Origin of the sequence: Alistipes sp., assembly GCF_048465575.1 — a bacterium.
In the GTDB taxonomy this organism is placed as follows: Bacteria; Bacteroidota; Bacteroidia; order Bacteroidales; family Rikenellaceae; genus Alistipes.
In genome coordinates this window covers 1-55,624 of sequence record NZ_DBFWLG010000019.1, presented here as the reverse complement: position 1 = coordinate 55,624, position 55,624 = coordinate 1, and the positions used below count along the sequence as shown (strand labels likewise).

General features: G+C 59.4%; 62 protein-coding genes and 4 tRNA genes (1 of these 66 cut by a window edge). 46 read left to right on the top strand and 20 right to left on the bottom strand.

Features of this window, described 5'->3' with window-relative positions:
- Positions 1-485: the 5' portion of a hypothetical protein gene (locus ACMQ11_RS06165; protein WP_418991891.1), read on the bottom strand. Its footprint begins 46 nt before the window's first position; only the first 485 of its 531 coding nucleotides appear in the window; its start codon is at positions 483-485; its stop codon lies beyond the left edge, outside the window.
- A 197-nt stretch (positions 486-682) separates the two neighbouring features.
- Positions 683-1,093, bottom strand: a complete 411-nt coding sequence (locus ACMQ11_RS06160) for a hypothetical protein (protein WP_418991890.1) — start codon at positions 1,091-1,093, stop codon at positions 683-685.
- A 200-nt stretch (positions 1,094-1,293) separates the two neighbouring features.
- Here ACMQ11_RS06160 and ACMQ11_RS06155 point away from each other — a divergent pair, with 200 nt between their 5' ends.
- The 23 genes from ACMQ11_RS06155 to ACMQ11_RS06045 all read left to right on the top strand — a co-directional run bounded on the left by ACMQ11_RS06155 (position 1,294) and on the right by ACMQ11_RS06045 (position 17,667).
- Entirely contained in the window at positions 1,294-1,443 is a 150-nt protein-coding gene (locus ACMQ11_RS06155; protein WP_418991889.1) for a hypothetical protein, read from the top strand.
- 11 nt (positions 1,444-1,454) lie between these two features.
- Positions 1,455-1,751: a hypothetical protein gene (locus tag ACMQ11_RS06150; RefSeq protein WP_418991888.1), complete on the top strand. Its 297-nt coding sequence runs from the start codon at positions 1,455-1,457 to the stop codon at positions 1,749-1,751.
- Positions 1,748-2,206, top strand: coding sequence for a hypothetical protein (locus ACMQ11_RS06145; RefSeq protein ID WP_418991887.1), 459 nt, complete (start codon positions 1,748-1,750; stop codon positions 2,204-2,206). The genes ACMQ11_RS06150 and ACMQ11_RS06145 overlap by 4 nt, the downstream gene beginning before the upstream one ends.
- A 68-nt stretch (positions 2,207-2,274) precedes the next feature.
- Positions 2,275-2,481, top strand: coding sequence for a hypothetical protein (locus tag ACMQ11_RS06140; RefSeq protein WP_418991886.1), 207 nt, complete (start codon positions 2,275-2,277; stop codon positions 2,479-2,481).
- 2 nt (positions 2,482-2,483) lie between these two features.
- Positions 2,484-2,798, top strand: coding sequence for a hypothetical protein (locus tag ACMQ11_RS06135; protein WP_418991885.1), 315 nt, complete (start codon positions 2,484-2,486; stop codon positions 2,796-2,798).
- Positions 2,799-2,886: 88 nt separating this feature from the next.
- Positions 2,887-3,105 (top strand): ribosomal large subunit pseudouridine synthase B, encoded by a 219-nt coding sequence (locus ACMQ11_RS06130; RefSeq protein WP_418991884.1) that lies wholly within the window; start codon positions 2,887-2,889, stop codon positions 3,103-3,105.
- The gene (locus ACMQ11_RS06125) at positions 3,102-3,263 is read left to right on the top strand and encodes a hypothetical protein (protein WP_418991883.1); all 162 of its coding nucleotides are present in this window, start codon (positions 3,102-3,104) and stop codon (positions 3,261-3,263) included. Before ACMQ11_RS06130 ends, ACMQ11_RS06125 begins: the two co-directional genes overlap by 4 nt.
- A 21-nt stretch (positions 3,264-3,284) precedes the next feature.
- Complete coding sequence (locus ACMQ11_RS06120) at positions 3,285-5,357, top strand: AAA family ATPase (protein ID WP_418991882.1); 2,073 nt, start codon at positions 3,285-3,287, stop codon at positions 5,355-5,357.
- A 20-nt stretch (positions 5,358-5,377) separates the two neighbouring features.
- Positions 5,378-6,328: a recombinase RecT gene (locus ACMQ11_RS06115; protein WP_418991881.1), complete on the top strand. Its 951-nt coding sequence runs from the start codon at positions 5,378-5,380 to the stop codon at positions 6,326-6,328.
- A gap of 4 nt (positions 6,329-6,332) precedes the next feature.
- Positions 6,333-7,082, top strand: coding sequence for an MBL fold metallo-hydrolase (locus tag ACMQ11_RS06110; protein WP_418991880.1), 750 nt, complete (start codon positions 6,333-6,335; stop codon positions 7,080-7,082).
- Between the two features lie 18 nt (positions 7,083-7,100).
- A complete protein-coding gene (locus tag ACMQ11_RS06105) occupies positions 7,101-8,144 on the top strand; it encodes a hypothetical protein (protein ID WP_418991879.1) in 1,044 nt (347 codons plus the stop codon).
- Positions 8,141-8,491 carry a hypothetical protein gene (locus ACMQ11_RS06100; protein WP_418991878.1) on the top strand — a complete coding sequence of 117 codons (351 nt, stop codon included), beginning with the start codon at positions 8,141-8,143 and terminating at the stop codon, positions 8,489-8,491. Before ACMQ11_RS06105 ends, ACMQ11_RS06100 begins: the two co-directional genes overlap by 4 nt.
- Before the next feature lie 271 nt (positions 8,492-8,762).
- Positions 8,763-9,308 carry a hypothetical protein gene (locus tag ACMQ11_RS06095; protein WP_418991877.1) on the top strand — a complete coding sequence of 182 codons (546 nt, stop codon included), beginning with the start codon at positions 8,763-8,765 and terminating at the stop codon, positions 9,306-9,308.
- A 2-nt stretch (positions 9,309-9,310) separates the two neighbouring features.
- Positions 9,311-9,805 (top strand): VRR-NUC domain-containing protein, encoded by a 495-nt coding sequence (locus ACMQ11_RS06090; protein ID WP_418991876.1) that lies wholly within the window; start codon positions 9,311-9,313, stop codon positions 9,803-9,805.
- A complete protein-coding gene (locus tag ACMQ11_RS06085; protein WP_418991875.1) occupies positions 9,802-10,149 on the top strand; it encodes a hypothetical protein in 348 nt (115 codons plus the stop codon). Before ACMQ11_RS06090 ends, ACMQ11_RS06085 begins: the two co-directional genes overlap by 4 nt.
- Positions 10,150-10,151: 2 nt before the next feature.
- On the top strand, positions 10,152-10,532 hold the full coding sequence (locus ACMQ11_RS06080) for a hypothetical protein (RefSeq protein ID WP_418991874.1): 381 nt from the start codon (positions 10,152-10,154) through the stop codon (positions 10,530-10,532).
- Positions 10,533-10,738: 206 nt separating this feature from the next.
- A complete protein-coding gene (locus tag ACMQ11_RS06075; protein ID WP_418991873.1) occupies positions 10,739-11,380 on the top strand; it encodes a hypothetical protein in 642 nt (213 codons plus the stop codon).
- 3 nt (positions 11,381-11,383) lie between these two features.
- Positions 11,384-12,736 (top strand): phage terminase large subunit, encoded by a 1,353-nt coding sequence (locus tag ACMQ11_RS06070; protein WP_418991872.1) that lies wholly within the window; start codon positions 11,384-11,386, stop codon positions 12,734-12,736.
- A 90-nt stretch (positions 12,737-12,826) separates the two neighbouring features.
- Complete coding sequence (locus ACMQ11_RS06065) at positions 12,827-13,381, top strand: hypothetical protein (protein ID WP_418991871.1); 555 nt, start codon at positions 12,827-12,829, stop codon at positions 13,379-13,381.
- A 2-nt stretch (positions 13,382-13,383) separates the two neighbouring features.
- On the top strand, positions 13,384-13,872 hold the full coding sequence (locus tag ACMQ11_RS06060; protein ID WP_418991870.1) for a hypothetical protein: 489 nt from the start codon (positions 13,384-13,386) through the stop codon (positions 13,870-13,872).
- 2 nt (positions 13,873-13,874) lie between these two features.
- Positions 13,875-14,381, top strand: coding sequence for a hypothetical protein (locus ACMQ11_RS06055; RefSeq protein WP_418991869.1), 507 nt, complete (start codon positions 13,875-13,877; stop codon positions 14,379-14,381).
- A 2-nt stretch (positions 14,382-14,383) separates the two neighbouring features.
- Complete coding sequence (locus ACMQ11_RS06050; RefSeq protein ID WP_418991868.1) at positions 14,384-15,496, top strand: hypothetical protein; 1,113 nt, start codon at positions 14,384-14,386, stop codon at positions 15,494-15,496.
- Positions 15,497-15,498: 2 nt separating this feature from the next.
- Entirely contained in the window at positions 15,499-17,667 is a 2,169-nt protein-coding gene (locus tag ACMQ11_RS06045) for a hypothetical protein (RefSeq protein WP_418991867.1), read from the top strand.
- A 6-nt stretch (positions 17,668-17,673) separates the two neighbouring features.
- Here the strand turns inward: ACMQ11_RS06045 and ACMQ11_RS06040 are convergent, their stop codons facing one another.
- Positions 17,674-17,904, bottom strand: coding sequence for a hypothetical protein (locus tag ACMQ11_RS06040; RefSeq protein WP_418991866.1), 231 nt, complete (start codon positions 17,902-17,904; stop codon positions 17,674-17,676).
- Positions 17,905-17,955: 51 nt separating this feature from the next.
- On the opposite strand from ACMQ11_RS06040, the gene ACMQ11_RS06035 reads away from it, so the two are divergent.
- The 23 genes from ACMQ11_RS06035 (at position 17,956) to ACMQ11_RS05925 (ending at position 39,222) form a co-directional block, all read left to right on the top strand.
- On the top strand, positions 17,956-20,691 hold the full coding sequence (locus ACMQ11_RS06035; protein ID WP_418991865.1) for a hypothetical protein: 2,736 nt from the start codon (positions 17,956-17,958) through the stop codon (positions 20,689-20,691).
- A 2-nt stretch (positions 20,692-20,693) separates the two neighbouring features.
- Positions 20,694-20,933, top strand: coding sequence for a hypothetical protein (locus ACMQ11_RS06030; protein ID WP_418991864.1), 240 nt, complete (start codon positions 20,694-20,696; stop codon positions 20,931-20,933).
- 81 nt (positions 20,934-21,014) lie between these two features.
- Positions 21,015-22,220: an ATP-dependent Clp protease proteolytic subunit gene (locus ACMQ11_RS06025; protein ID WP_418991863.1), complete on the top strand. Its 1,206-nt coding sequence runs from the start codon at positions 21,015-21,017 to the stop codon at positions 22,218-22,220.
- A gap of 21 nt (positions 22,221-22,241) precedes the next feature.
- Positions 22,242-23,324: a hypothetical protein gene (locus ACMQ11_RS06020; RefSeq protein ID WP_418991862.1), complete on the top strand. Its 1,083-nt coding sequence runs from the start codon at positions 22,242-22,244 to the stop codon at positions 23,322-23,324.
- A 19-nt stretch (positions 23,325-23,343) separates the two neighbouring features.
- Complete coding sequence (locus ACMQ11_RS06015; RefSeq protein ID WP_418991861.1) at positions 23,344-23,961, top strand: hypothetical protein; 618 nt, start codon at positions 23,344-23,346, stop codon at positions 23,959-23,961.
- A gap of 6 nt (positions 23,962-23,967) precedes the next feature.
- A complete protein-coding gene (locus tag ACMQ11_RS06010; RefSeq protein WP_418991860.1) occupies positions 23,968-24,693 on the top strand; it encodes a hypothetical protein in 726 nt (241 codons plus the stop codon).
- Between the two features lie 5 nt (positions 24,694-24,698).
- The gene (locus tag ACMQ11_RS06005) at positions 24,699-25,874 is read left to right on the top strand and encodes a hypothetical protein (protein WP_418991859.1); all 1,176 of its coding nucleotides are present in this window, start codon (positions 24,699-24,701) and stop codon (positions 25,872-25,874) included.
- Positions 25,858-26,361, top strand: a complete 504-nt coding sequence (locus ACMQ11_RS06000; protein WP_418991858.1) for a hypothetical protein — start codon at positions 25,858-25,860, stop codon at positions 26,359-26,361. The genes ACMQ11_RS06005 and ACMQ11_RS06000 overlap by 17 nt, the downstream gene beginning before the upstream one ends.
- A gap of 2 nt (positions 26,362-26,363) precedes the next feature.
- Entirely contained in the window at positions 26,364-27,320 is a 957-nt protein-coding gene (locus tag ACMQ11_RS05995; protein WP_418991857.1) for a hypothetical protein, read from the top strand.
- 19 nt (positions 27,321-27,339) lie between these two features.
- Positions 27,340-27,978: a hypothetical protein gene (locus ACMQ11_RS05990; protein WP_418991856.1), complete on the top strand. Its 639-nt coding sequence runs from the start codon at positions 27,340-27,342 to the stop codon at positions 27,976-27,978.
- A 22-nt stretch (positions 27,979-28,000) separates the two neighbouring features.
- The gene (locus ACMQ11_RS05985) at positions 28,001-29,947 is read left to right on the top strand and encodes a collagen-like triple helix repeat-containing protein (RefSeq protein ID WP_418991855.1); all 1,947 of its coding nucleotides are present in this window, start codon (positions 28,001-28,003) and stop codon (positions 29,945-29,947) included.
- Between the two features lie 11 nt (positions 29,948-29,958).
- On the top strand, positions 29,959-30,198 hold the full coding sequence (locus tag ACMQ11_RS05980) for a hypothetical protein (protein WP_418991854.1): 240 nt from the start codon (positions 29,959-29,961) through the stop codon (positions 30,196-30,198).
- Positions 30,195-30,326 carry a hypothetical protein gene (locus ACMQ11_RS05975; protein ID WP_418991853.1) on the top strand — a complete coding sequence of 44 codons (132 nt, stop codon included), beginning with the start codon at positions 30,195-30,197 and terminating at the stop codon, positions 30,324-30,326. Before ACMQ11_RS05980 ends, ACMQ11_RS05975 begins: the two co-directional genes overlap by 4 nt.
- On the top strand, positions 30,323-30,880 hold the full coding sequence (locus ACMQ11_RS05970) for a hypothetical protein (protein WP_418991852.1): 558 nt from the start codon (positions 30,323-30,325) through the stop codon (positions 30,878-30,880). The genes ACMQ11_RS05975 and ACMQ11_RS05970 overlap by 4 nt, the downstream gene beginning before the upstream one ends.
- A gap of 12 nt (positions 30,881-30,892) precedes the next feature.
- Positions 30,893-32,242 carry a hypothetical protein gene (locus ACMQ11_RS05965; RefSeq protein ID WP_418991851.1) on the top strand — a complete coding sequence of 450 codons (1,350 nt, stop codon included), beginning with the start codon at positions 30,893-30,895 and terminating at the stop codon, positions 32,240-32,242.
- An 11-nt stretch (positions 32,243-32,253) separates the two neighbouring features.
- Complete coding sequence (locus tag ACMQ11_RS05960) at positions 32,254-32,529, top strand: hypothetical protein (protein WP_418991850.1); 276 nt, start codon at positions 32,254-32,256, stop codon at positions 32,527-32,529.
- A gap of 12 nt (positions 32,530-32,541) precedes the next feature.
- Complete coding sequence (locus tag ACMQ11_RS05955) at positions 32,542-32,826, top strand: hypothetical protein (protein WP_418991849.1); 285 nt, start codon at positions 32,542-32,544, stop codon at positions 32,824-32,826.
- A gap of 4 nt (positions 32,827-32,830) precedes the next feature.
- Positions 32,831-33,175: a hypothetical protein gene (locus tag ACMQ11_RS05950; RefSeq protein ID WP_418991848.1), complete on the top strand. Its 345-nt coding sequence runs from the start codon at positions 32,831-32,833 to the stop codon at positions 33,173-33,175.
- Positions 33,172-33,654 (top strand): D-Ala-D-Ala carboxypeptidase family metallohydrolase, encoded by a 483-nt coding sequence (locus tag ACMQ11_RS05945; protein ID WP_418991847.1) that lies wholly within the window; start codon positions 33,172-33,174, stop codon positions 33,652-33,654. Before ACMQ11_RS05950 ends, ACMQ11_RS05945 begins: the two co-directional genes overlap by 4 nt.
- Positions 33,655-33,702: 48 nt before the next feature.
- Positions 33,703-33,999, top strand: coding sequence for a Thoeris anti-defense Tad2 family protein (locus ACMQ11_RS05940; RefSeq protein ID WP_418991846.1), 297 nt, complete (start codon positions 33,703-33,705; stop codon positions 33,997-33,999).
- Positions 34,000-34,003: 4 nt separating this feature from the next.
- Positions 34,004-34,633, top strand: coding sequence for a DUF6808 domain-containing protein (locus ACMQ11_RS05935; RefSeq protein ID WP_418991845.1), 630 nt, complete (start codon positions 34,004-34,006; stop codon positions 34,631-34,633).
- A 254-nt stretch (positions 34,634-34,887) separates the two neighbouring features.
- Positions 34,888-36,090, top strand: a complete 1,203-nt coding sequence (locus ACMQ11_RS05930; RefSeq protein ID WP_418991844.1) for an L-serine ammonia-lyase, iron-sulfur-dependent, subunit alpha — start codon at positions 34,888-34,890, stop codon at positions 36,088-36,090.
- A gap of 213 nt (positions 36,091-36,303) precedes the next feature.
- Positions 36,304-39,222, top strand: coding sequence for a PL29 family lyase N-terminal domain-containing protein (locus ACMQ11_RS05925; RefSeq protein WP_418991843.1), 2,919 nt, complete (start codon positions 36,304-36,306; stop codon positions 39,220-39,222).
- Between the two features lie 174 nt (positions 39,223-39,396).
- On the opposite strand, the gene ACMQ11_RS05920 is transcribed toward ACMQ11_RS05925, so the two are convergent.
- The 17 genes from ACMQ11_RS05920 to ACMQ11_RS05840 form a co-directional block, all read right to left on the bottom strand.
- Positions 39,397-39,699: a hypothetical protein gene (locus ACMQ11_RS05920; protein WP_418991842.1), complete on the bottom strand. Its 303-nt coding sequence runs from the start codon at positions 39,697-39,699 to the stop codon at positions 39,397-39,399.
- Positions 39,700-39,753: 54 nt separating this feature from the next.
- Entirely contained in the window at positions 39,754-44,013 is a 4,260-nt protein-coding gene (rpoC, locus tag ACMQ11_RS05915; RefSeq protein ID WP_418991841.1) for a DNA-directed RNA polymerase subunit beta', read from the bottom strand.
- A gap of 36 nt (positions 44,014-44,049) precedes the next feature.
- A complete protein-coding gene (rpoB, locus tag ACMQ11_RS05910; protein ID WP_418991840.1) occupies positions 44,050-47,910 on the bottom strand; it encodes a DNA-directed RNA polymerase subunit beta in 3,861 nt (1,286 codons plus the stop codon).
- Between the two features lie 244 nt (positions 47,911-48,154).
- Complete coding sequence (rplL, locus tag ACMQ11_RS05905) at positions 48,155-48,532, bottom strand: 50S ribosomal protein L7/L12 (RefSeq protein WP_418991839.1); 378 nt, start codon at positions 48,530-48,532, stop codon at positions 48,155-48,157.
- 42 nt (positions 48,533-48,574) lie between these two features.
- Positions 48,575-49,099 (bottom strand): 50S ribosomal protein L10, encoded by a 525-nt coding sequence (gene rplJ / locus ACMQ11_RS05900; protein ID WP_418991838.1) that lies wholly within the window; start codon positions 49,097-49,099, stop codon positions 48,575-48,577.
- A gap of 17 nt (positions 49,100-49,116) precedes the next feature.
- A complete protein-coding gene (gene rplA / locus ACMQ11_RS05895) occupies positions 49,117-49,815 on the bottom strand; it encodes a 50S ribosomal protein L1 (protein ID WP_418991837.1) in 699 nt (232 codons plus the stop codon).
- Positions 49,816-49,821: 6 nt separating this feature from the next.
- The gene (gene rplK, locus ACMQ11_RS05890) at positions 49,822-50,262 is read right to left on the bottom strand and encodes a 50S ribosomal protein L11 (RefSeq protein WP_418991836.1); all 441 of its coding nucleotides are present in this window, start codon (positions 50,260-50,262) and stop codon (positions 49,822-49,824) included.
- 15 nt (positions 50,263-50,277) lie between these two features.
- Positions 50,278-50,838 (bottom strand): transcription termination/antitermination protein NusG, encoded by a 561-nt coding sequence (gene nusG / locus ACMQ11_RS05885; RefSeq protein ID WP_418991835.1) that lies wholly within the window; start codon positions 50,836-50,838, stop codon positions 50,278-50,280.
- Positions 50,839-50,853: 15 nt separating this feature from the next.
- The gene (gene secE, locus ACMQ11_RS05880; protein WP_418991834.1) at positions 50,854-51,051 is read right to left on the bottom strand and encodes a preprotein translocase subunit SecE; all 198 of its coding nucleotides are present in this window, start codon (positions 51,049-51,051) and stop codon (positions 50,854-50,856) included.
- A gap of 22 nt (positions 51,052-51,073) precedes the next feature.
- A tRNA-Trp gene (locus ACMQ11_RS05875) sits at positions 51,074-51,144 on the bottom strand.
- A 51-nt stretch (positions 51,145-51,195) separates the two neighbouring features.
- Positions 51,196-52,383 carry an elongation factor Tu gene (gene tuf, locus ACMQ11_RS05870; RefSeq protein ID WP_418991833.1) on the bottom strand — a complete coding sequence of 396 codons (1,188 nt, stop codon included), beginning with the start codon at positions 52,381-52,383 and terminating at the stop codon, positions 51,196-51,198.
- A 121-nt stretch (positions 52,384-52,504) separates the two neighbouring features.
- Positions 52,505-52,580 (bottom strand) — tRNA-Gly (locus tag ACMQ11_RS05865).
- 102 nt (positions 52,581-52,682) lie between these two features.
- A tRNA-Tyr gene (locus tag ACMQ11_RS05860) sits at positions 52,683-52,765 on the bottom strand.
- Between the two features lie 294 nt (positions 52,766-53,059).
- Positions 53,060-53,133 (bottom strand) — tRNA-Thr (locus ACMQ11_RS05855).
- A gap of 235 nt (positions 53,134-53,368) precedes the next feature.
- The gene (locus ACMQ11_RS05850; protein WP_418991832.1) at positions 53,369-54,277 is read right to left on the bottom strand and encodes a helix-turn-helix domain-containing protein; all 909 of its coding nucleotides are present in this window, start codon (positions 54,275-54,277) and stop codon (positions 53,369-53,371) included.
- Between the two features lie 128 nt (positions 54,278-54,405).
- A complete protein-coding gene (locus ACMQ11_RS05845; RefSeq protein ID WP_418991831.1) occupies positions 54,406-55,263 on the bottom strand; it encodes a hypothetical protein in 858 nt (285 codons plus the stop codon).
- Positions 55,264-55,399: 136 nt separating this feature from the next.
- The coding region (locus ACMQ11_RS05840; protein WP_418991830.1) for a type B 50S ribosomal protein L31 at positions 55,400-55,624 on the bottom strand (225 nt) is incomplete at its 5' end.

Below are 55,624 nucleotides of genomic sequence, written 5' to 3'. Positions count from 1 at the left end.
AATCCAAATGAAACGTAAGCAATTAGTTCGCGAACTGCAAAAAACCTGTATTTTCCGACCGTTAAGGTCAGCGAAACTCTGCCGTCTATTGCAACAACGTCGTCAACGGGAATACGACCGGTGGTTTTCAAATGGGCTTCTTGAGCTCGAATCTTGTCAATTGCCTTATTATTGGTATGAATATTTTGATAAAGAGCGAACAATAGAGCAAGCAGACAAATTCCGTTCAGCAATATTGTCGCAATGTTTAGCCAACAGGAATAAGGCCAATGGATTATTGTGCCGCTCTGATTGCCCGATATGGGCTGAATTAATGACACCGAAAAGACAAGAATCGTTGCCGAAGCGATAAGCAGTGTAGATTGAATGCGGTATTTCCATAGCGCGTATTCATCAAGTAAATCTGCCTCCAAACCTTTAAGGGCTCTTGAGTATCTCATTGCCATTGCATCTTCCAACTTATGTTCTCCCTCTTCAATCATCAAATCTTATTGTTATGGTTATCTATTTTGTAATGCTTCTATCCATCATCACCGCTGTAAGTATATCGCTTGCCGTGTATTATTTTTGCCGATTCCGAGAAATGTCACGTGCAAGATACAACCTCGAGGGGCTTTTATGCATCGGACAAATAAACCGTATCATGCGCGAGAAAGACCTTGTTTTTGGGGACGACGGTTTATCAATCGTGCCACGCCACCCATGCAGCGAGGATAAGAGATAAAATCGAAATACCCAACGCAAGCCACGATATAATTTCGTTGCGTTTCAACTCCTTATTCTGACGATCCTTTATCTCATCGTCAAGTTTTTGCCGTGCCTTGATCTCTTGCTGGCGTTTATACTCGGTTCCGAATACATCTTGAGCAGATAGTGTATTTATATTTTCAGTCGGGTAGATTTCTAATTCATCACATATTTTGCTGCGTGGCGCAGCTACGCCTAACTGTCGGCATTCATCTATCAACTTTAAAGCATACGCCCTGTCGTAACAAGCAACCCTTAACACCTCAGACTCCACCGCAACCCCATGTTCTTGCATTATGCGGGTTAACTCTCTCAGAGCATAAAACGTATTTGCATCATACTCCATTTTCACTACTTTCTAATTCCAGCACGTCTTTCGGCGTGCTTTTTTTGTGCCTAATTTTCAACGACTTAAAGTAAATACACTAAAATAGTTTCATTTTTTCTTTTATACTACACTATTTTAGTTTATATTTGCATCGTAGTTCACAACGATAACCCGCAGGGAACACACAAATATAATGAAAATAACTTAAATCGCTCAAAATGAAACAGAAGATTTTCAAGGTATCGAAAGAGCGGGCAATTACGATCGCCGCCAACCACAACTGCGTATCGCTCGAAATCGCCAAGAGGTACACCGACAGCGAACTGAGAGAGGTACTCCGCCACCTGGGGCTGAAAGCGAATTTCTAAATCGTCAAACGATGTCAACGCCCAATCCCAACGGCACAACGTCCAGCGTCCTCGGCCTGGCCCGACTGCTCGGCCTCAGCCACCGGAAGATACGCACCCTGCTGAGCAACCTCACAGCGGCCGGGTTGATCACGAGCCGGTCGTCGAACCGGGGAACGACGTTCACGCTGACCGATCGCGGCCAGCAGGTCCTGAATTTCGCCTCGGCCGACGTCGACGACTTTTCGACGATCCTCTCGGTCCTGCAACGGCCTTTCGGAATCGCAGTATTGCACATCATCAAACAATTAAAACATAACGCACAATGAAAAACGACATCGAAAACGGGATTTATATTCCCGACGACCTCCGCAAACTTTTTACCCTCGACGAGTGGATGCAGCGTGCGCATCCCGAAACCGCACGGACCGTCGTCCTGGTAACTGATTCCGGGATGCTCGAAATCGCAAGAAAAGACCTGCCGGGCGAATACGATTTCGAAGACGCGCAGAAAGCCGCCGCCGAATACCGCGAGGGCTTCCGATGCCCGACCCGGCACGAAGCGATCGAAATGTACGACGCACGATTCCGCGGGCTGGACGAAGCGTTCAAGAAGATCGGCGGCATGCCCGCAACGACCGTCGGCTGGACGAGCGAAGCCGATCCCGACCCGGAGTACAATTCCAGCAGCGCGTTCATCTACAGCGGCTACACGGGCCACATGATCACGGGCTACAAGAATGGCGTGACCTCCGTGCGTCCGGTGTCCGCTTTCAAGGAATAGTTCAACAATTTCATCATTCCCGCGCCCTTTCAAGGGGCGCGGGTCAAACCACCAAACCAAAAACAGCAATGGAAAAAGGAACCATTATTAAGCGCACCGACTACGTGGCGACCATGCTCGCCATCCCGGTCGGGGAGGAGCGGGAATTCGTGCTGACCGGGCGCGACTACGCCTCCTACATGAACGCCGTCAGCCGCTTCAACAAGAACGGCAAGGCGAAATTCGAAGCCCGCACCGCATCGGCCGCGACCATCGTCATCAAGCGCCTTTCGTAACCATGTCGATCCCCGAATTATACGAGTTGCAGCACCAGATCGTCAGCCTGGCCGACGTGATCGCCTGTGCGATCGTCAAGCGTCAGAAGCCGGCCGACGACCTTGTGACGAAGCGTGCGCTGTATCGGGAATTCGGGCGGGGCTGGGTCGACAGGCATATCGCCCCGGCAGGGAAGATCGAGGGCAAGCGCTTCGGGACAGCCCGCAACTCGCCGATCAAGTACAGCCGCACGGAGTTCGTGGCCCTCCTGGAGGCCGAGCGGATGCAGCGGGCCGAGATCATCGGAAAGTACGGACGGCAGGAAATGGAAAAATAGGTCGTTTCGCAGACTGAAAACACCAGGATGAACGAATACACGGCAACGGACAGAAAGTCGATAAAACAGCAAATTCCATCGAAATAACATGCAAGCACTCAACTACACATCGAAAGAGATCAACCGGAATCTGCGCATCAAGGTCTCGGGCCTCGGCATCCATGAACTCAAGGGGGTTTCGGGGTTCGTGGGACTGGTCGGGTGTGAACTTGCAAACAACCTGCTCGACCGGGCTTTCCGCAGCAAGGGCGACAAGGTCGCCTGCAAGTTGCGGCGCGGCCTGAAAATAACCTTTTACTACAAATGAAAACGAAAATTTCAGTCCTCGCCTGGTGGCTGTCGCTGATCGCACTGGGCGGGGCAATGGACGCCGACCCCGTGTCGTGGACGACCGTTGCGGCGACGTTCGCCGTCTTTCTCGCGCTATCCGCTGCCATCATCCGACAGCAAAACAATACAGCATGATCCACTCAAAACGCACGAGCCATGAACATCAAGATCAAATCCATCACCCTGCGCAATTTCAAGGGATTGCGCGACGTCACGTTCGATTTCGGCGGTCGCAACGCCACGATCGTCGGCGACAACGGCACCGGCAAAACGACCGTATTCGACGCCCTGACGTGGGTCCTGTTCGGCAAGGATTCCCACAACTGCGCCGAGATCGACATCAAGACCATCGATCCGCAGACGGGCGAGCCGATGCACCGCGCGGAGCATTACGTCGAGGTCGTTCTTGACGTCGACGGCTCCGTGCAGACGCTGCGGCGCACCTACCGGGAAATCTGGAGCAAGCCCCGCGGATCGGCCGATCTGCGTTTCGTCGGCCACGAGACCGCATTCGCCGTCAACGGCGTGGAGGTCGGCACAAAAGCCGCTTACGACCGGATCGTCTCCGAGTGGATCGGCGACAGCGTGTTCCGGATGCTGACCGACCCGATGTATTTCAATACCCGCGTCGACTGGAAAGGGCGCCGCCGGGCGTTGCTGGAGCTCGTCGGCGACCGCATCGACCGGACGGAGTTGCGGGCGCGGTTCGCCGACCTGCTTGCGGAGATGAACGGCGAGCCGCTGGCGGATTTCAAGGTGCGCCTGGCCGCCGAGAAGCGCAAGAACAAAAAGGAGCTCGACACGTTCGCCCCGAAGATCGAGGCGTACCTGAACACGATGCCGCCGGCGGAGGACTACGCCGCGCTGGAGCGGGAGATCGCCGAACTCGAATCCGCGTCGACAAGGGAGATCGCGGCCTTTCGATCGCAAATCGACCAGATCAACGAGCGGATCGCCGACGTTTCGAAAATGGACGCAGCGGCCCAGGCGGCGCACGACGAGAAGCTCCGGCGGGTGCTGCGGATCAAGCAGGCGCAATCGGATTGTATCGACAAACGGTTAGCCGCCGTGCGACGCTACAACACCGACCGGACCGCGAAGATCGCCGACGCACAGGCGAAAGCGGAATCGATCCGTTGCGAAATCCAAAAGGCCGAAGCATCGGCCAAATCCAAGCAGGAGATGCTTGCCGCGTGCATCGCCAAGCAGCGGAGTATCGAGGCGTCCGTCGCCGCCATGCGCGAGGAGTACACCGCCACCAAGCAGGCTGCATTCGAATACGTCGACACGACCGTCTGCCACGCCTGCGGTCAGCCGCTGCCCGCCCAGACCGTCGAGGAGGCCCGGTGCACCGCACGCGAGCGGTTCGAGGAGCACCAGCGCGCGACGCTCGCCAAGCTGCTCGCCGACGCCAACCTCGAAAAGGACACGCACGCCAAACTGAAGACGCTCATCGCCAAGACCGAACGCGAAATGGCCATGCTCGACCAGCACCTCTCGGAACTTGGCTCGGAACTGACCGCAGCGCAGCAGTTTGTCGAATCAGCGGCGGCCGTTCCCGTCATGGACCTCGAAGCGGAGGAAGAACAGGCGAAGCTGTCGCCCGAATACCGGAAACTCGACGACGACCTGCGCCGGGCGCAAGAGGCCCTCCAATCGGCGGCGGACTCGAAGACTACCGCGGACGAGCTGGCGGCCAAGCGCCGGGAGCTGTCGGAGAAGATGGAAGCCGAACGGCAAGCCTGCGCGACCGCGACCGCCGCGCTGCGCCGCCGCCTTGCGAACAGGGAGCGCGCGGCGGAGGTGCAACGGCTGATCGACGAGGCGAAAGAGGCCGAAAAACGGATCGCCGAACGGGTCGCCGAACTCGAACGGCTCGAATACGCGGCGGCGGCCTACACGAAAGCCGACATCGAGGCGGTCGAGGCGGCCATCAATTCGCAGTTCGCCCGGGTCCGCTGGCGCATGTACGAGCAGACCATCGAGGGCGCGGACGTCGAAACGTGCGTGGCCACGATCGACGGCGTGCCGTTCCAGTCGCTCAACAGCGCCGGGCAGGTGCTGGCCGGGCTGGACGTGATCCGCACGTTCTGCCGCCATTACGGCGCTACGGCGCCCGTCTTCATCGACAATGCGGAAAGCATCTCGCAGACCGATTTCGCGCTCGATTCCCAGGTCATCCGCCTGCAAGTGGTCGAGGGCGCGGCGCTCGAACTCAAGCAAGACTAACTTACCAAAACCAAAACATCATGGCACAGAACAACCAAAACGGGACCGCATCGGCCCCGGCAGCGACGCAATCCAAAGCGCTCGCCGCAATGAAAGACGAACTTGCGAACGGCGTCCTCCGACGCATCGAGGAGCTGCAAGCCCACGGCGGGCTGGTGATCCCGAAAGACTACGCCGTGACCAATCAGATGAACCTGGCATGGCTCCGAATCTCCGAAATGACCACTGAGGTCGACGGAAAGCAGCGGCCCGTCCTGGAGGTCGTAACCAAAGCGTCGGTGGCCAATTCGCTCCTCGACATGGTGCTGCAAGGCATGGACATCCAGAAGAAGCAGGGCTATTTCATCCCGATCAAGAACAAGGCGGCGGGGCAGCTCGAGCTGACGTTCTGGCGCTCCTATTTCGGCGACGAGAAGCTGGCGCGAGGGCAGGGCATGACCAAATGCCGTTCGGTAGTCGTCTACGAGGGCGACGAATTCGAATACATGTACACCGAGGAGGGCGAAACCCGCATCACAAAGCACATTCCGAACCTCACGCGGATCAACAAGGACAAGATCGTCGCCGCCTACGCCGTGGTTACGATGGCCGACGGCACGCGCTGCGTCACGCTCAAGACCATGCAGCAGATACGGCAGGCGTGGCAGCAGGGCGCGACCAAAGGCAATTCGCCCGCGCACCGGAATTTCACGGACGACATGGCCGCGCGAACGGTCGAGCGGGCCGCGCTGAAGCACCTGATCAATTCCTCGTCCGACGCCTGGCTGCTGAGCGAAGAGGACAAAGAGCGGCGCATGATTACCGAGACGGCTGCGGCGCCCGCGGGCGCGAATGTCGAAGAGGCGAAATTCGAGGAGGTCGAAGCTCCAGCTCTCGCCGCCCGGTCGGAAACGCACGGCGAAACGATCCCGCCCGCCCCGACGCCCGCGGCGCAGCCGGAAGCGGCAGAGGAGGACCCGTTCAAGTTGTAGGCCGATGAAGCTGCACGTCCTCACCTCGTCCTCGACCGGCAACTGCTACGTGTTGGAGAGCGAAGCGTCGGCACTCGTTATCGAGTGCGGCGCCTCGCCCGACACGATGCTTGCGCGGACGGGCATCGGCGCCGCAAAGTTCGTCGGGGCCCTCGTCACGCACGAGCACGGCGACCACGCGGCCCACGTCGGCAAATACGCCGGCCGTGCGTTCGACATCTACGCCTCGCGGGGCACGCTCGCGGCGTGCCGGATCGAAAAAGCCCATCGCGCCCACGCCTTGCGGCCGATGCAGTCCGTCGCGGTCGGCGATTTCATCGTCCGGGCGTTCGACGTCGAGCACGACGCGGCCGAGCCGTTCGGGTACATCATCGAGCACCGGGAGTGCGGAAAGGTGCTCTTTGCCACCGACACGCATTTCATCCGGTACAATTTCCGATCCCTGCGACTGAATCATATTCTTATCGAGGCGAACTACTCGCATGAGGAGCTGGACGACCGGATCGCCCGCAGCGCGATCGACCCGGCGCAGGCGGCCCGCGTGCGGGCATCGCATCTTTCGATCGGCGCGGCCTGCGACCTGGTCCGGGCGAACGCGACGGCCGCCCTCACGACCGTCGTGCTGCTCCACCTCTCCGCCGCTAACAGCCGGGCCGAGGCCTTTGCTGCGCAAATGCGCAAAACAGCCCCATTCGCGCGCGTTTTCGTTGCGGACAAGGGTTTAGTCGTCGGGCTCGATAAAAGCGAAATTTAACCAGTCAGAACAGCAGCAATGGCAAACGAAACGAATACCGGCTGGGTGCGGTTATACCGCAGCACGCTCGAATGGGAGTGGTTCGACGATCCGCTGACCCTGCAATTGTGGGTCGTCTGCCTGCTCCGGGCGAACTGGGTCCCGACCAGGTGGCAGGGCGTGGAGATCGAACGCGGGTCGTTCGTCACGTCGGTCGGCAGACTGTGCGCCGAAACGGGGCAGTCGGCACGTCAGATCAGAACCCGTTTGACCCGGTTGCAGGCTTCGGGCGAAATAGCCATCCGTGCGACGAACCAAAAAAGCATAATAACTCTCTGTAAATTCGACACTTACCAGCCCGTCGAAAACACAGGCGACAAACGGCCGACAAACAGTTACGCGGTTTTGCAGGGGGTATCAATCGAAAAAGTCGCAAAAATCGACGAGCGAAACGACGAACCGAATGCCGTCGCAATCAATTCGAAATCTGGTTATTGCAACGGAGGGCACGGCAAAGGCGACGAACCCGGCGACAATCGGCCGACAAACGACCGACAAACGCAACTGTTTTCGAGCGACAACAGTATAAGAATATATAAAGAGAATAAAGAATTAAAAGAATCTCTCTCTTCGCGCGCACGCGCGACGGAGACAGAGAGAGAGACCTTTTTTGAAATCTTCTTTTTTAAGAATTTCCAGAAGCCCGATCAGGAGGTCGAGCGCTTCTGCGCCAACTACGAGGCCTCGGGATGGGTTCGCAAGAACGGCCAGATAGTCGTCGACCGCGCGGCGCTGGCGCGGACCTGGACGCAAGAGGACCCGAAAGCGGCCCCGCGGTTTGCGGACGGGTTTCTGAAAAAGTGGCGCATTCTCTACAACGACGCCAGGAGCAAAGCCCCGGCCTCCGCCCGGCTCATCATCCACGGCCTGCGAGGCGTGGCGATTCATCCGAACAGCCTCACACTCATCTGCTCGCCCGAATTGAGCGGCCTGATAGACCAATACTGGCAATCCTATTTCGTCCGGTTTTTCGACAAATATTTCAACGGATTATCCATCAACAAACGCACGATGCAACCATGAACAACACGCACAACGACCGGGGGCAAGCCCCCGAAAACCGCTACGAAAAAATCGAAGCGGTTTTGAAAAAAGCCGTCTTTCCGCAGACGGTAGTGATCGAAAGCGAGGGCATCGCCCCGGAGCGGTTCCAAGCAACCGGCCTGCACCGGGTCGAACTATTCGCCGCCATCGCCCTGGCGAGCCTTGCGCACGCCGTCGTCACCTCGCGGCCCGCGGCGGGCGGAACGCTTCGCCCCGGCTGGGCACGCCAAGTGGCAGCGGAGGCCGCGGAACTGGCCCGCCGGCTCGACCAGGCGCTCGATGAGATCGAACGGAACGGCGACCCTGCAACAGAGACGGAGCAATGAGGGATTACAGTAAAGATTTCGCCGCATGGCGCAAGAAACGTGCAGGGGTTGAACGACCTATCTATGACGACCCGACCGACGCGGGTATCGAAACCGAATTTCGGGTCGGGCAACAGGTATCGTTCACGAATGAATACGGTGTCCGGTTCGAGCCACACGAAATAATGGGTTTTTGCAAGCCGACGCCGGAAATGCACAACAGATGTGTCTACCTCAACTACGACTGCTATTGGTTTCCGACGGAACTCGAATCGTTAAAACCCTATCGGAAATGAAAAAAATTCATCACATCTGCCGATGCACCGGGCAACAGTTTACGTTCAAAGAGTGGATTGCGTGGCTGGATAGTCACGGTAGAGCAGGAGAGAATAGCGGCAGATTCGTCGTACTATCGCATAACGGTTTCGATTTCAACATTCACGACGTATGCCTAACGCCTAACATACCTGTCCGGTTATTCAATGCCCATTGTCGCGTGGACGTCAAGACGGCACAGTCGCCGAACGGTCGCTGGGATTATGGATTAGATGTTAATTTGCACAATTCGGGCCATCACGTCGGGGTCGGATTCGTCGACGATGCGCAAAAGGGATACCCAACGGAGGCCGCCGCGATTCTTGCCGCCCTGCTCGATGCCCGCAAATCAGCCGAACACGAATTGAAGAACTGTTCCGGTCGCTCCCGGCAGGACACCGAAGACGATGAAGATAGCGAGCGCGTCAAGGATAGCACGCTGGCCCCATACGTTCGGAATATCATCAAGCAAATCGACGATCAGCGCCGTGCAACGGCGTTCAAGCAATTAACCCTATTCTGACCATGACACGACACATCGAATCGCACTTGCAGCGAACTTGCGTCGGCTGGTTCCGGCTCCAGTACCCGGCCATCGGCAAACTCCTGTTCGCCGTCCCGAACGGCGGCGGACGAAGCCGGACGGAAGCCGCGATAATGAAAGCCGAGGGCGTAACGGCAGGTGTCGCCGACCTTATCCTGCTGGTCGGGCGCGGGGGCTTCAACGCCCTGTGCATCGAAATGAAAACGACCGACCGACGTTCCACCCTGTCGGACGCGCAGATCGAATGGCGTTCGCTTGCAATCACGAACGGGAACAGGCATGTCGTCTGCCGGACGTTCGAAGATTTTCAATCGGAAATCCGATGGTACATGGCGCGCCCGGCAAATAACGAACCACGGGACGAAATCACCTGTGCCCGCCCGATAGTTCCGCCATCCATCGAAGAGATCGAGCGAGCATTTGGGAAAATCAGGCGACGCAGAATCAATCTTCAACCAAAAACCGAAAAGCAATGAAAACAAGCAACCCGAAATTCAGAGGGACGCCCGGCCCGTGGCGGGTAGACGGGCACGTATACCGCAGCGGCCATGTGCAATATACCGTCGTTTCGATTTCGGGCGATGCCGTCGGCTGCGCTCCAGTCGCAGAGGTTTTGCAGTACAATCCGCGCCCGATGCCAGCGGAGCGCGTCGAGGCCAATGTCCGACTGCTCGCCGCTGCGCCCGACCTGCTGGCCGAGCTCGAATCGCTCGTCGAAACATTCGACCCCGGCAAGCAGTCGATCTACTCGTTTGCCCGCGAACAGATCGACGCAGCGAAACAAGCGATCGAACACATTTATCAATCAAACCGCCAATAACCATGAAAACAGTCGAAGACCTTAACAGGCTTATTCGCAACGAAATCGCGGCTATCGAAGCCCTCCGACGCGAAGACGAAAAAATTTGGTCGGTTCGGGGAGGAGTACCGGACGACTACGCGAAGCGCAGCAAGAAAATCCGCCGCATGATCGGCAACCACAACGACGAGATCGCCCATCTGCGCCGCCTTATCCGCTTTGTCGAAGCGACTCCGGAAGAGGGCGTGCGGATGATGCTTGATCAGTTGCACGGGCAGGTCGCCCGAATAACGGAATCCGCCGACCGCTACAAGACGAAAGAGCAGAAAAAGGAATACCTGTCGAACGCAGGCGCGCAGCTCAAACGGGCGCAGGTCGCCGAGCTTGAATTCTTGCTGCGATGAAAGCCTGCGAATCGATACTCGATGCCTGCTGCACCCCACGAAATTAAAATTCACCCAAAGCGTGTACTACATACACGCTTTTTGCATATCTTTGTGCTTGGTAACTAAACAGACTAAACGCACATCGGGCCCATGAAAATCCCGCAAACGATCGAAATGCAGTCCGCCGTGCCGAAGATCGTGCGCGAATCGGTTAAAAAATAGCCATGGCAACGAATCCGAACAACAACAAGTCGGCCAAGGACCGCCGCAACGCCCGCCTGCCGCTCGTGTCGCAACTGCGCCTCGAACGGCGCATGTCGTTCCGGCGGATTGCGGCGGAGGTCGAACGGCAGTTAGGGTATTCGGTAACGGCCAAGACGATCAAAACCGACTGGGACCTGCTCGTCAGCGAGTGGCGGGCCGAAGCGGCGGCCAATACGCAGCAGGCGTGCGACGAGGCCCTGATGGAGTGCGACCGGGTAATAGCCGAATTATGGCGGCTCTACGAGGAAAGCAAGCGCAAGCGAGTGACCAAAAGGGCAAAGGTGCGCACGGCGCTGGTCCGGATCAATGCATTCGGGAATCCGGTGGTCGACCAGCCGCTCGACGCCCCCGTTCCGCTCGAATCGGAGACGTCGAGCGTGGCCGAAGAGCCGATCGGCGACGTGCGCATCCTGGCCGAAATCCGCAAATGGGAGGAGCGGCGCGACAAGCTGCTCGGACTGGACAAGGTGCAGGTCGACATCACCTCGGGCGGCAGGGAGTTCAAGGGCTTTTCTTCGGTGCTGCCCGTTGTGCCGGGTATCGAGGGGATCGTCCGCCGCATCGACGAGGAGCGCGAACAAAAACTATCGGAGGAGGAATAGCGTATGCTGATCGACGAACTACGACAGCACGAAGAGCAGCAGCGGGTCAACTACAAGCAGCTGCTCGCGTTCAGCTGCCTGGCCGACCCGCGTTTCTGCTTCGTCGTCTACGGCGGCGCGGCGGGCGGCGGCAAATCGTGGCTCGGCTGCGACTGGCTCATGCGCTGCTGCTGGGCGTTCCCGAAGACGCGCTGGTTCGTCGGCCGAAACAACATCAAGGACAGCCGCGAATCGGTGCTGGTGACATTCGGCAAGGTGGCCGATTCATACGGATTCAGGGACTACCGGACGACCGACTACGGGATCAGGTTCGCAAACGGATCGGAAATCGTCCTGCTCGACCTGACGTTCTATCCGAAGAAAGACCCCCTGTTCGAACGGCTCGGATCGAAAGAGTTTACAGGCGGCTGGATCGAGGAGGCCGGAGAGGTCCACTACATGGCGTTCGAGGTGCTGAAATCCCGCATCGGGCGACACCTCAATGCCGAATACGGACTGGAACCCAAGATGCTGATAACCTGCAACCCGAAAAAGAACTGGCTGTACAAGTATTTCTACAAGCCGTATATCGACGGGACGCTGCCCGAAGACTGCGCGTTCATTCAGGCGCTGGTCTACGACAACCCGTTCATCACGGGCGACTACATCCGCTCGCTCGAATCGATCGCCGTGAAATCCCTCCGCCTGCGCCTGCTGCTCGGCAAGTGGGAGTACGAAAACAACCAGAACGCGCTGGTCGACTACGACGCGATCCTCGACTGCTTTACGAACGACGTGGGGACGGGCGACGGCGTAAGGCGCATCAGCGCCGACTTGGCGATGAAAGGGCGCGACCGCTTCGTAGCGTTCGACTGGACGGGCATGGCGGGCAGGCTGGCGATCGACAAGCCGTACTGCACGGGCAAGGAGATCGAGGCGGACCTGCGCCGGGAATCGAGGCGGCACGGCGTCCGGCGGTCGAACATCATCGCCGATTCCGACGGGCTGGGGCAGTACCTCGACTCCTACCTGGAGGGCATCAAGACGTTTCACGGCGGGGCGCCCGCGCCGGACAGCACCTATTTCAACCTCAAGTCGCAGTGCGCGTTCAAGCTGGCCGAGGTTATCAACGCCGGGCTGCTTCGGATCGACTGCCCCGAAGAGGTGCAGCCGCTGATCGTCGAGGAGCTGGAGGCGTGCCTGGTCGCCCGCGACGTGGACGCCGATACGAGCCGCAAGCGGATCATCGACAAGCGGGAGATGAAAGCCGTACTGGGCCGCTCGCCGGACTTTTTCGACCCGCTGATGATGCGCATGTACTACGAAATCGTTCCGCAGCCCAAAGGAATCCGCGTCCGGGTCGGGCAACTTGCATAAGAGACGAAAAGGGGCTGTTTCTGCTGCCGAAATGCGACAGACGAATAAACTATCGTCCTAACGGAGAAAACCGATTATACAGGAAATTCGATGAAAATAACGCTGAAGAAAAGAACCCTGCGGCAGATGCTCGCTATCGAGCGTGCGCTGAAGCCCGAATCGCGGGCGGCGCTCCTGCGTCTGTCCAAGCCGGACAGGGTGTGCGGACGCCCGACGCCCCGCAACCTGAACGACCTTACGATCGGCGAGCTGCTCGATTTGCAGACCGGGGGCGACCCGCACGCGCTGGTCGAACGCATCGCCTCCGTCATTCTCAAAGTGCACCCCCGGCGCTGCTACCGCGAGCGTGCCGACCGGATGCTCGGCTTCGTCTTCTGGGTAGGCCGGGAACTGGAGCGCATCGCCGCCCTCTTTGCCAGCGCAAGCATCCGGCCGACGCCGGAGGAGATCAAGGCGGGGATAAACGACCTCGATTTCGGGGCGTTCGGCCTCCTCGACTGGTACGCCCACCGGCAGGGCTACCAGGATCAGGACGACGCGGCAAAGGTGGCCTGGGTGCGCGTTAGGGAGTGCCTGCGAATCGACAACAGCCGTGCGGCTTTCGAGCGCCGGCTGCGCGAGATAATAGCCAACAAAAACCAATAAAGATGATGGGAGAAACAATCGAAAACAAGGTCAAGGAGATAGCCGAATCGCTGGGCTTGACCTATCTGTGCGAATCGTGGCATCGGGCCAATCAAGCGTTCGACCGATTCCGGCGGCAGGGCGCGGAACGCGAGCTCACGCACCCGGACGGCCTTACGCTGCCCGCCTGCCTCTACGTGCAGCCCGTTTCGGGCTTTCTCAATTTCACGGCGCAGGGCTTCGTGCGCGACGCCCCGGCGTGCCTCATCGCCTTTGCCGACGCCATGCCGCTGGACTACCGGGGCGCCGACGTGCAGCAGATCGCCGAACGACTCAAAGCCCTTGCCGTGCGGTTCGTCGTCGCCGTGAACGAAAGCGGCTTTTTCGTCCCGGTCGGCGGACGGGTCGACTATCGCGTCGCGTTCGACAAAATGGACGCCAACCTCTGTATCGTAACCCTTTCACTGACTCTCCAAGAGCAGACAGGGGCGTGTCTCGATTATGGTTTGTAGCGATGGAAGCACGCCGAATCGAAACCGAAGCCGACCGCATCGTCGCCGAAGAGCTCGACCGGGCGCGAAAGCGGATCATCGAAAACCACGTCGCCGCCGGGCAGCGCGTGACGGGTGCGACCGCGGACAGCATAACCGTGAGGGTCACGACCGGCGGCGGCGTTACCGTGGGCGACATGGACGCCCGCGGCTATTTCGCTGCACTCGAAACGGGTTCGGGGCCGTGGCAGCGTCCGTACTACCGGCAGACGAAAGACGGGCGAATGCTCCCGGCGCCTCCAAAGTGGTTTCGTGACATCATTGCGGAGTGGTTGGCGAACAGGGGGCTGACCGACTATTCCCCGTGGCTTGTCGCCGGGAAAAACATGACCGAGGGGTCGGCCCTGTTCCGCGACGGCGGCCGCGAGGACATCTTCACGCCCGAAATCCGCGACCTCGCGGACCGCATCGCCGCGAGGCTGGCCGGGTTGTTCGATGCACAAATCGTTGAATCCATATTAAGACAATAACAATGAGCAGAACCTTTACCCATAGCTCGGGCGTGAAAATCGAATACCCCAACGCCACGCATTTCGCATTCGTCCCGGCGATCGTCCAGGTATCGGGACTTTCCTCCGCCGACAAGTTGACCCTCACCGTTTCGGAGCCGTCGGGCAGTAAGATGTACCGGGAAGAGCGCGAACCGAACGGGGGCGCGGTGTCATTCGACATGCGCCGCTACCTGCAACTACTCTTCGCCGATACGCAGCACAGCCGGCTGAACTACTGCTCGCTGTTTGCGCAATCGCCGCTCGAGCGGACGGCGCAAATCAACGTAACCTGGCCGGCCGGGAGTTCCATGCAGGCGATCCACACCTTTGACGTGGACGCGATCTGGGGTGCGATCTCCGCCCGCGAATCGTCGGGCGGCATCCTGCGGCGGCGGTGGTTCGTCCGCTATCCCTTTACGGTGGACCTCTTCGCCCGGAGCGGAACGTCGTTTGACATCGAGGTCGACGGCAAGCGCTCCGACATCGTCTACTACTGCCACGAAGCCGACGCAACGGGAGCGACCGCCTACCACCGCTGCCTGATGAATCCCGCGAAAGCCATCGACCCGGCGACCGTCGACCGCACGGTGCATATCGCCGTGCCGCACAGCCTCGTGCTGAAAAACGACGAGGAGGCCGTCGGCCTGGTCGCCTACACGCTCGACATCGACCGCAGCGCAAGCGGCGTGTATTTGCGCTGGATCGACCGGCAGGGGCGCTATTGTTACTACCTGTTCCGGGAGGTCGGCAGCGCGACGACCGTCACGGCAGCCTCGACGTGGGAGCGCAACGAAATGGTCGTCCCGACCGCTTACGTCAACGGGGTGAATGTCGAAACGCCCGTCCGGCAAAGTCTGGCCCGGAAAAAGACCCGTTCGCTGGGGGCTAAGCTGGTCGATTCCGAAACGTACGATTTCCTGCTCACGCTCGCGCAGTCGGTCGTCGTGGACCTCTTCGACGGGTACGACATGCGCGACGAGCCGCTGTGGCACCGCGTCAACGTCGTGCCCGGCAGTTACGAAAGGACGCCGAAGCGCTACCAGGATTTTATGATCTCGATCGAAGAACCCGCGCAGAGCGCACAAACCCTGTAATTATGACCGAGGAATTATATATCGACGGCCAGGCGGTCGACCTCAAACCCGGCGCGGCGACTACGCTCAACTACAAATCGAACCTGCTGGGCGACCTGTCCAAAATCACATCGTCCAACTCGCAGACGATCCAATGCCCCAAGACCACGCGCAACCGCCGGATTTTCGACAACCCCGGAGCGCCCGCCTACGTGTCGGGCAGGCGGTACAAGCGCTACTCGGCGCGCCTCGAACGAAACGGCGTCGAGGTAGTGCGGGTCGGTTACGCCGTGCTGCTGTCGGCGTCTGAGCACTACGAAATCGGGCTCTATTGGGGCGTCATGTCCCGCTTTCAGGAGTGGGTCGACAAGGCGGCCAAGCTGAACGAACTGGCGGGGAGCGAGGCGTTGACCTGGGACAAAAGCATCACGCCCACAGCCCTTTCGACCCTCAAATCGCGGGGGTACGGCTATGCGCAGTACGATTGCGGGGTGTCGAACACCGATCTGACGAACATCCACCCCAGCGCCACGGCGTGGTGGATTCTCAACAAAATTGCGACGCAGGCCGGGTTCACGTTCGAAATGCCGGAGCGATACGAAACGGCGCTGCGGGCGACGGCGGTACCGTGTTTGAGCAGGAACGCATCGAAAGAAAGTAACGAAGCGGAAGCACTTAAAGGCATCGCAGCCTATGGGTATTACAATGGGTATTTTGCAATCAATAGATCCGGTGTAATCCAAAATCCCCGAGGCATAACACTGGGAAGCGGAAATGTCATATGGCTTTTGAAAACAGATAAGCTACACGGCAATCTATATCTGTCGATGCTGGGGACGAACGGTGCATCTACATTTACAATTCGACAGGCGAAAAGTACGGGTAGCAATTCAATGAAACTCTGGGTGAAATTTTACAAATGGGGCAGCACGGGAAGCGTTGCAGAACAAGTGAACCAACAGATTGGACAGAGCATCAGCAAAACCACCTCGGGGAATGTAGACACATTTACGTTTGAAAAAATTACAGCGTGTTTTGATATAAGCGGCTGGGATGCTATCGTTATTCGCCAAGAACCAATGGTGAGCAGCACCGGCGTAACGAACATCCCCTATTGCGAAATATACGTCTGGAGCGATTGGGAAGATATGGTTTATCCGAGTGCATTTCGTATCGCCTCGAACCTCCCCGACATCACGCAAATCGACTTTATCAAGGCGATCTGCGCCATGCTGGGAATCTTTGTCGTAACGGACCCGACGGATGCCGACAAACTGAAATTCGTCTCGTTCGACTCCTTGCAGACAAACAAGGCGCGGGCGGCAGACTGGTCCGACAAACTGGTCCGCAGCAACGAGGACGAGCCGAAAACCACCCAATTCAAGATCAACGACTACTGCCGCAACAACTATTTCAGGTACAAGGAGGACGACACGGTCGCCACGCATGCCGACGGCAACCTGAAAATCGACAGCGAGCTTTTGGAAAAGGAGAAGATCGTCATCACGCTTCCGTTCGCCCCCTCGGACGGGTCGAGCATTCCGCACTACAAACCCAGCGGCGACGGCACGGGCGTCGACACCATCCAGGTCAAGGAGCGGATCATGCGCCTTGTCAACGACGGGGCCGGCCGGGCTTCGCTGACGTTCGACGGTATGTCGTTCGAGGCCTTGCTTGCGTCCTATTACAAATCCCTGTCGCGGCTGCTCGATCGCGCGATCGCCACCACCGAGGCGATCCGGCTGGATGAATACGATCTGAAATCCCTCGACTATTCGGTCCCGTTCTACCTCGGGCAGTACGGCAAATATTACGGGATCGTCAGCATTCAATCGACGGCGGACAAAGCCTGCGAGGTCAAGGCCATCCAACTGCCGGAAACGGTGGAGGACGAGCCGATAGACCCGTCGCTGATTACGAACCTTATTGCAGTGCGGGAGGAGCCGATGGTGGCCAAACTGACAGCGCTTTACCCGCTTGCGTCCGATGTGACGGTCGACTACGATTACTACGGCTACGCAATGGGTGGAGAGCCGAGCCCCGGAAGCATCGTTTTTCCGCGGGGCAGTACCGAAATTACGCTCTTGCTCAAAACGAGGGATTATCTGAGGACCGAGCTGAGGTCGCTCTCTCCGGCTTCGGACGATATGTATAACTACATCATTGCCGAACAGACCCCGGAACAGGTATGATCGAGGCTAAAATCCCCACCAAGGGAATAGGGGGTCTTCTTTGGGCGGCTTACGGTAGCGGTTTTTATCGCTCGCACCGAGATAAAAACACAAGACGAAGAAATCCCACGTAACGAAGAATGCGAAGAGGTCCAGATCGAACCCACGGGCAAGATAGATCGGGAGCACGGCAAACACCGCGACCAAGAGGATGAATTTGAGCGTCACCTTGAATAAGATATGCAAAGCCCGTTTCATATTGCAAATATAGAAAAACAAACAGACATTATACCAAAAACTTAAAAAATTATGGCAGAGAATGCAACCACCCGCGTCGTCCAGGTCGAGGTCAATACGACCGACGCAATCAAGGTAATGGCCGAATACGAGGTCAAACTCCAGGAGGCCAAAAGAGCCGAACAGGAATTGAAGACCGCCATCAAGGAGCGCGGCGGAGCTTCGCAAGAAGATCGGGAGCAATTGGCCGTTCTGAGAGAGCAGCAGAAAGCCTACTCGTCGCAAATCCGGGAATTGAGCCGCGAGGTGCAGAACAACATCAAGACCGAGCAGTTGTACAAGAACACCCTCAAAGGGTTGGGGGCCGAACTATCGAGCGCCAAGGACAAGCTGCGCGGCATGCAGTTGGGCACGGCCGAATACGCCAAGCAGGAAAAAGTCGTCGCCGCGCTGAACGAACGCATGAAACAGGCCGAGCAGGCGTATGGGGTATTCTCCCGCGACGTGGGTAATTACGAGAAAGCGGCGAAAGGTTTGCGCACGCAAATCCGTGAACTGACCGAACAGCTGGTCGCTCTGAAAATGGCCGGGCAGGAGAACAGCGAGCAGTATCGAAACCTTTCCGCCCGTGCGGCCGAACTGAACGACGCAATGTCCGACGTCAACCAACAGACGCGGGGACTTGCCTCCGACACGGCGAATCTCGATTTCGGACGTCAAGCCGCGGAGGCCGCCATCGGCGCTTTCGGATTGCTCAATTCCATGATGGGGGCCTCTATGGAAGATAACGATAAGTACACGCAGACGATGAAAAACATGCAGGTCGCAATGACCGCCTTAGCCTCATTGACTGCTCTGAAGAATGCAACCGAAAAGCAGTCGATCCTGATGCAGAAAATTTCGCTGGCGCAAACCCAGGCGGGCACCCTGGCAACGAAACTTGCGACGGCCGCCGAGAGTAAAAATATCATCGTTCGTAAGGCCGCCACCATCGCGCAAGCCGCACTGAACGCCGTGATGAATGCAAATCCTGTAATGCTCCTGGTTACGGGCGTCGGTCTGCTTGTCGCGAGGCTGTATGCCTTGTCGGGCAGTTCATCCAAGAGCAAACACCAACTGGCCGAGTTCAACAGAGAAGCCGAAAAGACCGACCGCATCCTCAAACAAACGACCGAAGACCATGATTTCGAGGTCCGTCTGGCGGAAGCCGCCGGAAAGTCGGGACGGGAACTGCTCGAAATACGCCGGGAGAACGCGAAAAAAGAGCTTGCCGTGCTCGAAAAGTCGTTCGAAGAGCAGTCGGCACGGTATAATGCGGCCAATAAAAAGACCCGTAAAAAGATGCAGGAGGCCTACGATAAACTGATCGCAGACAGACAGGCGGCATGGGACAAGCTGGATGCTATAAACGACGATATTTCGGTCGAAGAGGTCAAGAGCGTCACCGAAGCCGAAAAGAAGAAAGCCGAAATCCGCAAGGAATATGCAGAGAAGCGCGCCCAGGCACTCAAAACCGAGCTCGCCGATATTCGTGCCGCGCTCGATGCCGAAATAGCCCTGATGGCCGACGGAGCGGCGAAAGACCTTGCGACCGAGAACGAGCGCCACAACCGCAAGATCGAGGATTTACGGAAGCGGCTGGACACAGAAAAGAACCTGACGGAATCGTCCCGGGCCGCAATCAATCGGATGATCGAGGCCGAGGAGCTGCAGCACGAACTCAACGTCGCAAAACTCGAAGCCGCCGCCGACCTCGACCGGATCAACCGGGAGGAGCAGACCATCGCCCTGCGGCTGGCCGCCGTTAAGAAAGGGACGGACGAAGAGTTCAGCCTCAAAATGGAGCAGCTGCAAAAGCAGCAAGAGGCCGAGCTTGCCAATGCGGAGCTGACCGAGCAGCAGAAAGCGTTGATCGCCGAGAAATACAATGCCGAACGCGAGACGCTGGCAGCGGAGCAGAGGCAGCTACGGATCGATCGACAGTCCGAAGAGATCGTCCGTGAGTTCGAAATCCGCATCGGATTGATGCAAAAATTCGGTGCCGACGAGCTTTCGATCCTGCAAGAGCAGGTGGCACAGAAGCAAGCCATTTTGGATAACATTCATCAAGTGGAGGGCGAGAGCGAAGCAGACTATGCAGCACGTCGACTGGCCGCGAAAGCGGATGTAGCGGCCGAAGAAACCGCACTATCCGAAGCCGTGGCGACAAAGGAGGTAGAGATCGAACAAACAAAACAGGCAGCGCTATCGAATCTGAAAAAGTCGGCTATGGATTTGCTCGACGAATTGGGGGAAAGTAATAAAGCGTTCGCCATCATGAGCAAGACCATTACGCTGGCCGAAATCGCCGTCAATACCGGAAAGGCGATCGCGGCCGGTACGGCGCAGGCTATGGCCGTGCCGTTCCCGGCGAACATCGCCGCCATCGCCACGACCGTGGCCGCGATCATGGCCAACATCACCTCGGCCATCAAGACCGTCAAATCGGCCAAATTCGCCGCGGGCGGCTATGTCGACGGGCCAGGCACGGCCACGAGCGACAGCATCCCCGCCATGCTCTCGAACGGGGAATCGGTCAATGCCGCCTCTTCGACCTCCCTGTTCGCACCGATCTACTCGGCGCTCAACCAGCTGGGCGGAGGGGCGCCCATCGTGGCCACGCAGTCGAGCAACCAAATAGCCGGCGAAGAGATGCTTGCCCGCGCATTCGCAAAGGGTGTGTCGCAGCTCGACATGCGGGTCGGCGTGGACGAGATCGCGCGCGTAAGCGACCGGGTGAAAGTAGTCGAATCGTTAGGCGATCTGTAACCATGAAAGTGCATGAAATCCTCAGGCAGCACGCCGACCTGCTGCGAACGCTCGCCCGCGCGGGCGTGGCCATCGAAGACGTGCGGTATATTCCCCTGTGGCGCGATTACGATCGACTGCGGCACGACGGCTTCAAGATCGCCTACATCGTCGCCTATCTGTGCGACACCTACGAGATCAGCGAGCGGACGGTCTACCGCATCGTGGGGCGCTTCAATCGCAACATTCCGTCGAACTGCTGACACGGCGTGGCAGTCGATTGTGTTTAAAATCGTGTATTTATTACACGTTTTTATTTAGATTTGTTCCGTAAAAAACCACCGATGGCAACGCTCAAACTCTACAATCCGATTCTATCCGAAGCAACGAAAGAGTGCTACTGGTTCTGCGACGAGGCCGGAACGAGTTTCAAGGACGTGGACGCGTTCATCAACAGCATCCCGACGGGCGACCAGCAAATCGAATTGCTGCTGCACTGCGACGGCGGCGAGGTCCGCGAGGGGTGGGCCATCGTCGACAAGCTGCGGAGCACGGGCAAGAAGATCACCGCGACCATCGAGGGAAGCTGCGCATCCATGGCCTCGGTCGTATTGCTGGCCGCCTCCGAGCGCAGGGCATACCCGCACGCCACGCTGCTCGTCCACAAGCCTTATTACCCCGAATACACGCTCTCCGATGCCTACCGTGCCGAGGAACTCGAAACGCTGGCCGCCTCGCTCAGGGAGGACGAGCGCCGGATGCTCGATTTTTACGTGGAGCGAACCGGAGCGGATCGCGCCGAACTCGAAGCGCTCATGGGCGAAGACCGGTTCATCGACATGGAGCTGGCAAAGGAGCTCGGATTCATCCAGACGATCATCCCGGCGGCGTCGGCATCGGCCGTCGGTTCGAAGAGCGCGAAAGCGGCTGCATGGCAGCGGAAAACAACAACAACCAATCACAATTCTATGGCAACAAAAACCACGAAAGGCGAAGACAAAAGCGTGCTTCGCAAGGCTATCGCCGCGCTGGCCGCAGCGGTAGGACTGGAATCGGTCGTACCGACAGCGGTCAGCTACGAGCTGAACACCGAATCGGGCGACACGATCACCATCGACAAGCCGGACGGCGAAGACCCCGCCGTCGGCGACAGCGCATCGCCGGACGGCGAGCACAAAATGCCCGACGGGAAAACCATCGTCATCGAGGACGGGGTCATCACCGAAATCCGCGACGCCGAAGAGGAACCGGAAGACCCGGAAGACGATCCGGATTCCGATGCTTTGGCCGAGGCCAACACGCGCGTCGCACAGCTCGAAGCCGAACTGGCGGACGCCCGCAAAAACGCCAAGACCACCGACGAGAAGCGCATTCTGAACCTCGTGGCCATCGCCGGCGGCGAGCAGTGGCTGGTCCGGGCCAAGTCGGACTACAAGCCCGCGGCACGGCAGACCACGACCGCCAGCGGCGGCAAGAAGACCCCCGCGCAGCCGCTCTCGCGCGTACAGCAGCGCATCGCTCAGCTCGAAGCGGCGCAGAAAACGGAGTAATCACGACAACATCGACACATTATGGCAAGCACAGGACTCAATTTCGCAAATCTGACCCCCGACGACGGGGCGATCAAAGACCTCAAGCGGCTCATCTTTCTGGCCGTCACCGACCCCCAATCGCTCGGCAAAATCTTCAATTTCCTGCCCAGGCAGAAGCATGGCGAAAAGGTCGGCTTCGTCGGCGAATTCGGCATGGTCGGCAAAGCCTCGCAGGGCTGCAACCCCTCTTTCGGCACGAGCATCCTCGCCACTAGCGAGCAGGAGTGGGACATCCGCGAGTGGGAGGTCGCCGAGAAAATCTGCTACAAGGATTTGGAGGGTACCATCGCCCAGGTGGCCATGCGCACCAAGACAAACATCGGCGACATCACGGGCACGGAGTACACCGACCACATCCTCATGCCGCGCCTCGAACTGGCCATCCGCAAGATGCTGATGCGTTACGCCTGGTTCGGCGACAAGGCCGCCGACACGGTGACGACCGAGGGGAACCTGCTCGCCTCCGTCGACCCGGCCTATTTCACCCTCATCGACGGCTTCTGGAAGCGGCTCTTCATGCTGGTCACGTCGGCCCCCGAGCGCCGCACGATCTGCGAGGCCAATGCTGCGGCGACATTCGCCGAGCAGAAAGCCGCCATGCGCGGCAACTACGCCGCGGTGGATTTCCTCGACGCCCTTATCTCCGACGCCTCGACGGTGCTGCGGCAGGCCAACGGCCAGCTCATCTACATCACGCAGGCGCTCAAAGACGCGCTGGACGCCGACCTCAAACGCAACAACAAGGGGTCGGAATTGCAGTGGACGGCGCTGTTCGACGGCATCACCCAAACGAACTACAACGGTGTAGAGATGATCGCCATTCCGTTCCTCGACGAGATCATCAAGGGCTCGGAGACCGTCACGGGCGGCAAGGCGTGGAACAAGCCCTACCGCGCGCTCTACACCCTCAAGGACAACCTGCTGGTCGGCATGGAGGGCGAAAGCGAGCTGGCCGACATCCAGGTGTGGTTCAACAAGGACGAGCAGATGAACAAGATTCTGGCCAAAGACAAGATCGGAACGCTCATCGCCGACAACAACCTCGTGCAGGTAGGTTTCTAATCCCCAAATCGACACGACTATGAATTGCGACAATTTCATCAAGGCGGCCATCGAGAAGAGCTGCGCCGAACCGATTATGCCGGGCGTCGAGCGCACGGCGTGGATCGGCAACCGCGCGCAGCTCGACATCGCCAGCCTCGAATTCGTCGAGGGAACGACGAATCAAGTACTGAACCTGCCGCTCCTTACGGGCGCGCAGCTGTACCCGATCATCCAGTACGGCGCAAAGCCGTTCGAGGGGCTGAAGATCGACCTCGACGGCAGCGGCAAGCTGGGCGGCACGGCGTCGACCGAATTCCCGTTCATCGTACCGGACAACAGCCCGTCGGTGTGCGAGAACATCATCGACAAGCTGCTCGACGGGGAGTTCTTCGTCATCTGGCAGAACAAGCACAAGAACTTGCGGGCCGCGAACGAAAAGGAGCGCGGTGCTTCGGCCTACCAGATCGCGGGCCTTTTCAACGGCCTCACGCTTTCAGCCGGGTCGTGCGAAAAGTACAGCGACGACACCCGGTCAGGCTGGGCGATTACGCTCAAGGAGGAAAAGGCGCCCCGCTCGGCCATGTTCCTCAATGCGGGATCGCTCGCCGCCACCGAAGCCCTCATCAAAACGATGCTCGCTCCCGCAACGGCATAGTGAGCCATGACCGTCGACGAGGCGAATATCCTGCTTGCGGAGTTGAGTAGGGACCATAACGGCCCCTACTCGAACTCCGAGCGGGCGACCATCGAAAAACTCTACACCGAGGTCCTGGGAAAACCGCTTCGCTCTTGTCGCTGTCCTGACAAGTGGCGCGACGCCGTTGCCGAAATCCATTCCTACATCAAAAAACACGGAAAAATGAAAGAAAAATCGAACTACAAGCTGCGGGCGGGGGTTATCCTGCAAATCGCAGGGTCGTCCGAAATCTACACGAACGACAACCTCACCGACGAGGTGGCGGCGGCATTCCTCAAAGAGCACCCGAACGCCGCAGGGCGTTTCGAGGTGATCCCGTCGGCGAAAAAGGAGGCGGCAGCCTCGAAAGCGGGTGGGAAAACGTCGGAACTCGAAGCCGCGCTCAAGCGGATCGCGGCCCTCGAATCCGAAAAGGCGGAACTGGAGAGCCGATGCGCAGCATTGCAGGCGCAGATCGACGCCGCAACCGCGGCCGACGCTGCCGAAGAGGCCCAAGTCGACCGGGCGGCCTCTGAGAACCCCGAAGCTGCGGCCGACGACGCCATCCGGCAGGCCATCGCCGCCGAGCTCCTTGCCGGAAAGTCGAAATCGGCGATCAAGTCCGCGCTGGCAGGTAAAGAGATCGGCGGCGTGAAGCTCACGCACCGCCTTATCTCCGACTGCATCGACCGGATCGCCGCCGAAGCGTAAGCGCGATGAACGTCAAACGCACAAAGAAGCCCGAAACGCGGGTCGACGTGAGGTATTTGTCGTCGCTGGGGATCAAAACCTACGGCGCCGACAACCTCTATCCGCAGACCGTGCGCGACATCGTCGAATCGTCGCCCACGGGTCGCACCTGCGTCGAGCGCCGGTCGACGTACATCGAGGGCAACGGCCTCTTTTCGCAGGCGCTCTCCGATTGCGTATGCGATACGAAAGGGTCCACGGTGGACGACGTCCACCATTTGTGCGCGGAAGACATGGCCTATTACGACGGCTTCGCCCTGCATGTCAATTACAACATTCTCGGCCAGATCGTCTCCGTCGCGCACGTTCCGTTCGAGAACTGCCGGCTGGAAGAGGAGGACGACGACGGCGTGATCGGCCACGTCGTCGTCCACCCCGACTGGCGCGGCCGGAAGACGCGCGGCGGAAAGGCCGTCAAGGTCGGCCTCGAAACGATCGAGGTGTTCCCGGTCTTCAACCCGTCGCCCGAGGTGGTGCAGTCGCAAATCCAGGCGGCGGGCGGCATCGAATTCTACAAGGGGCAGATTCTCTACTCCACCAAGGCCGGACGTCTCACGTACCCGCTGCCGCTGGTCGACGTCGTACTGACCGACATGTCGACCGACGAGGGGTTGTCGAACGTCAACAACCGCAACGTGCGCAACAACTTTCTCGCGGCGGGCATGCTCGTCACCAAGCGCGGACAGAGCAGCGGGAGCGACGAGGAGGGCAGCGGGTCGAGCGACGACGGTTTTACCGAGGAGTTCGAGAAACTGCAAGGCGATACCAACTCTCTGAATATCATGCATGCCGAAATCGAGACGGACGAGGACAAACCCGAATTCGTGCCGTTCAAGACGAACAACTACGACAAGGAGTTCACGGCGACGACGGCCAGCGTAACAGACAACATCTACGCGGCGTTCAACCAGGAGACGTTCGGCCGGCTGCGCAAGGGCAGCATCGGCTTTACGGGCGAACTGGCCGCCGACGTCAAGCGCGAATACTGCGAACAGGTGTGCAAGCAGCAGCGGATGCTCTCGCGTGCCTACCGGACGATTTTCAGCCATTGGGAGCCGAACGCAATACCTTACACCGGAGCGGGCGACGTCGCAGTCGAACCGCTCGTAAAATCGATTGCAGACCATGCGACACCTGATTGAACCGTGCGACGTCGATAAATACGCCCGGCCCTGCGACATGGACGAGGAGATCGTCGCACGCGCCATCGAGGAGGCCGAGCAGCTCGACATCAAGCCCAAACTGGGCGACGAGCTGTTCATGCGGCTCTTTACGCTTGCGCCTTTCGACCTGCTGCTCGACGGCGGCGAATATGTCGACCGGCGCGGGAACCCGCGTCATTTCATCGGTCTGCGCCGTGCGCTGGCCTATTACGTGTGGGCGCGCCTGGTAAAATCGAGCGTCAACCACCTCACGCGCTTCGGCTTCGTGCAGAAGCGCGACGAGTATTCGCAAGCGACCGAATACCGCGAGCGGCAAACGGCCTATAACGACGCCTTTGCCGTCGCCGACGGGTATATGAAAGCGTGCCTTGCCTACATCCAGGCAAAGCCCGAAATTTTCGCCGACTATACGCTCCGGGGGAGAGTCAAAGCCAACCGGACGAAATTCAAAATCATAGGCAACTGACCATGTATGATATTCAAACAGGGCAGGGCTGCGGCATCAGGGCCACGCTGCTCACTCCCGCGGGCAGCCTCTGCGATCTGCGCCGGGCCCGCCATATCGCGGCGACGCTCGTGCTGCCGTCCGGCGCAACGATGAATTGCGAAGACGTCGCATTCGATTTCGTTACCAATGCCGTCTACGTCCGGCTGCTCGGCGCCCGCGAGCTGACCGCCTCGGGTCGGTATGGCATTGTCTTCAACGTCAACCTCTCGGACCGGTCCATGTACTCGACCCCCGTGGTGTGGTTCGCCGAGGTCAAAGACGACGCGCCGACGGGCTACCGCGAACTGACGCTGTCGCTGTCGCTTACCGTCGTCGATTTTCCCGACAATGTTTCCTATACGGGAGCGTCGCCCAAGATCGGCGACAAGAACACGTGGCTCGTGTACGACGACAAGCTCCAGGCTTATATCGACACGGGGGTCATCGCCAACAACCTGGGGCTGTCCGAGGCTGTTCCCGTGGTTCAGCAGCCGGGCGACTATCCCGATCTTGTCATGTCCCAGGCGGCCGTGACGGAGGCTTTGCGCGGCAAGGTCGATGCGGTTGCGGGCAAGGGGCTTTCGACGTTCGATTTCACCGAAGCGCACAAAACCAAGCTCGACCGGCTGCCTGCTCCGGAGCTTCTGCCCGTTGCAGCCGAGAGCACGCTGGTCGCCTCAGCCGGGCGGTTCTACTACCGGTACGGGCAGGCAGCGCTCTCGGTGACGGGCGTCACGGGGTTTTCGTCCGAGACGGATTGCGCCGCCCTGGCGGTCTCGGGAAACTGCACGGTGACGTTCGGCGCGGTATTCAAGTGCCAGCAGGGAATCGACACGCTCGAAGCCACGGCCGCGCAGTACAAAATCTACACGATCCAGTGGGTGCCCCTCTCGGCCACCGAGGCCATCCACATCGTCAACTGTTCGGTATACGGTTAAAACAGGGAATCGCTGCACGATGAAACGGATTTTTTGCGCACAGAACAAACCGGCCATTCCGGCGTCGCCCCGCTATTATCTCACCCTCGACGGCACGGCAGGCGACCTGACGATAGAGAATCAAAGCGCCGAGGGCGTGTATTTGGAGATCGGGGTCGAGACGAACGGAACGCTGCGGATCGTCTCCAGCGATGCACGGCTCGCGGTCGAGTTCTTCCCCGGCGCGCTGCACATTACGGTGCCGCGCAACGCGGGGAACGCTCCGCTGCAATACGCTCCGGTCGTGCTGGGGCTGGCCGAAGAGAGTGCGTTCCGTGTCCAAATCACCATTCTCCAGAATGCGTCCCCGACCACACCCGCCGATGGTTACAATATCACGCTGGCCAACGGCACGAGGGTCGAAATGATATTCCAGGACTCGGAGGGGACCCTGCACCAAATCCATCCGGGCTTCAACGAAACCGTCACCCTCGGCGGCGTGCATTGCCTCATTTCGTTCGACGGACCCGTGCATTCGGTAGCAATTACCACATCCGACGCACCCGGCAGCGTATGGTCGGCACTGGACATCGAAGCCGACAAGACCTACTCGATCGACACGACGAACTGGCTGGCGGTATGCGCAGGAGGATACGATTATTTTACCGTTTCGGGATAAGCGAACGAAACCTTTGAAGCCTATGGAACGTATGATACGTCGAAACTACGAAAGCGACCTGGAGATCCTGCTCACTCAGACCGAAGCCCTCGGCCGGGCGGAGCGGTGGTCCCTCCTCTTCTACACGGGCAACAGCTATTCGACCTGCTGTAGCGTGGCGGCGAGCTACGACGGCGAAAGCTACCGCAACTGCCGTCTGGCCGACGACGGCGGCATCGTCTGCACATTCCGAAACCACGGCTTGGGGCCCGGCGTGTTATACTGCAAGGTGATCCTCGAAACCGAGGACCCCGCGTTCGCACCGGCACTCAAACGGACCGTCGTTCCGCTCGTCACGCAGTACGAACTGGGCCCCTGGCCGGGGGACGACGCGGACCTCGACCTGAGTTTGCTGGAGATCGCGGGGCTGCTGATTCCAGGGACACCGGGACCGCAAGGGGCGCGCGGAGAAAAGGGCGATCCAGGACCGCAAGGGCCTCCGGGTGCTCCCGGAGAAAAGGGGGAGCAGGGCCTCGCGGGTCCTGCCGGGCCGGGCGTCGCTCCGGGCGGCCGGCCGGGGCAGGCGCTCATCAAGCAGGGCGCTTCGGACTACGACACCGCATGGGGCGATGCGTTGCGGAGCGACGTGCCGCAGCAGCTCCCCGTGCCGGCCCAGATGCAGGCGCTGTCGAATGCGGGTCTCCCGACCTTTGCGGTCCGATACGAAGAGTTGGGCGGCCGGCGGGTGCTCACCGAGGCCGAGGCTGCGGAGCTGCTCGCGTCCGTCCTGCTCAAAGTCCTCGACACCCCCTACGGCGACATGACGCTGGTATTCGGCGGGCATATCACCCCGAGCCGCTACCGCCGCTACACGGTGGCCATGGACAACCTATCGCTCCTCTGGGTGGAGTACGACATCGAGCGGCGGCTCTTCAACCCCTTTCTGCAACGCTATTTCCGCGATTTGACCGCCGTCACGACCACCTTACAGGCGTGGAACGCCTCGCAGCAGGCGCAGGCGCGGGAGAATACCTCGGCCGTAGGCTATCTCTGCCTGGAGGCCACGCTGGGCACCGAAGCCGACAACTGGCCGCTGACGTTGACCTCCCTGCCGGCTGAGGTCCAAGCCGCCTACTCGCTGTTTTGGGCCGATCCGGGCCATTACCGCTGGTCGCTGACGATCAACTCCCTGTCCGACGGCAACCCGTTCGTCGAGGAAGCCGTCCTGGAGCCCCTGCACCGCAACGACGGCGGCCTGGAGCTCCAGTTCACCTCCAAGCGCTCCGCGAAGCGCTACGCCCTGGTGCTGACCCTTGTGGACGGTGCCATTACAGAGGCCGCCATCGAGTATCGCGTGCGGCCGGAATTGCGGGGATGTCTCGATGCCGGTGCTGCTTTCAACCCCACAACTGGCTTCTGGGAGTACTATGATCTGAAAGACCTGACCGATGAGCACATCGCAGAGATGTATGCCCGGTGGATTCGATCCGGCGGGATGAACTTTTTTTGTTATAATGACAAAACCCTCCGTGCCACCTTTGCCCCGCTTGCAGGGGGTTATAACGAAACCTGTGATGTTTATTGCGCTTTTTATCGCTCTAATATTGAAATCGCCGTTATTGCATCGGGGGTGTCCAACTCCGCCGACTGTTTCAACGGCTGTCAAAAATTACGTGCGATCTACGGTTATGGTATTTCGGCAGGGAAACGGATCGACTATCTCAATGTCACAAATCTCGCGGGGTATCATGCCTTATCGATGTTTACCAACTGTCCAGCCTTGGAAAGGGTGAACCTGATGAATGTGAAAGCGAATTTCAACATGGTGGCCAGCTCCCGTCTGGAATTGGCTTGCGTGGAATATATGGTGGAAAATGCCGCCAACACCACAGCCATCACCCTGACCTTTCATCCCCAGGTCTACGCCCAACTCTCCGATGAACTGAAGACCGCGGCCGCTGCAAAGAACATCGCCCTGGCTACCGCATAAACCACCAAACGATGATCGAAACGATCCAACACACAGGATATACCGAGATGGCAGCCCCCGCGGGCTGCTACCTCACGCAGGCCGGCGCCGAGCCCGACCTGGACCGCATCTTCTGCTCGCGCCGAGTACTGCTGCCCGGCGAGCAGCTCACCCAGTGGCGCATAGCCACAGCCGAGGAAAAGGCCCGATATGAAGCCGCGATCGAGGCGGAGGGGCAAAATCCCCCCCCCACCAAAACAGCCGGGAAATGACCGTTAGCGTGCAGATCACAGCCGACGGAACCCCGGTCGTCGCAACGCCGCTGCCGGCCAGCCTCGGGGGTTACGACATGACGGCTTACAACAACCCTGTTTTACTGTACAAACCCGATAGCAGATGAAAACCTACGCTAAATTCAAAGAGGGAGTGCTCGAGTGGGCCCCCGCAACCATGCAGACGGATGGATACACCGTCTCGAACCCGAGCGCCGAGCGCCTGGCCGCGCTGGGCTACAAACCCGTCGTCTACGACAAGGAGCCGCCGCAACCGGACGACCCCGCCGTCGCCTATAGTCCCCGCTATGTCGAGCAGCAGGACCGTATCCTCGTCCGGCGGGAGCAGTACGCGCCCGCTTCGGATGCCGGAGAAAGAGAATTTTCGGGGGCACCGGATGATCCGCTGGACGAGGTTTCGGCGCACTCCGATTGCACGCTTGCCGCGCGGGTCGAGGCGCTCGAAAACCGGCTCGATGCGCTGCTGGCGGGACGCGAGGCGATCCCCGAGCTGCAAGTCGACAAGTTGACCGTCTTGTACCAAACAAGCCTCGTTCTGACGGGCGAGGGCGCCCCGAAGCGTGCACCCGGCCGGGCCGGCCTGTTCTATATCGACATGAGCGCCCGCACGCTCTATTTCTCGACGGGAAACGAAGGAGTCGTTCAATGGAAACTCGCCTAACACAACAAAACCATGTCACAAGTCAACAAATACGCCGATCGGGCAGCTTTTGCAGCCGATAATCAAAGGCTTTCATCGAAATCCGCCGTCTCGTTCATCGAAAGTGAAAGGGCAATGCGCTACGAGGGGGTGAATATCCTCGTCGATAGACCGGCCGCCGCCGTGGGCGACCTGGCCGTCTACGATCGTACGGCAGGCGCAATCCGCTTCCTCAAGAGTGCAACGCTCGATCCAGAGCAGCTTCCACAGAGCCTCACGCCGCTGGCCGTGGTCTACGCCCGGCAGGGCGACCGGCTGCGGGTGGTGTCGCTCGAAAACGCTGCGAGCAGCATCCGCTGGGGGCACACCTACGAGGCCGCCCTCTCGGGCTTCGACCTCGCGGCGGGCGGGACGTTCGTGCTCACATTCGGCGCCGGCTCCTCCCAGGCCGCCGATGTGCCGGTGATGTATGCCGCTGGCGCCACGCTCGCCGACGTCGCTGCGGCCATCGCTGCGGCGCTCAAAGGCGGTACGCCCAACTACTCCCTGGTGGAGTACGGCGGCTGGGGCGCAACAGCAACGGACGATCTTGTCGTGATGGGATCGAACACGTTCGACGACACCTATGCGAAAATCGCCGTGGCAAGCGGGTGTCGGATCGCATATACCCCGGAAAACGCGAACTACCAAACCGCTTCGGCCGGGCTGCTGATCGAGGGACATGCCGAGTATGTTCGCCGCAGAAACGGGGTCATCATTACCTCAGCGGGCTGTAATACCCGGCGGTTCGTGCAATACTATTCGGTTCGGGGAGCCGACACGACGGGAATCGAACCCGGCAGCGAAACGATCGTTCGGCAAAGTGCCTTTACCGAAGCGGACAACCCGGCGCTGGCCGCCGCCTATCCGACCTATCCGGACTACCTCCTGGGCGAACACCTGCTGGAATACCCCTCGGTCTACAGTGCCATGCTGCGCGACGGCAAAGCCAACACGGCCAAGATCGGCGCACAGCGCTTCGTCGACATCCACGGCCGAAGCGCCCCCTGCTACCCGGCGGCCGCCGCAGCGCTCGACTACGGCATCGGGGTCGAGGGGGCGGCGACCGGACTGGAGGCGGGGGCATGGTGGCTGCCGTCGGTCGATGAAATCTACCTTTTGATGCACGACCGCGTGCTCTCGCCCGCCGACCGGGAACAGGACCCCGTGAACCGCACCCTCTCGCGGCTGGAGCGGGAGACCTGCTACGGGGATGGGTATTATCCCTGGACCTCCTGCGAGTGTCTTATAAATAGCTCGTATTTCTACAACGGCTACTTGGGCGACATAAGCCGAAGCCTCAAGTGCAACGCAAACCCCCTGCGACCCGTCTCCGTCTTGTAATCCGTCCAGTTATGAATCCCGAAATTATCAACCAAATCAACGAATTGCAGTCTCGCCAGCTCCAGCTGCGGGCGATCATGGCCTCGTCGGACGACCGGGCGGCAAAGTGCGTCAAGACCGGTCTGTCGTTCCGCGAAACCTATCCCGACGATTTCGTCCGCTACCAGGCCGCAAACGACGAGTACAACCGCAACGAGCAGACGCTGGCCGAACTCGAAGCCAGAGCCTCCGAACAGCAAGACCTGCCAAGGGACCTGAATGCGCAAAGAGGAGGCGAAAAACAATAACCCTATTCAACCATGAAAAACCTACTCATCAAACTGCTGAACCGGCTGAACGGGATCGGCAAAGACAAGTACCAGCACGTTGTTCTCGGGGCCGTGCTGGCTGCCGCAGCATTCCTCGCGCCCCGCTGGATCGGGGCCGTGAACTGGCTTGCGCTCTGCGTATCTTTCGCCGTGGTCCTCGGCACGGCACTCTACAAGGAGTACCGCCTCGACCCCATGCCCGACACCCGCGACCTCCTCGCCACGATCCTCGGCGGGGCGGTGGTATGGGTGGCGGTCGCATTCGCAATCATGTAAGATGATGGATTGGACCACTGTCGTCGTCGCCATCGTCTCCGCCCTGGTATCGGGCGGCGGCATCGCAGGCCTTGTTTTCTTCAAGGAGAACAAGCGCGCCCGGCAGTTGCAGAACGAGACGACGGCCTCGGCACAATGGCGTGAACTCTACGACAAAGCCGAAGCAAAGGTCGAGTCGCAGAACAAGAAGATCGACGCCCTCTACAAGGAAAACGGCTATCTGCGCGACCAGAACAACAGTCTGACGACGCAGAAAGCCGTGCTGACCATGTACAAATGCGAAACCCTCGGGTGTGCCACACGCAAGCCGCCGTTCGGCTCACAACTCAATAATCCCCACAAACAATGAAACATTTCACCCTTGCGGAGCTCACGCGCTCCGACACGGCCCTTGCCCGCGGGCTGGACAACACCCCGACCGCCGAGCACCGGGCAAATATCGAAATGACCGCGGCCCAGCTGCTCGACCCCCTGCGCGAGGCGTGGGCCCTGCGCTGCGCACGCGAGCAGTGGGGGACCCCGGCGCTGCGCGTATCGTCCGGCTACCGCGGTTTCCGGCTCAATCGCGCCGTCAGCGGCTCCACGACTTCGGCACACTGCGTCGGCTACGCGTTCGACCTGGTGCCGCAGAACGGACGCCTGGCCGAGTTCAAGCAGTTCTGCCGCTCGTGGCTCGCCGGACGGCCGTTCGACCAACTCATCTCCGAGGACGAGAACGGCGCCGGCGTGCCCCGCTGGTTGCACATCGGTTACAAGAATCGCCGGGGCGGCCAGCGCCGCCAGATGCTATCCATGCGGGGCGGACGCTATCAAGCTATGACCGCATAGAAGCGGGCAGCATCAACTCAATCTCGAAACACTTAAATTTAAAGCATCATGAAATTTTCAGAAATCATCGACCGCCTGAAGACGGGCGAAACCGTCGCCCGCGAAGCGTGGGCCGGAGGAACGTTCATTGTCAAACAGATTCCGCAGACCCTCGCGGCAGAGGTCGTGCCGCGCATGACCAGCCTGCCCGAGCCGGCCAAGAAAATCCTATGCGGCACCGTGGCGTATCACGACCAGGTGTTGATCGTCCAGGCGCGCGACCACGGGCGGGAAGCGCATGCAACGTCTTATATCCCCTCGTGGGAGGACATCTTTGCCGACGACTGGCGGATTATCAACTCGTGACCGCATGAGACGGCTGATCCTCTGTCTGCTTGTGGCTGTGGCTGCCGGGGTGCTGCTCTACGGCTGGGGCTACCGCCAGGGAGCGGCTTCGGTGGCGATCGTTGAAAGCGTGCAGACCGTCCCGGTCTACTACGAAAAGCCCGAACCCGTGCGCGTGTCGCACTCGACCGCCGCGGTCCGGGTGCCGCTGCTGCTCTTTGCACCGGCAGATACGGTGCGCCAAACCGTCGTTGTGCCGGTCGGGCAGCACGGGTTCGGTTGTGAAGATACGCCCGACAGCGTCGAGCTGCATTTCGACATCGAACGCCTGGAGTACGGCGGACGCGACACGACGTTCTTTGCCGTCGTGTCCGGACCGACGGTCGGCGGCCTCGGGCCCCGCCTCGACAAGCTGGAGCTCTACGCCGCCGAGCGCATCCGAACATCGGTCATTCACAAGCCCTACCGCTGGGAGATCGGACCGGCCGCCGGGGCATGGCGCTCGCCCGCCGGAAGCGGAATCTGGATCGGTGCCCACGCCCGCTACAACCTCGGACGGCTCCATCTCTCCGCCGCTGCCGGATACGACACCCACAACGACGGACCGTTCGGGCAGGTAAAGGTCGGGGTGGCGGTGTGGAGAATTACAAAATAAATACTATCTTTGTACCGATGTCGGAACCATTCGACGGCATCGTGCGTTGTGCAGGCGTTGCTTCGGCAACCCCGCATTTTTGCAAAAGTTGCCATATTGTTGCCATATTATTTTTATAGAAAATAGTAACGAACTGACTACTAAGCAAGTGACGTAGAAAAATATAATGTTTCCTAACCCTAAATTCGCGTTCGAGTCGCGGTGGGGCTACCAAACAGAAAAAGAGGGCGACTCCCTCTTTTTTTTGAAAGACTATGGAATCGCTCAAAGAACTCTATAAGATCGGAAACGGCCCCTCGAGCAGCCACACGATGGGACCTAAACGTGCTGCGGAACTCTTCACCGGGCACTGTCGCGGGGTCGACGCCTACCGCGTCACCCTCTACGGATCGCTCGCCGCAACGGGCAGGGGCCACCTCACCGACACGGTGATCCGCTCGGTGCTCGAGCGGTCGGCACCGACCGAAATCGTCTGGAAGCCCGAGGTTGTTCTCCCTTTCCACCCCAACGGGATGTTGTTCGAGGGGGTGAAGCAGGAGCGGATTGTCGACAGTTGGACCGTTTACAGCGTCGGAGGCGGGGCGCTCGCCGACGAGGCGGGCACTTTCGCCCGGGCCGAACACATCTACCCGCTGACGACCATCACGCAGATCAAGGAGTGGTGCTACCGCGAGGGCAAGACTTTCTGGGAGTATGTCGAGGATTGCGAGGGGCCCGAAATCTGGGACTACCTCGACCGCATCTGGACTGTGATGTGCCGGACCATCGAACGGGGTCTGAACAACGACGGCGTGCTGCCGGGCGGCCTGAAAGTCGCCCGCAAGGCGAGCACCTACCTGGTCAAGTCGAAGAGTTACACCGATTCGCTCTCGTCGCGCGCCAAAATCTACGCCTATGCGCTGGCCACCTCCGAGGAGAACGCCTCGGGCGGGGAGGTCGTAACGGCCCCCACGTGCGGTTCGAGCGGCGTCGTGCCGGCCGTCCTGTACCACCTCTCGACCTCGCGCGATTTTCTGCGCATCCGCATCCTGAGGGCGCTGGCCACGGCTGGGCTGTTCGGCAACGTGGCCAAGACCAACTCCTCGATCTCGGGGGCCGAAGTCGGCTGCCAGGGCGAGGTCGGCGTGGCATGCGCCATGGCTGCGGCGGCCGCCTGCCAGCTCTTCGGCGGCACCCCCTCGCAGATCGAATACGCCGCCGAGATGGGGCTGGAGCACCACCTGGGCCTGACGTGCGACCCCGTGTGCGGCCTGGTGCAGGTCCCCTGCATCGAGCGCAACGCCATCGCAGCGGCCCGCGCCTTGGACGCCAACATCTACGCCACGCTCTCCGACGGTTCGCACCTGGTCTCCTACGACAAGGTCGTCGAGGTAATGAACGAGACGGGCCACAACCTCCCGAGCCTCTACCGCGAGACCTCCGAGGGCGGCCTGGCCAAACGCTATACCCGCGACTGAGCGAGAAGCCGCGCGAGGAGCATCGGGCTTGCACGTTCTACCGAGCCGCAACACCCGAAATTTTGCCTTTTTATTAAATAGGTATCCCTTGTCGCATGCGGATTTTCGATTTGCATGCGACAATTTTTTCATGTTTCCGGATAGAAAGTCCTCGCACGAAGAAATTCATGCGACTACCTTTGTTTGCAGTTTCAACCTAAAACACAACTGCAAATGAAAAAATTATTCCGACTGACGCTTTTGCTTCCGCTCCTTTTCGGAGCTTGCAACGACAACGACTACGGGACCCTGAGCGGGCGCATGGACGATCTGGAAGAACGAATCGACCGGCTCGAAAAACTTTGCGGGGAGATGAATGCGAATATCTCCGCGATGCAAACGCTGGTCGATGCGCTCGGCCAGGCCAAGAGCATCGAATCGGTCGATGCGCTGGTAAACGAGGGGGGGGGAGTCGTGGGTTACACCATTACGTTTACAGACGGCAAGACCATCCCTATCTACCACGGGACCAGTGCCGGAGCTCCCGTAATAGGGGTGGCGCAGGAGGGAGAGGATTACTACTGGACCGTGGACGGAGAGTGGCTTACGGCGTCCGACGGCAGCAAGATTCCGGCCCGGGGCGTTGAAGGCCCCAGCGGTGCTACGCCCCAACTGAAAATCGAAGAGGACTACTGGTGGGTTTCAACCGACAACGGTACGACATGGAATAAAATGGGCAAGGCGACGGGTGACGACGGCGACTCCTTTTTCAAATCGGTCACGCAGACACAGACCGAGGTAGTCTTCACCCTTGCGGACGGCACCGTCATCACGCTTCCGAAAGCCGACCGGCTCCGCATCGAGCTGGAAAGCAATTTGGTCAGCATCGCTGCCGACAGCCCGGTAACGGTCGCCTACAGCTTGCAAAATGTCACGGGAGAGGCCTCCGTCGAGATCGTCTCCTCGCAGGTCATCCGGGCCAAAGCCGAAGCACAAACGCCGACCTCCGGGGTCATTGTGCTCAGCACCTCCGACCCCGAAGCCATCGACGAATATACCCGGGTGCTGGTCTTCGCTTCGGATGACCTGCGCACGGCGATGGCCGCCATCACCTTTGAGTGCGGTATTCTGCGTGTCACGGACTCTTTCCAGGTGGACGCCAGTGAGCAGCAACTCATCGTTCCGGTCGAAACCGACATGGAGTATGCGGTCACGATCGAAGAGGGTGCCAAAAGCTGGATCTCCCAGCTCGAAACCCGGGCATTGCGTACCGACAACCTGGTCTTTCGGATCGGTGAAAATTCCGGTGCGGCACGCTCGGCTGTCATCCTGCTCACGGCGGGCGAGAAAGAGTACCCCGTTGTGGTGGCACAGGCCGGCAACGAAACACCCGATCCGGTCGATCCGCCCGTAACAGGCAATGTCGAACTGGACAAACTCTACGGATACGCCGAGGGAACGACCGGCGGCGCAGGTGCAACGGCGGCCCAGACCCATCATTTCGACAACGGCGACAAGTTCCGCGAGTGGCTCTATCTGCGCGAGAAGAACAAGGACCTGACTCCGGCAATCGTCTACCTGAGCGGAACGTTCACCAAGGATCAGGGCCGCGGAGGCAGCGACGCAAGTCCCTGGTTCGACATCAAACGAACGGGTAACCTCACCATCCTCGGTACCGACAACTTCGTGATGCAGAACATCGGTCTGTTCATCAACGACTCGGAGAATATCATCATCCGCAACCTATACATCAAGATGCCCAAAGCCAACAACGGAGCCGACGGTATCTCGATGCAGGAGAGCCATAACGTCTGGGTGGATCACTGCACGTTCGAGTCGGTCAACCAGACCAAAGACTACGAAGACGGCTCTTGCGACGTGACGCACGCCACCTACAACGTAACCGTTTCGTGGTGCCATTTCATCAAGACGCAGAAATCCTGTCTGGTAGGGCACTCCAACAGCGCTTCGGCCGACACGAAAATCAGCGTGACGTTCCACCACAACTATTTCGACCTCTCTTCGTCGCGCCATCCCCGGGTTCGGTTCGGCCGGGCACACGTTTACAACAATTTCTTCAACCAGGTGACCACCTACGGTGTCGGCAGTGCTTACGGCGCAATGGTGCTCGTCGAGGACAACCTCTTCGAAAGCGTCCAGCTGCCTACCGATATATGCACGTTCCCGGCCAAGCCGAGCGGCAGCAGCTGGGTGTCGAACCTCCAGGGCTCCGTCGCAGGATTCCTTTACGAGCGGGGCAACGTCTTTCTGAACCGGCCCGACAAGGCCATCGACCCCTACCCGTTCACCAACGTGGAGTGGAAAGCCTACAACGGCGAAAAACTCGCTTCGCCCTATACGTACAACGATTTCAAACCCGCCTACAACTACCTTGTGGACGAAGCCGAACAGCTTTCGACCATCGTACCCTCTTCGGCAGGCGTCGGGAAACTCCCGGGTTTGGCCAAGGCTCCCATCGAGGTGAACAACGGCGGAATCACCACCACCGATCCCGATCCGGGAACCGATCCCGACCCCGGTCCGCAGCCGGGCGGCAGCGACCTCGGAAATGGCTGGACCCTCTTTGCCAGCGGCAGCGCGTCACCGCAAGCCAGCCTCTCGGAGACCCTCACGCTGACGGCACAGGGCAAATTCGAGAGCGGCACGCAGACGTTCGGGTATGTCTGCCGCGAGGTGACGGGGGATTTCGAAGCCACGGTCACGGTCGATTCCTTTGAGACGCCGGGCATTTCGAACCAGTCACTGGCGGGCATTCTGCTCACCCCCGACATAACGGCTTCGGGAACCAATTTCCTGCACGTCATGGCGGCGGCAGCACCCGCAAACACCTACATGCGTTCGGTGCGCACGACGGTAGCGAACGCCTCCCGCGGAGCGATCACGGCGCCGGCAACCGTCGTCGAGGGGGCCAAACCGGTGCTCAAACTCGTCCGTGCGGGCAACGACTGTTCGATCAGCTATTCGCTGGACGTCGGCGCGACGTTCGGAAAAGCGCGGACGGAGTCCTTTGCCGAACTGCCCGAGACCGTTTATGTCGGTCTGGCGGTCAACAGCGGCAACAACAGCAAAACCGCCACGGCGGTGTTCAGCGAAATGACGCTCAACGGCGAGACGGTTCCCTTCGGCATGTAGCAAGGCCCACACCCGCGATAAGAACGGACGCTTCCACCGAAGCGTCCGTTATTCGTTTGGTACGACCGGGGACGAAGCAACCTTGGCCCTGCCTCCGACCGCCACCCCTCATCAAATAACGAAGATACTCCTATCCGATCAGGAGGTTCTATTCGCCGGTCGGAGCCCGAGCGGCTACAGATTGCGGTATTCGACCGTGATTCCGCTGCGCGGCAGGTTCACGATCCGGGTGAGACGTCCTTTCTGAATCTGGGAATTGCAACATTTCAGTTTTTTCAGCCGGAACTCATAGTCCCCCGGTTTCAGCCGGCAGTGGAACTTGCCGCTGCGGTCCAGTTCGCCCGTGAGGATCGGAGAGGAGGTATCTACCAGCGTATAAATATCCACCGAAGCCCCGGCTTCGAACTCCTCGGCATAGATAATATGCAGGTTGTCCTCGTCCTCATCCTTGGAGCATCCGAAAAGAGCTCCCGGCAACAAAAAGGGCCTCCCGCGAAAGCGGGAGACCCTTTTACTGTCACACGAACAACTCTACTGCGCCTGCTGGAGCGCCTCCAGTTCGGCCGTGGAGCCGACCACGAGGTTGTCGTAGTCCCGCAGGCCCGTGCCGCCGGGGATCAGGTGGCCGCAAATGACGTTCTCTTTGAGGTTCTCCAGCGGGTCGACCTTGGCCTGGATGGCCGCCTCGTTCAGCACCTTGGTGGTCTCCTGGAACGAAGCCGCCGAGATGAAGCTCGAGGTTTGCAAGGCCGCGCGGGTGATACCCTGCAACACTTGGGTCGAGGTCGCAGGCACGATGTCGCGCACCTGAACCGGGCGCAGGTCGCGCCGCTTGAGGCTCGAATTCTCGTCCCGCAGCTTGCGCAGCGAGACGATCTGTCCGGGCTGGAGCGCCGTGGAGTCGCCGGCTTCCACGACGACGACCTTGTCGTACAGCTCGTCGTTCACGTCCATGAACTCCCACTTGTCGACGACCTGGTCCTCGAAGAAGCGGGTGTCTCCCGGGTCCTCGATGCGCACCTTGTTCATCATCTGACGGACGATGACCTCGAAATGCTTGTCGTTGATCTTCACGCCCTGCATGCGGTAGACCTCCTGCACCTCGTTGACGATGTACTCCTGTACCCGGGTCGGTCCGAGGATGTTGAGGATGTCCGACGGAGTGATGGCGCCGTCCGAAAGCGGGCTGCCGGCCTTCACGTAGTCGTTCTCCTGCACGATGATCTGACGCGACAGGGGCACCAGGTAGCGCTTCACGTCGCCCTGCTTCGAGGTGATGACGATCTCGCGGTTACCGCGCTTGATCTTGCCGAACGTCACCTCGCCGTCGATCTCCGAGACGATGGCCGGGTTCGACGGGTTGCGGGCCTCGAAGAGCTCCGTCACGCGCGGCAGACCGCCCGTGATGTCGCCGCCCGACTTGCCGACGGCGCGCGGAATCTTGATGAGGATGTCGCCCGCCTTGATCTTGGCGTTGTCTTTGACGACCACGTGCGCCCCCACGGGCAGATTGTACTGCCTGACCTCCACGCCCTCCTTGTTGACGATCCGGATGACGGGGTTGCGGGTCTTGTCCTTGGACTCGACGACCACTTTCTCCGAGAGGCCCGTCTGCTCGTCGCGTTCGTCGCGGTAGGTGATGCCCTCGACGATGTTCTCGTAGGCGGCGCGACCCTCGAATTCCGAGATGATCACGGCGTTGTAGGGGTCCCACTCGCAAACAAGGTCGCCCTTATGCACCTCGGCGCCGTCCTGCATGAAGAGCGTGGCGCCGTAGGGCAGGTTGTGCGTATAGAGCACGATCTCGGTCTTGGGATCGACGATGCGGAACTCCGACTGGCGCGAGATGACGATGTCGATCGCCTCGCCCGCGGCGTTCTTGCCCTTGACGGTGCGCAGCTCGTCGATTTCGAGCCGTCCCTCGTATTTCGAAACGACGTTGGTCTCGACGGCCGTGCCGCCGGCCACGCCGCCGACGTGGAACGTACGGAGCGTAAGCTGCGTACCCGGCTCGCCGATCGACTGGGCGGCGATGACGCCCACGACCTCGCCTTTCTGGACCATGCGGGCCGTGGCCAGGTTGCGTCCGTAGCACTTGGCGCAGACGCCCCGGCGGGCTTCGCACGTGAGCACCGAACGGATCTCGACCGACTCGAGGGGCGATTTCTCGATCTCGTCGGCAATGGCCTCGGTGATCTCCTCGCCGGCCTTGCAGATCACCTCGCCCGTGAGCGGGTGGATCACGTCGTTCAGGGCCACGCGGCCCAGGATGCGGTCGTAAAGGGTCTGCACCACGTCGTCGTTGCGCTTGATGGCCGTAGCCGTCAGTCCGCGCAGCGTGCCGCAGTCCTCCTCGTTGATGATGACATCCTGCGCCACGTCGACCAGACGGCGCGTCAGGTAACCGGCGTCGGCCGTCTTGAGGGCCGTATCGGCCAGACCCTTGCGGGCGCCGTGCGTCGAGATGAAATATTCGAGCACCGAAAGGCCCTCCTTGAAATTCGAGAGGATCGGGTTCTCGATGACCTGCTGGCCGCCCTCGACGCCCGATTTCTGCGGCTTGGCCATCAGACCGCGCATGCCGCTGAGCTGACGGATCTGCTCTTTCGAACCGCGGGCGCCCGAGTCGAGCATCATGTAGACCGGGTTGAAGCCGTCGTCGTCCTTGACCAGGGTTTCGATCACCGCCTTGGTGAGCTTGGTATTGATGTTGGTCCAGACGTCGATGATCTGGTTGTAACGCTCGTTGTTGGTGATCAGACCCATGTTGTAGTCCTCCATGATCGCATCCGAGCGTTCGTAACCCTCCTGCACGAGCTGCTCTTTCTGGTCGGGAATAATCACGGCGTCGAGGTTGAACGACAGACCGCCGCGGAATGCCATGCGGTAGCCCATGTTCTTGATGTCGTCGAGGAACGCGGCCACCTTGTCGGCGCCGGCTTTCTTCATCACCACGGCAATGATGTCCCTCAGCGACCGCTTGGTCAGCACCTCGTTGATGTAGCCCACCTCCTTGGGAACCACCTGGTTGAAGAGGATGCGGCCGATGGTCGTCTCCTTGACCTCGCGGATCGGGTTGCCCGCTGCGTCAATGTCGTCCACCAGGCACTTGACGATGGCGTGCAGGTCGGCCTGCTTCTCGTTGTAGGCGATGATCGCTTCCTCGGGGCCGTAGAAGATGCGGCCCTCGCCCTTGACGCCCTTGCGGGGTTTGGTGATGTAGTAGAGGCCCAGGACCATGTCCTGCGAGGGCACGGTGATCGGGGCGCCGTTGGCGGGGTTCAGGACGTTGTGCGAGCCGAGCATCAGCAGCTGCGCCTCCAGGATGGCGGCGTTGCCCAGCGGCAGGTGGACGGCCATCTGGTCGCCGTCGAAGTCGGCGTTGAACGCCGTACAGGCCAGCGGATGGAGCTGCATGGCCTTGCCCTCGATCAGTTTGGGCTGGAACGCCTGGATACCCAGGCGGTGCAGCGTCGGGGCGCGGTTCATCAGCACGGGGTGGCCCTTGATGACGTTCTCCAGAATGCCCCAGATCACGGGGTCTTTCCTGTCGATGATCTTCTTGGCCGACTTGACGGTCTTGACGATGCCGCGCTCGATCAACTTGCGGATCACGAACGGCTTGTACAATTCGGCGGCCATGTCCTTGGGAATACCCATCTCGTGCATCTTCAGCTCGGGACCCACGACGATGACCGAACGGGCCGAGTAATCGACGCGCTTACCCAGCAGGTTCTGGCGGAAGCGGCCCTGCTTGCCCTTGAGCGAATCGGAGAGCGATTTGAGCGGGCGGTTCGACTCGTTCTTCACGGCATTCGACTTGCGCGAGTTGTCGAAGAGCGAGTCGACGGCCTCCTGCAACATGCGTTTCTCGTTGCGCAGAATCACCTCGGGGGCCTTGATCTCGATCAGGCGCTTGAGGCGGTTGTTGCGGATGATGACGCGGCGGTAGAGGTCGTTCAAATCCGATGTGGCGAAGCGGCCGCCGTCGAGCGGCACCAGCGGGCGCAGCTCGGGCGGAATGACGGGAATGACGTTCAGCACCATCCACTCGGGCTTGTTCTTGCCCTCCGAGGCGCGGAACGACTCGATGACATTGAGGCATTTCAGCGCCTCGGACTTGCGCTGCTGCGAGGTCTCGGTCGAGGCTTTGTGCCGCAGGGCGTAGGACATGGAATCGAGGTCCACCTGTCTGAGCAGCGCCAGCACGGCCTCGGCGCCCATCTGGGCGACGAACTTGTTGGGGTCGCTGTCGTCGAGCGACTGGTTGCCCTTGGGCAGCGCGGCCAGCACATCGAGATACTCTTTCTCCGAGAGGGTCTGCAAGCGCTCGATGCCCTGCTCCGAAGCGGCGCCGGCGTTGATCACGACGTAGCGCTCGTAGTAGATGATCGCCTCGAGCTTCTTGGAGGGAATACCCAGCAGATAGCCGATCTTCGAGGGCAGCGAACGGAAATACCAGATGTGGACCACCGGAACCACCAGCGAGATGTGGCCCATGCGCTCGCGGCGCACCTTTTTCTCGGTCACCTCCACGCCGCAGCGGTCGCAGACGATCCCCTTGTAGCGGATGCGCTTGTACTTGCCGCAGTGGCACTCGTAGTCCTTGACCGGACCGAAGATGCGCTCGCAGAACAGACCGTCCCGCTCGGGCTTGTAGGTACGGTAGTTGATGGTCTCGGGCTTGAGCACCTCGCCGCTCGACTGGGCCAGAATCTCCTCGGGGGAGGCCAGGCCGATCGAAATCCGGCTGTAACCGTTGTTCGTCTTATTGTCTTTGGAAATGGACATATTTGTTTTCGTTTTTCTTTTCCTCGTAAATTTCCCTTACTCCAGTTTGACCGAGAGGGCCAGACCGCGCAGCTCGTGCAGCAGCACGTTCATCGCCTCCGGAATACCCGGCTTGGGCAGGTTCTCGCCCTTGACGATGGCCTCGTACGCCTTGGCGCGGCCCATCACGTCGTCGGACTTGATCGTCAGAATCTCCTGCAGGATGTTGGCGGCGCCGAAGCCTTCGAGCGCCCAGACCTCCATCTCGCCGAAACGCTGACCGCCGAACTGGGCCTTACCGCCCAAGGGCTGCTGCGTAATCAGGGAGTAGGGACCGATCGAACGGGCGTGCATCTTGTCGTCGATCATGTGGCCCAGCTTGAGCATGTAGATCACGCCCACGGTGGCCGGCTGGTCGAACATTTCTCCCGTGCCGCCGTCGTAGAGGTAGGTGCGTCCGCTGTGCGGAATACCGGCCTGGGCCGTGTACTCGTTGATCTGGTCGAGCGAGGCGCCGTCGAAGATCGGGGTGGCGAATTTCAGCCCCAGCTCGCGGCCGGCCCAGCCCAGCACGGTCTCGTAAATCTGCCCCAGGTTCATACGCGAGGGCACGCCCAGCGGGTTGAGGCAGATGTCGACAATGGTGCCGTCTTCGAGGAACGGCATGTCCTCGTCGCGCACGATGCGGGCCACGATGCCCTTGTTGCCGTGGCGTCCGGCCATCTTGTCGCCCACCTTGAGTTTGCGCTTCTTGGCGATGTAGACCTTGGCCATCTGGATCACGCCCGTCTGCGGCAGCTCGTCGCCGTTGGTGAGGTTGTATTTCTCGCGCTTGATCGCCGCGTCGGCCTTTTTCCACTCGATCGTGTAGTTGTTGATCGTGGCTTCGATCAGCGCGTCGGTGTGCGCATCGCCCGTCCACTTGCAGGAGCCCAGATTGAGGTAGCCCATCGCCACGCCGGTCTTCTCGTCCGACGATTTGCGGGCGATCTCGTCGAGCAGCTTCTGCGAGAATTTGGTGCCGGCCGGATAGAGCTCGACGCCGAAATAGTCGGTGATGCCCTGCGCGGTCTTGCCTTGCAGCAGCGACCAGAGTTTCTGCACGAGGCGCTTGGTCAGCTCCGCGATCTCCGAAGCAAATTTCTCGTCGAGCTTCTCCAGCAGCGCCTTCTCGGCCGTCTTGCCCTTCTTGCCCTCCTTGTTGGCGCGGCTGTACAGGGTCGTGCCGATGACCACGCCGTGCAGCGACGGCTGGGCCTTGAGCGAAGCGTCCTTCACGTCGCCGGCCTTGTCGCCGAAGATGGCGCGCAGCAGCTTCTCCTCGGGCGAGGGATCGCTTTCGCCCTTGGGGGTGATCTTGCCGATGAGGATGTCGCCCGGGTGGACGTTGGCGCCGATGCGGATCACGCCGTTGGCGTCGAGGTCCTTGGTGGCCTCCTCCGAGACGTTGGGAATGTCCGATGTCAGTTCCTCGACGCCGCGCTTGGTGTCGCGCACCTCCATGATGTACTCGTCGACGTGGACCGAGGTGAAGATGTCCTCGCGCTGGATGCGCTCCGAGATGACGATGGCGTCCTCGAAATTGTACCCTTTCCAGGGCATGAACGCCACCTTGAGGTTGCGGCCCAGGGCCAGCTCGCCGCGCTCGGTCGAGTAGCCCTCGGTGAGAATCTGCCCTTTAGTAACTTTGTCCCCCGTCAAGACGGTGGGCTTGAGGGTCACCGAGGTATTCTGGTTGGTACGGCGGTAGCGCGGGAGTTCGTAGGTGGTGATCTCGGGCGCGAACGAGGCGAGCACCTCGTCCTCCGTGCGCTTGTAGCGTATCTGGATCTTCGCGGCGTCGGCGAAGACCACCTCGCCGTCGCCCTCGGCCACGATCTGGATGCGGCTGTCGGAGATCATGTCGCGCTCGATGCCCGTGCCCACGATCGGAGCCTCGGAGGTCACCAGCGGCACGGCCTGGCGCATCATGTTCGAACCCATCAGCGCGCGGTTGGCGTCGTCGTGCTCGAGGAACGGGATGAGGCTGGCGGCGATCGAGGCGATCTGGTTGGGCGCCACGTCCATCAGGTTCACCTCGTCGGCCGTGACGACCGGGAAATCGGCGCCCTGACGCGCCTTGATGCGGTCGGGTTGCAGGAAATGGCCCTCCTCGTCGATGGGCATGTTCGACTGCGCGACGATCTTGCCCTCCTCCTCTTCGGCCGAGTAGTAGCGGATGTGCGAGTTGTCGAGGTCGATCTTCCCGCCCTCGACCGTCCGGTAGGGGGTCTCGATGAATCCCATCGGCGAAATCTTCGCATAGACGCACAGCGACGAGATCAGACCGATGTTCGGTCCCTCGGGCGACTCGATCGGGCAGAGACGGCCGTAGTGGGTGTAGTGGACGTCGCGGACCTCGAACCCGGCGCGGTCGCGCGACAGACCGCCGGGGCCGAGGGCCGAGAGGCGGCGCTTGTGCGTGATTTCAGCCAGCGGGTTGATCTGGTCCATGAACTGCGAGAGCTGCGAGGTGCCGAAGAACGAGTTGATCACCGACGAGAGCGTCTTGGCGTTGATCAGGTCCACGGGGGTGAAGACCTCGTTGTCGCGCACGTTCATGCGCTCGCGGATCGTGCGCGCCATGCGCACGAAGCCCACCGAGAACTGGTTCGAGAGCTGCTCGCCCACGGTGCGCACGCGACGGTTCGACAGGTGGTCGATGTCGTCCACGTCGGCCTTGGAGTTGATCAACTGGATCAGGTACTTGATGATGGCGATGATGTCCTCGCGCGTCAGGGTGCGGATGGCCGGGTCGGTGTCCAGCGACAGCTTCTTGTTGATGCGGTAGCGGCCCACGTCGCCCAGGTCGTAACGCTTGTCCGAGAAGAAGAGTTTCTCGATCACGTCGCGTGCCGTGGCCTCATCGGGCGGCTCCGAGGCGCGCAGCTGGCGGTAGATGTAGACCACGGCCTCCTTTTCGGAGTTGCAGGGGTCCTTTTGCAGCGTGTTGTAGATGATCGAAAAGTCGATGCCCGACTGGTTCTCCTTGTGCAGCAGAATCGTCTTGGCGCCCGACTCGATGATCTGGTCGACGTGCTCCTCCTGGAGCACCGTCTCGCGGTCGACGATCACGTTGTTGCGCTCGATGGAGACCACCTCGCCCGTGTCCTCGTCGACGAAATCCTCGACCCAGGTCGAGAGCACCCGCGCCGCGAGCTTGCGGCCCACGGCTTTCTTGAGGTTGGTCTTCGAGACTTTCACCTCGTCGGCCAGGTCGAAGATCTCCAGAATCTGCTGGTCGGCCTCGTAGCCGATGGCGCGCAGCAGCGTGGTGACCGGGAGCTTCTTCTTGCGGTCGATGTAGGCGTACATCACGTTGTTGATGTCCGTAGCGAACTCGATCCACGAACCCTTGAACGGAATGATTCGCGCCGAGTAGAGTTTGGTGCCGTTGGTGTGCATGCTCTGACCGAAGAAGACGCCCGGCGAGCGGTGCAGCTGGGAGACGATGACGCGCTCGGCACCGTTGATGACGAACGTGCCGCGCTCGGTCATGTAGGGGATCGTACCGAAATAGACGTCCTGAACGACGACGCCGAAATCTTCGTGTTCGTCGTCCGTGCAGTAAAGCTTCAGCTTGGCTTTGAGGGGGACGCTGTATGTCAACCCGCGCTCCAGACACTCCTCGATCGAGTAACGCGGCGGGTCGATATAGTAATCGATAAACTCCAGGACAAAATTGTTCCGGGTATCCGTAATGGGGAAATTTTCCTGGAAGACCCTGTACAGGCCCTCGTTCTTACGGTTTTCGGCCGTGGTATCCATTTGGAAAAAATCCCGGAATGATTTGAGCTGTACCTCCAGCAGATCCGGGTACGGGACCCGGTTCCTGACTGTCGAAAAGCTAATTCTTTGTTGTGTTTTTGCTGTGGACATCGTGTGATCCAAATTATGTTCGATGTGTTATTTCGGTGGGTTACGCTCCCGAAAAAAGCGAGGGCTTCCGTCTATCCCGCCAATGCTCCCGTTGAAAGGCCGCAAGGCCCGGGAGCATCGTCTTCCAAAGAGTGGACACAGCTCCGATTCGGCACTTCCAGTCTTTAGACCAAGAAAAGGCATAGAGCCAACACGCCGGTTAGCCCTATACCTGTTTCGCCTATTGTCGGCTCAGCAGCAAATGCTACTTGAGCTCGACTTCAGCACCTGCCTCCTCGAGCTGGCCTTTGATCTGCTCGGCCTCCTCCTTGGAAACACCCTCCTTGACAGCCTTGGGAGCACCGTCGACGAGCGCTTTGGCGTCGCCCAGCGAAAGGCCGGCGATCTCTTTCACGGCCTTGATGACCTGGAGCTTGGCCTGACCGGCGCTCTTCAGGATCACGTCGAACGACGTCTTCTCGGCAACAGCGGCCTCGCCTGCGCCGGCAGCGGGAGCTGCCACGGCCACAGCGGCAGCAGCCGGCTCGATGCCGTACTCCTCCTTGAGGATCTGAGCGAGTTCGTTTACCTCGGTAACCTTCAGGTTAACCAGTTCTTCAGCAAGTTTCTTTACGTCTGCCATAGTTGTAAGCTTATTAAATTTTGTTTTGAATTCCTGTTGTGATTAGTTGTTTCTCGATTCGAGCGTCTTGACGAGGCCCGCAATCTTTTGACCTGCACTGGCCTGCAATGCAGAAATAACATTCTTCGCCGGAGATTGCAGCAGGGCGATGATGTCGCCGATGAGCTCCTCCTTGGATTTGATGTTGCACAGCGCGTCCAGCTGGTTGTCGCCGATGTAGACGCACCCCTCGGCAAACGCCGCTTTGAGCACGGGTTTCTCCGATTTCTTGCGGAACTCCTTGATCAGCACGGCCGGTGCTTTCGCAACATGGGTGAACAGCACCGAGGTCGGACCCTCCAGTACCTTGACCAGCTCGGCATCCGCCATCTCCACCTTTTCGAGCGCTTTCGACAGCAGGGTGTTCTTCACCACCACCAGCTTGACGTCGCTCTCGAAGCACTTGCGGCGCAACGTAGCGGTCTGCTCGGCGTTGAGCGCCTCGATGTCGGCGATATAAAAATGAGGATAGGCCCGGAGCTGCTCGGCAAGGCTGTCGATAACAACCATCTTTTCTTCCTTAGTCATCTCTTCTCTCCTCCTTTTTATTTGGTTTCAACTGATTTGGAATCGATCTGCAAGCCGGGACTCATCGTGGTCGAGAGATAGACGCTCTTCACGTAAGACCCTTTCGCAGCAGCCGGTTTGAGCTTCAGAATCATGTTCAGCACCTCCTTGGCGTTTTCGACGATCTGCTCGGGCGTAAACGAGACCTTGCCCACCGACGTGTGGATGATACCGAACTTGTCGACCTTGAAATCGATCTTACCGGCCTTGACCTCCTGCACGGCCTTGCCGACCTCCATCGTGACCGTACCGGTCTTGGGGTTGGGCATCAGGCCGCGGGGACCCAGAATACGGCCCAGCGCGCCCACCTTGCCCATCACGTTCGGGGTGCAGATGATCACGTCGACGTCGGTCCAGCCGGACTTGATCTTGTCGACGTACTCGTCCAGTCCGACGTAATCGGCACCGGCAGCCTGCGCTTCGGCCTCCTTTTCGGGAGTACAGAGCACCAGCACGCGGACGGTCTTGCCCGTACCGTGGGGCAGCGTCACCACGCCGCGGACCATCTGGTTCGCCTTGCGGGGGTCTACGCCCAGACGGACATCGACGTCGACCGAAGCATCGAATTTCGTGAAAGTGATTTCCTTCAGAAGAGCGGCGGCCTCCGACAGCTTGTAAGCCTTCCCGGCTTCCACCTTGGCGCAGGCGATTTTTTGATTTTTTGTCAACTTACTCATCTTACGTTACATGTTAGGAAATTCACCGACGACATTGATACCCATACTGCGGGCAGTACCGGCAACCATGCGCATAGCGGACTCCAGGGTAAAGCAGTTCATGTCAGGCATTTTGTCCTGAGCGATCTCACGAACCTGGTCCCACGTCACCTGCCCCACCTTGTCGCGGTTGGGCTGTGCGGAACCCGTCTGGATTTTCGCTGCTTCCTTGAGCTGGACGGCTACGGGCGGCTGTTTTACAACGAAATCGAACGACTTATCGCTGTAAACGGTGATGATGACCGGAAGAACCTTGCCGGCCTTGTCCTGGGTGCGCGCATTGAACTGCTTGCAGAAGTCCATGATATTGACTCCCTTAGAACCCAATGCGGGACCCACCGGGGGCGAAGGATTGGCGGCACCACCTTTGATCTGCAATTTAATAAATGCAGCAACCTCTTTTGCCATAGTTTTCCTTGTTAATTATTCTTTTTCTACTTGTGTGAAACTCAACTCCATGGGAGTTTTGCGCCCGAATATCTTCACCGATACCGTGAGTTTCTTGCGCTCATTATCAACGGCCTCGATGGTACCTTGGAAGCTTGAGAAAGGACCATCGGTGACCTTGACGGTCTCGCCGACGAAGAATGGTGTTTCGTTCTCCTCCTCCATCGCATTCATCTCATCGACGCGACCGAGGATGCGCGCCACCTCTTGTGGACGAAGCGGCGTGGCATTCATTTTGCGGCTGTCCTCCTTGGTATCGCCCAAAAAGCCCAGCACGTTGGGGGTATTACGAATCAGAATCGGAATCTGACCAACGAACGCAGCCTCGACCAGCACGTAGCCGGGGTAGGAGACTTTCTCCTTGGAGACTTTCTTGCCGTTGCGGATGGTATAGACTTTCTCGGTGGGGATCAGCACCTGGGAGATGTACTCCTCGAGGTGGTTGTGGCGAACCTCGGCCTCGATGTACTCCTTGACCTTGTTCTCCTTACCGCCGATCGCCCGGACGACATACCACTGTTTCTTGATTTCGCTCATCTTTCGCAGCAACAATTATCGGCCGAGATTGCCCAGTGCCCGGTAGATGGCGTCCATCACGTTCTCGAACGTAACGTCCATGGCCAGCACGACCACCGCGAAGATGACCGAAGCCACCATCACCACGATCGTGGAGCTCTGGAGCTGCACGAACGTGGGCCACGTCACCTTGTTTACCAGTTCGTTGTAGGATTCTTTGATGTAATTCAGCATAACTTTCTTCCTTTATTCTCAGCAGGAGCAGAGAGATTCGAACTCCCATCAACGGTTTTGGAGACCGCTATTCTACCCTTGAACTATGCTCCTAAAAAGGGAGGCGGCACGGTGATACCGCCTCCCGGATGTTATCGTGTGAAACTATTTCACGATTTTCAGAATCTGACCGGCACCTACCGTACGGCCGCCCTCGCGGATTGCGAAACGCAGACCCTCGTTCAGCGCGACGGGGTAGATCAGCTTCACGGTGATGGTCACGTGGTCGCCCGGCATGACCATGTCCACGCCTGCGGGCAGGTGCACCTCACCCGTTACGTCCATCGTACGCAGGTAGAACTGCGGGCGGTAGTTGTTGTGGAACGGCGTGTGGCGGCCACCCTCCTCTTTCTTGAGGATGTAGACCTCGGCCTCGAACTCGGTGTGCGGGGTGATCGACTTGGGAGCAGCCACGACCATGCCGCGCTTCACGTCCTTCTTGTCGATACCGCGGAGCAGCAGACCCACGTTGTCGCCGGCCTCGCCCTGATCGAGCAGCTTGCGGAACATCTCCACGCCGGTGCAGGTCGAGGTGAGGGTCTTCTCCTCCAGACCGATGATCTCGACGGGATCGCCCACGTGGATGATACCGGTCTCGATACGGCCCGTTACGACGGTGCCGCGGCCGGTGATCGAGAATACGTCCTCGACGGGCATCAGGAACGGCTTCTCGTTCTCACGCTGCGGGATGGGAATGTATTCGTCGACGGCAGCCATGAGCTCCATGACCTTGTCCTCCCACTTGGCCTCGCCGTTCAGGCCGCCCAGTGCGGAACCGCGGATGATGGGGGCGTTGTCGCCGTCGTACTCGTATTTCGAAAGCAGGTCGCGGACCTCCATCTCGACCAGGTCGAGCATTTCGGGATCGTCCACCATGTCGCACTTGTTCAGGAAAACGACGATACGCGGAACGTTCACCTGACGGGCCAGCAGTACGTGCTCGTTGGTCTGGGGCATCGGACCGTCGGTAGCGGCAACGACCAGGATGGCGCCGTCCATCTGAGCGGCACCCGTTACCATGTTTTTCACGTAGTCGGCGTGTCCGGGGCAGTCCACGTGGGCGTAGTGGCGGTTGGCCGTCTGGTACTCGACGTGCGAGGTGTTGATCGTGATACCGCGCTCTTTCTCCTCGGGTGCGTTGTCGATCGAATCGAACGAACGGAGCTCCGACAGACCTTTCTTAGCCAGAACGGTCGTGATAGCGGCGGTAAGGGTCGTCTTACCGTGGTCTACGTGACCGATGGTACCGATGTTGACATGCGGTTTCGACCGGTCGAATTTTTCTTTTGCCATAGTATTAAGTATTTAAAGTATTGTTAAAAATTGCCTAAAAGTTTTAAAATTCATTTCGCAGAACGGGCGGCGACGCACCCTCGGTCCAGAAGACCTGCATCGCACGCCGCTCGGCGCGATCTGGAGCGGAAGACGAGGCTCAAACTCGCGACCCTCAGCTTGGAAGGCTGATGCTCTATCAACTGAGCTACTTCCGCAAAAATATACCGTATCAGAGTCAGCCCTCCCGCTTGCGAACGTCCGCATTTTCGGGACGCCGCACAGGTCTTGCAACTCCAACCGGCACTCTTTTTTATCAGTGGGAAGTGATGGATTCGAACCACCGAAGGCGTAAGCCAGCAGATTTACAGTCTGCCCCATTTGGCCACTCTGGTAACTTCCCTTGTCTTTGTGCTCCCTTTTCCGCGTCTGGCATTGCGCGCCGCTCGGGTTTTCCTTATTTCCGGAGGAATTGGCTCGTGTCCCTCGGCTCTGCGCCTCGCTCCACGTCGCCCATCCCTTGCGGGGGAGGCTTTCGTTCGGCCGCTGTCCGGTTGACGCAAAAGCCGCTTCGTTTCTTCGAAACTCCCGCATCTGAAAATCTTTGTCCGCACGAGGCGAGCCTCTCGCTGCCAAATTTTTTCAACTGCGCCGCCAAGGCGGGCGTCTTTTTGCTCTTCCCTCGATCGGCTTTCCGAGCCGATGGAGGGATTCGAACCCCCGACCAGCTGATTACAAATCAGCTGCTCTGGCCAACTGAGCTACATCGGCATAATCGACCGTTTTGGATTGCAAAAGTAGGCATAAAAAATTTATCCCGCAAATTATCGGCGAATAAATTTTCTACTTTTTCACTCTTCTCAAAGAACCCGGCGCTTTCCTCCCGGCAAATGGGATGAAATCGGGTGCAAAGATAGGAAAAGTTTTGGATAACGCAACAGCCTGCGCAAAAAATATCACACTCCGCGCCGAACCGTGCCACCGGCGGGCCTTAATTACGCGCAGGTCACCCCTCCTTGATCGAGGCGATCAACTGGGCGGGCGTGGCTTGCAGGTAGTTTTTGCAGAAGCGGCTGAACTGGGTGTAGTGGTGGAAACCGTACTTGTCCATGAGCACCTTGGTGCTGTCCTCGCCGTCGCGTATGTCCGCAAAGATCTTCATCGCTTTCTGGCGCATCATCCAGTGGTAGACGCTGTCGTTGAAATGCTCGGCGAAACGGCGCTTGAAGACCGAAAGGCTCATGCCCGCCAGTGCGGCCAGTTCGGCCACGCCCTGCGCCTTGTCGTAGTTGTTGCAGACGAAGACGCGGAAATTGTCCTGCGGCTGAATCATCGACTGGAAGAAATAGGCGTGTTCGGTCGGGGTATAGAGTACTTTTATCATCATGAAGAGCTCGGTGGCTTTCATCTTCTGGTAGCGGGCGCATTCGCACAACTCGGGAACGGAGAAGAGGTCGGCGAAGAGGCGTTCGACGGTCGGGTGCATCGAGAGCGTGGGTACCGACTCGGTGGGGATCACCGAGTCGTAGGGCATCGAGCGGTCGAAAATATCCTGCTCGCAGAACTCGATGCGGTGGATCAGCGAGAGCACCACCACCCGGGCTTCGTCCTGCGCCGTAGCCATGTAGCGCTCGCCGCGCGACAGGCAGGCGCACTGCTTCGAGGTGACGAGTTTAACGGCCGGGCCGCACTCCAGCTTGAGCGTTCCGCTCAGGACGAAGAGAATGCGGACCATGCGGTCGGCCGGGAATGTGACGCCCTCGCCGGCGGCAAACTCCCGCTGCGCGAACCGGCAGTAGGTCGATTCGCCGATGCGGCGAAACGGTGCAGGAAATGTAGGACAACTACTACAATCCGCAGGACATCCTTCTTTCAGTGCCGGCTCCACAAACTGCGGTTTGGGTTGAGAATCCATCGTTCTTGTTTCGAAAATTGAGTTTTCAAAGGTACAAAAAAATTCAAAACCGCAAATAAACGGAGCCCCGCGAAGCAAAAAAATCCCCGCCGAAACGGGGATAAATGCGGCACGAACAGCCCGAAAAGTTATTTATAGCTGATGATGAGCACCTTGGAGGAGTCCCAGAAACGGGCCGGATCGGTGATGACCAGCCGCTCCACGACCTTGTCCGCTCCGGTTTCCAGTTCGAAAGAGCCTTCGGGATGCGTCGTCACGACGGTCACTCGCTTTTTTCCGACGGGAATTTCGGTCAGCAGCCGCGAATCGGCCCGGGTGAAACTGTCGAGGTTGGTGTTGCGCCCAGCTGTCAGCGTTCTTCCGATGAAGCCCTGTTTGTCGATGATCTGCGCTTCGCGCAGCTCTTTCTCGGTACCTATGATATAATAAACGGTGTTGAGCCGGTTTTCCAGTTCGGTCTTTTCGCGGCTGAGCGTATCCACCCGAGCCCCGCGCTCGGCGACCTGCTCGGTCAGCGTTTGCACCTCGACCCCCTTTTGCGCCAGGTTTTCGTGCAACTGCGCAACCTCGGCGCTCTTCCGGGCGAGTTGCTCGTTGAGGTCGGCGATCATCTTCTCCAACCCCGTGATCCGCAGGTTGGCCTTGCGCAACTGCGATGCCGCGCGCTGGAGCGAAGCGATCTTCGATTTGTTCTCCTGCAACAGCCGGTCGATAGCCGCGATGTCGTTGCGGATCTCCCCGGCCGGGCGCCGTCCTCCCTCGCTCTCTTCGGCCAGCGAGATCAGGTTCTCGCGTGAACGGATCTGCGCCAGGTTCTCCGAGATGGCGTTGATGTCTTCGAAGACGGCGTTGATGAGCGAATCCTTGGCCGAAACCACCTGCACGAGCGAATCGCGCTGCCCCTCGACCGCGAGGACCGTCTTTTTGCCTGCACACGACGAGAGGAGCGTCAGCGCACCCATCGTCGCAAAAATGATAAATTTCATAACCAACAAACTTTTTTGTTGCTTGCCCGCGACAAATATACGCATTAAAACGGCAGGCTGTACGAAAAAATCGCATCGGAGGATAAAAAAAGAGGGCCGCACCCGGTGCAGCCCTCTTTTTTCGACGCGAAACTTTTTATTTCGCGTTTTTCTTATCGTAGCGTTTTGCGTAACGGCTCATAAACTTATCGACGCGACCGGCGGTGTCAACCAACTTCATCTTGCCCGTGTAGAACGGGTGCGAGGTGTTGGAAATTTCCATCTTATACACGGGATAGGTTTCGCCGTTCACTTCGATGGTCTCTTTTGTCGAAACGGCGGACCGGCACAAAAACACGACGTCGTTGGACATGTCCTTGAA

Excerpts from the sequence above, each read along its gene's own strand:
- ACMQ11_RS06160 (WP_418991890.1), bottom strand. The coding sequence starts at position 1,093 with ATGGAGTATGATGCAAATACGTTTTATGCTCTGAGAGAGTTAACCCGC.
- ACMQ11_RS06155 (WP_418991889.1), top strand. The coding sequence starts at position 1,294 with ATGAAACAGAAGATTTTCAAGGTATCGAAAGAGCGGGCAATTACGATC.
- ACMQ11_RS06150 (WP_418991888.1), top strand. The coding sequence starts at position 1,455 with ATGTCAACGCCCAATCCCAACGGCACAACGTCCAGCGTCCTCGGCCTG.
- ACMQ11_RS06145 (WP_418991887.1), top strand. The coding sequence starts at position 1,748 with ATGAAAAACGACATCGAAAACGGGATTTATATTCCCGACGACCTCCGC.
- ACMQ11_RS06140 (WP_418991886.1), top strand. The coding sequence starts at position 2,275 with ATGGAAAAAGGAACCATTATTAAGCGCACCGACTACGTGGCGACCATG.
- ACMQ11_RS06135 (WP_418991885.1), top strand. The coding sequence starts at position 2,484 with ATGTCGATCCCCGAATTATACGAGTTGCAGCACCAGATCGTCAGCCTG.
- ACMQ11_RS06130 (WP_418991884.1), top strand. The coding sequence starts at position 2,887 with ATGCAAGCACTCAACTACACATCGAAAGAGATCAACCGGAATCTGCGC.
- ACMQ11_RS06125 (WP_418991883.1), top strand. The coding sequence starts at position 3,102 with ATGAAAACGAAAATTTCAGTCCTCGCCTGGTGGCTGTCGCTGATCGCA.
- ACMQ11_RS06120 (WP_418991882.1), top strand. The coding sequence starts at position 3,285 with ATGAACATCAAGATCAAATCCATCACCCTGCGCAATTTCAAGGGATTG.
- ACMQ11_RS06115 (WP_418991881.1), top strand. The coding sequence starts at position 5,378 with ATGGCACAGAACAACCAAAACGGGACCGCATCGGCCCCGGCAGCGACG.
- ACMQ11_RS06110 (WP_418991880.1), top strand. The coding sequence starts at position 6,333 with ATGAAGCTGCACGTCCTCACCTCGTCCTCGACCGGCAACTGCTACGTG.
- ACMQ11_RS06105 (WP_418991879.1), top strand. The coding sequence starts at position 7,101 with ATGGCAAACGAAACGAATACCGGCTGGGTGCGGTTATACCGCAGCACG.
- ACMQ11_RS06100 (WP_418991878.1), top strand. The coding sequence starts at position 8,141 with ATGAACAACACGCACAACGACCGGGGGCAAGCCCCCGAAAACCGCTAC.
- ACMQ11_RS06095 (WP_418991877.1), top strand. The coding sequence starts at position 8,763 with ATGAAAAAAATTCATCACATCTGCCGATGCACCGGGCAACAGTTTACG.
- ACMQ11_RS06090 (WP_418991876.1), top strand. The coding sequence starts at position 9,311 with ATGACACGACACATCGAATCGCACTTGCAGCGAACTTGCGTCGGCTGG.
- ACMQ11_RS06085 (WP_418991875.1), top strand. The coding sequence starts at position 9,802 with ATGAAAACAAGCAACCCGAAATTCAGAGGGACGCCCGGCCCGTGGCGG.
- ACMQ11_RS06080 (WP_418991874.1), top strand. The coding sequence starts at position 10,152 with ATGAAAACAGTCGAAGACCTTAACAGGCTTATTCGCAACGAAATCGCG.
- ACMQ11_RS06075 (WP_418991873.1), top strand. The coding sequence starts at position 10,739 with ATGGCAACGAATCCGAACAACAACAAGTCGGCCAAGGACCGCCGCAAC.
- ACMQ11_RS06070 (WP_418991872.1), top strand. The coding sequence starts at position 11,384 with ATGCTGATCGACGAACTACGACAGCACGAAGAGCAGCAGCGGGTCAAC.
- ACMQ11_RS06065 (WP_418991871.1), top strand. The coding sequence starts at position 12,827 with ATGAAAATAACGCTGAAGAAAAGAACCCTGCGGCAGATGCTCGCTATC.
- ACMQ11_RS06060 (WP_418991870.1), top strand. The coding sequence starts at position 13,384 with ATGATGGGAGAAACAATCGAAAACAAGGTCAAGGAGATAGCCGAATCG.
- ACMQ11_RS06055 (WP_418991869.1), top strand. The coding sequence starts at position 13,875 with ATGGAAGCACGCCGAATCGAAACCGAAGCCGACCGCATCGTCGCCGAA.
- ACMQ11_RS06050 (WP_418991868.1), top strand. The coding sequence starts at position 14,384 with ATGAGCAGAACCTTTACCCATAGCTCGGGCGTGAAAATCGAATACCCC.
- ACMQ11_RS06045 (WP_418991867.1), top strand. The coding sequence starts at position 15,499 with ATGACCGAGGAATTATATATCGACGGCCAGGCGGTCGACCTCAAACCC.
- ACMQ11_RS06040 (WP_418991866.1), bottom strand. The coding sequence starts at position 17,904 with ATGAAACGGGCTTTGCATATCTTATTCAAGGTGACGCTCAAATTCATC.
- ACMQ11_RS06035 (WP_418991865.1), top strand. The coding sequence starts at position 17,956 with ATGGCAGAGAATGCAACCACCCGCGTCGTCCAGGTCGAGGTCAATACG.
- ACMQ11_RS06030 (WP_418991864.1), top strand. The coding sequence starts at position 20,694 with ATGAAAGTGCATGAAATCCTCAGGCAGCACGCCGACCTGCTGCGAACG.
- ACMQ11_RS06025 (WP_418991863.1), top strand. The coding sequence starts at position 21,015 with ATGGCAACGCTCAAACTCTACAATCCGATTCTATCCGAAGCAACGAAA.
- ACMQ11_RS06020 (WP_418991862.1), top strand. The coding sequence starts at position 22,242 with ATGGCAAGCACAGGACTCAATTTCGCAAATCTGACCCCCGACGACGGG.
- ACMQ11_RS06015 (WP_418991861.1), top strand. The coding sequence starts at position 23,344 with ATGAATTGCGACAATTTCATCAAGGCGGCCATCGAGAAGAGCTGCGCC.
- ACMQ11_RS06010 (WP_418991860.1), top strand. The coding sequence starts at position 23,968 with ATGACCGTCGACGAGGCGAATATCCTGCTTGCGGAGTTGAGTAGGGAC.
- ACMQ11_RS06005 (WP_418991859.1), top strand. The coding sequence starts at position 24,699 with ATGAACGTCAAACGCACAAAGAAGCCCGAAACGCGGGTCGACGTGAGG.
- ACMQ11_RS06000 (WP_418991858.1), top strand. The coding sequence starts at position 25,858 with ATGCGACACCTGATTGAACCGTGCGACGTCGATAAATACGCCCGGCCC.
- ACMQ11_RS05995 (WP_418991857.1), top strand. The coding sequence starts at position 26,364 with ATGTATGATATTCAAACAGGGCAGGGCTGCGGCATCAGGGCCACGCTG.
- ACMQ11_RS05990 (WP_418991856.1), top strand. The coding sequence starts at position 27,340 with ATGAAACGGATTTTTTGCGCACAGAACAAACCGGCCATTCCGGCGTCG.
- ACMQ11_RS05985 (WP_418991855.1), top strand. The coding sequence starts at position 28,001 with ATGGAACGTATGATACGTCGAAACTACGAAAGCGACCTGGAGATCCTG.
- ACMQ11_RS05980 (WP_418991854.1), top strand. The coding sequence starts at position 29,959 with ATGATCGAAACGATCCAACACACAGGATATACCGAGATGGCAGCCCCC.
- ACMQ11_RS05975 (WP_418991853.1), top strand. The coding sequence starts at position 30,195 with ATGACCGTTAGCGTGCAGATCACAGCCGACGGAACCCCGGTCGTCGCA.
- ACMQ11_RS05970 (WP_418991852.1), top strand. The coding sequence starts at position 30,323 with ATGAAAACCTACGCTAAATTCAAAGAGGGAGTGCTCGAGTGGGCCCCC.
- ACMQ11_RS05965 (WP_418991851.1), top strand. The coding sequence starts at position 30,893 with ATGTCACAAGTCAACAAATACGCCGATCGGGCAGCTTTTGCAGCCGAT.
- ACMQ11_RS05960 (WP_418991850.1), top strand. The coding sequence starts at position 32,254 with ATGAATCCCGAAATTATCAACCAAATCAACGAATTGCAGTCTCGCCAG.
- ACMQ11_RS05955 (WP_418991849.1), top strand. The coding sequence starts at position 32,542 with ATGAAAAACCTACTCATCAAACTGCTGAACCGGCTGAACGGGATCGGC.
- ACMQ11_RS05950 (WP_418991848.1), top strand. The coding sequence starts at position 32,831 with ATGGATTGGACCACTGTCGTCGTCGCCATCGTCTCCGCCCTGGTATCG.
- ACMQ11_RS05945 (WP_418991847.1), top strand. The coding sequence starts at position 33,172 with ATGAAACATTTCACCCTTGCGGAGCTCACGCGCTCCGACACGGCCCTT.
- ACMQ11_RS05940 (WP_418991846.1), top strand. The coding sequence starts at position 33,703 with ATGAAATTTTCAGAAATCATCGACCGCCTGAAGACGGGCGAAACCGTC.
- ACMQ11_RS05935 (WP_418991845.1), top strand. The coding sequence starts at position 34,004 with ATGAGACGGCTGATCCTCTGTCTGCTTGTGGCTGTGGCTGCCGGGGTG.
- ACMQ11_RS05930 (WP_418991844.1), top strand. The coding sequence starts at position 34,888 with ATGGAATCGCTCAAAGAACTCTATAAGATCGGAAACGGCCCCTCGAGC.
- ACMQ11_RS05925 (WP_418991843.1), top strand. The coding sequence starts at position 36,304 with ATGAAAAAATTATTCCGACTGACGCTTTTGCTTCCGCTCCTTTTCGGA.
- rpoC (WP_418991841.1), bottom strand. The coding sequence starts at position 44,013 with ATGTCCATTTCCAAAGACAATAAGACGAACAACGGTTACAGCCGGATT.
- rpoB (WP_418991840.1), bottom strand. The coding sequence starts at position 47,910 with ATGTCCACAGCAAAAACACAACAAAGAATTAGCTTTTCGACAGTCAGG.
- rplL (WP_418991839.1), bottom strand. The coding sequence starts at position 48,532 with ATGGCAGACGTAAAGAAACTTGCTGAAGAACTGGTTAACCTGAAGGTT.
- rplJ (WP_418991838.1), bottom strand. The coding sequence starts at position 49,099 with ATGACTAAGGAAGAAAAGATGGTTGTTATCGACAGCCTTGCCGAGCAG.
- rplA (WP_418991837.1), bottom strand. The coding sequence starts at position 49,815 with ATGAGTAAGTTGACAAAAAATCAAAAAATCGCCTGCGCCAAGGTGGAA.
- rplK (WP_418991836.1), bottom strand. The coding sequence starts at position 50,262 with ATGGCAAAAGAGGTTGCTGCATTTATTAAATTGCAGATCAAAGGTGGT.
- nusG (WP_418991835.1), bottom strand. The coding sequence starts at position 50,838 with ATGAGCGAAATCAAGAAACAGTGGTATGTCGTCCGGGCGATCGGCGGT.
- secE (WP_418991834.1), bottom strand. The coding sequence starts at position 51,051 with ATGCTGAATTACATCAAAGAATCCTACAACGAACTGGTAAACAAGGTG.
- tuf (WP_418991833.1), bottom strand. The coding sequence starts at position 52,383 with ATGGCAAAAGAAAAATTCGACCGGTCGAAACCGCATGTCAACATCGGT.
- ACMQ11_RS05850 (WP_418991832.1), bottom strand. The coding sequence starts at position 54,277 with ATGGATTCTCAACCCAAACCGCAGTTTGTGGAGCCGGCACTGAAAGAA.
- ACMQ11_RS05845 (WP_418991831.1), bottom strand. The coding sequence starts at position 55,263 with ATGAAATTTATCATTTTTGCGACGATGGGTGCGCTGACGCTCCTCTCG.